This window comes from Catenuloplanes indicus (assembly GCF_030813715.1).
GTDB classification, from domain to species: Bacteria; Actinomycetota; Actinomycetes; order Mycobacteriales; family Micromonosporaceae; genus Catenuloplanes; species Catenuloplanes indicus.
Genome location: NZ_JAUSUZ010000001.1, coordinates 8,069,712 through 8,124,647 on the forward strand (window position 1 = coordinate 8,069,712; position 54,936 = coordinate 8,124,647).

58 protein-coding genes (2 of these 58 running past the window's edge) are annotated in these 54,936 nt (G+C 72.4%); 33 read left to right on the plus strand and 25 right to left on the minus strand.

The genetic code is table 11. The features are described 5' to 3' along the window. The 6 genes from gnd to J2S42_RS36135 all read right to left on the minus strand — a co-directional run. On the minus strand, nucleotides 1-1,261 hold the 5' portion of the coding sequence (gnd, locus tag J2S42_RS36110; RefSeq protein ID WP_307246613.1) for an NADP-dependent phosphogluconate dehydrogenase. 170 nt of this gene lie to the left of the window's left edge; 1,261 of the gene's 1,431 nt are visible here — the first part of the coding sequence; it begins with the start codon at nucleotides 1,259-1,261; its stop codon lies off the left edge, out of view. Nucleotides 1,262-1,371: 110 nt separating this feature from the next. Further along, nucleotides 1,372-1,743, minus strand: a complete 372-nt coding sequence (locus J2S42_RS36115; protein ID WP_307246615.1) for a MerR family transcriptional regulator — start codon at nucleotides 1,741-1,743, stop codon at nucleotides 1,372-1,374. Between the two features lie 1,566 nt (nucleotides 1,744-3,309). Then, nucleotides 3,310-4,260 carry an aldo/keto reductase gene (locus J2S42_RS36120; protein ID WP_307246617.1) on the minus strand — a complete coding sequence of 317 codons (951 nt, stop codon included), beginning with the start codon at nucleotides 4,258-4,260 and terminating at the stop codon, nucleotides 3,310-3,312. 63 nt (nucleotides 4,261-4,323) lie between these two features. Then, the gene (locus J2S42_RS36125) at nucleotides 4,324-4,950 is read right to left on the minus strand and encodes an alpha-ketoglutarate-dependent dioxygenase AlkB (RefSeq protein ID WP_307246619.1); all 627 of its coding nucleotides are present in this window, start codon (nucleotides 4,948-4,950) and stop codon (nucleotides 4,324-4,326) included. Between the two features lie 37 nt (nucleotides 4,951-4,987). Beyond that, on the minus strand, nucleotides 4,988-5,632 hold the full coding sequence (lipB, locus tag J2S42_RS36130; RefSeq protein ID WP_307246621.1) for a lipoyl(octanoyl) transferase LipB: 645 nt from the start codon (nucleotides 5,630-5,632) through the stop codon (nucleotides 4,988-4,990). Next, nucleotides 5,632-6,015 (minus strand): nuclear transport factor 2 family protein, encoded by a 384-nt coding sequence (locus J2S42_RS36135; RefSeq protein ID WP_307246622.1) that lies wholly within the window; start codon nucleotides 6,013-6,015, stop codon nucleotides 5,632-5,634. Before J2S42_RS36135 ends, lipB begins: the two co-directional genes overlap by 1 nt. Nucleotides 6,016-6,088: 73 nt before the next feature. Here J2S42_RS36135 and J2S42_RS36140 point away from each other — a divergent pair, with 73 nt between their 5' ends. Together J2S42_RS36140 and J2S42_RS36145 are read left to right on the plus strand one after the other, a co-directional pair. Then, nucleotides 6,089-6,634 carry a hypothetical protein gene (locus J2S42_RS36140; RefSeq protein ID WP_307246625.1) on the plus strand — a complete coding sequence of 182 codons (546 nt, stop codon included), beginning with the start codon at nucleotides 6,089-6,091 and terminating at the stop codon, nucleotides 6,632-6,634. Between the two features lie 32 nt (nucleotides 6,635-6,666). Then, nucleotides 6,667-8,094, plus strand: a complete 1,428-nt coding sequence (locus J2S42_RS36145) for an MFS transporter (RefSeq protein ID WP_307246627.1) — start codon at nucleotides 6,667-6,669, stop codon at nucleotides 8,092-8,094. Nucleotides 8,095-8,113: 19 nt separating this feature from the next. Here J2S42_RS36145 and J2S42_RS36150 read toward each other — a convergent pair whose 3' ends face one another. After that, nucleotides 8,114-8,452: an ArsR/SmtB family transcription factor gene (locus J2S42_RS36150; protein WP_307246628.1), complete on the minus strand. Its 339-nt coding sequence runs from the start codon at nucleotides 8,450-8,452 to the stop codon at nucleotides 8,114-8,116. A gap of 399 nt (nucleotides 8,453-8,851) precedes the next feature. Between J2S42_RS36150 and J2S42_RS36155 the strand changes: the two genes are divergently transcribed. From J2S42_RS36155 to J2S42_RS36180, 6 genes are all read left to right on the plus strand, one after another. Further along, complete coding sequence (locus tag J2S42_RS36155; protein WP_307249231.1) at nucleotides 8,852-11,383, plus strand: ATP-dependent Clp protease ATP-binding subunit; 2,532 nt, start codon at nucleotides 8,852-8,854, stop codon at nucleotides 11,381-11,383. A 439-nt stretch (nucleotides 11,384-11,822) separates the two neighbouring features. Next, entirely contained in the window at nucleotides 11,823-12,320 is a 498-nt protein-coding gene (locus J2S42_RS36160) for a hypothetical protein (RefSeq protein ID WP_307246630.1), read from the plus strand. 43 nt (nucleotides 12,321-12,363) lie between these two features. Continuing rightward, nucleotides 12,364-14,328 carry an ATP-binding protein gene (locus J2S42_RS36165; RefSeq protein ID WP_307246632.1) on the plus strand — a complete coding sequence of 655 codons (1,965 nt, stop codon included), beginning with the start codon at nucleotides 12,364-12,366 and terminating at the stop codon, nucleotides 14,326-14,328. A gap of 257 nt (nucleotides 14,329-14,585) precedes the next feature. Then, entirely contained in the window at nucleotides 14,586-15,242 is a 657-nt protein-coding gene (locus J2S42_RS36170) for a response regulator transcription factor (RefSeq protein ID WP_307246634.1), read from the plus strand. A gap of 22 nt (nucleotides 15,243-15,264) precedes the next feature. Next, nucleotides 15,265-15,450 (plus strand): hypothetical protein, encoded by a 186-nt coding sequence (locus tag J2S42_RS36175; RefSeq protein ID WP_307246636.1) that lies wholly within the window; start codon nucleotides 15,265-15,267, stop codon nucleotides 15,448-15,450. Nucleotides 15,451-15,547: 97 nt separating this feature from the next. Then, nucleotides 15,548-15,970: a cation:proton antiporter gene (locus J2S42_RS36180; RefSeq protein ID WP_307246638.1), complete on the plus strand. Its 423-nt coding sequence runs from the start codon at nucleotides 15,548-15,550 to the stop codon at nucleotides 15,968-15,970. 3 nt (nucleotides 15,971-15,973) lie between these two features. Here the strand turns inward: J2S42_RS36180 and J2S42_RS36185 are convergent, their stop codons facing one another. The 4 genes from J2S42_RS36185 to J2S42_RS36200 all read right to left on the minus strand — a co-directional run bounded on the left by J2S42_RS36185 (nucleotide 15,974) and on the right by J2S42_RS36200 (nucleotide 20,374). Further along, a complete protein-coding gene (locus J2S42_RS36185; RefSeq protein WP_307246641.1) occupies nucleotides 15,974-16,159 on the minus strand; it encodes a hypothetical protein in 186 nt (61 codons plus the stop codon). Between the two features lie 94 nt (nucleotides 16,160-16,253). Continuing rightward, nucleotides 16,254-17,360: a hypothetical protein gene (locus J2S42_RS36190; protein WP_307246643.1), complete on the minus strand. Its 1,107-nt coding sequence runs from the start codon at nucleotides 17,358-17,360 to the stop codon at nucleotides 16,254-16,256. 158 nt (nucleotides 17,361-17,518) lie between these two features. Further along, a complete protein-coding gene (locus J2S42_RS36195; protein ID WP_307246645.1) occupies nucleotides 17,519-18,442 on the minus strand; it encodes a hypothetical protein in 924 nt (307 codons plus the stop codon). Between the two features lie 201 nt (nucleotides 18,443-18,643). Continuing rightward, nucleotides 18,644-20,374: a DUF6311 domain-containing protein gene (locus J2S42_RS36200; RefSeq protein ID WP_307246646.1), complete on the minus strand. Its 1,731-nt coding sequence runs from the start codon at nucleotides 20,372-20,374 to the stop codon at nucleotides 18,644-18,646. Between the two features lie 105 nt (nucleotides 20,375-20,479). On the opposite strand from J2S42_RS36200, the gene J2S42_RS36205 reads away from it, so the two are divergent. Beyond that, nucleotides 20,480-21,259 carry a hypothetical protein gene (locus J2S42_RS36205; protein WP_307246649.1) on the plus strand — a complete coding sequence of 260 codons (780 nt, stop codon included), beginning with the start codon at nucleotides 20,480-20,482 and terminating at the stop codon, nucleotides 21,257-21,259. Between the two features lie 81 nt (nucleotides 21,260-21,340). Here the strand turns inward: J2S42_RS36205 and J2S42_RS36210 are convergent, their stop codons facing one another. Beyond that, entirely contained in the window at nucleotides 21,341-22,387 is a 1,047-nt protein-coding gene (locus tag J2S42_RS36210; protein ID WP_307246651.1) for a sensor histidine kinase, read from the minus strand. Beyond that, entirely contained in the window at nucleotides 22,384-23,043 is a 660-nt protein-coding gene (locus J2S42_RS36215; RefSeq protein ID WP_307246653.1) for a response regulator transcription factor, read from the minus strand. The genes J2S42_RS36210 and J2S42_RS36215 overlap by 4 nt, the downstream gene beginning before the upstream one ends. A gap of 313 nt (nucleotides 23,044-23,356) precedes the next feature. Here J2S42_RS36215 and J2S42_RS36220 point away from each other — a divergent pair, with 313 nt between their 5' ends. Further along, the gene (locus J2S42_RS36220) at nucleotides 23,357-25,768 is read left to right on the plus strand and encodes a terpene synthase family protein (protein ID WP_307246655.1); all 2,412 of its coding nucleotides are present in this window, start codon (nucleotides 23,357-23,359) and stop codon (nucleotides 25,766-25,768) included. A gap of 43 nt (nucleotides 25,769-25,811) precedes the next feature. Here the strand turns inward: J2S42_RS36220 and J2S42_RS36225 are convergent, their stop codons facing one another. Both J2S42_RS36225 and J2S42_RS36230 read right to left on the minus strand, forming a co-directional pair. Further along, a complete protein-coding gene (locus tag J2S42_RS36225; RefSeq protein WP_307246657.1) occupies nucleotides 25,812-26,465 on the minus strand; it encodes a hypothetical protein in 654 nt (217 codons plus the stop codon). Between the two features lie 117 nt (nucleotides 26,466-26,582). Then, entirely contained in the window at nucleotides 26,583-27,803 is a 1,221-nt protein-coding gene (locus J2S42_RS36230) for a pectate lyase (protein ID WP_307246659.1), read from the minus strand. A 212-nt stretch (nucleotides 27,804-28,015) separates the two neighbouring features. Between J2S42_RS36230 and J2S42_RS36235 the strand changes: the two genes are divergently transcribed. The 3 genes from J2S42_RS36235 to J2S42_RS36245 all read left to right on the plus strand — a co-directional run bounded on the left by J2S42_RS36235 (nucleotide 28,016) and on the right by J2S42_RS36245 (nucleotide 29,502). After that, nucleotides 28,016-28,462: a hypothetical protein gene (locus J2S42_RS36235; protein WP_307246661.1), complete on the plus strand. Its 447-nt coding sequence runs from the start codon at nucleotides 28,016-28,018 to the stop codon at nucleotides 28,460-28,462. Next, a complete protein-coding gene (locus J2S42_RS36240; protein ID WP_307246662.1) occupies nucleotides 28,455-28,913 on the plus strand; it encodes a hypothetical protein in 459 nt (152 codons plus the stop codon). Before J2S42_RS36235 ends, J2S42_RS36240 begins: the two co-directional genes overlap by 8 nt. Before the next feature lie 127 nt (nucleotides 28,914-29,040). Beyond that, the gene (locus tag J2S42_RS36245; RefSeq protein WP_307246664.1) at nucleotides 29,041-29,502 is read left to right on the plus strand and encodes a hypothetical protein; all 462 of its coding nucleotides are present in this window, start codon (nucleotides 29,041-29,043) and stop codon (nucleotides 29,500-29,502) included. A 28-nt stretch (nucleotides 29,503-29,530) separates the two neighbouring features. Here J2S42_RS36245 and J2S42_RS36250 read toward each other — a convergent pair whose 3' ends face one another. Together J2S42_RS36250 and J2S42_RS36255 are read right to left on the minus strand one after the other, a co-directional pair. Continuing rightward, complete coding sequence (locus J2S42_RS36250) at nucleotides 29,531-30,109, minus strand: GIY-YIG nuclease family protein (protein ID WP_307246665.1); 579 nt, start codon at nucleotides 30,107-30,109, stop codon at nucleotides 29,531-29,533. Between the two features lie 96 nt (nucleotides 30,110-30,205). After that, on the minus strand, nucleotides 30,206-31,105 hold the full coding sequence (locus J2S42_RS36255; protein WP_307246667.1) for a class I SAM-dependent methyltransferase: 900 nt from the start codon (nucleotides 31,103-31,105) through the stop codon (nucleotides 30,206-30,208). 283 nt (nucleotides 31,106-31,388) lie between these two features. Between J2S42_RS36255 and J2S42_RS36260 the strand changes: the two genes are divergently transcribed. From J2S42_RS36260 to J2S42_RS36280, 5 genes are all read left to right on the plus strand, one after another. Continuing rightward, nucleotides 31,389-32,804 carry a family 2B encapsulin nanocompartment shell protein gene (locus tag J2S42_RS36260; RefSeq protein WP_370879463.1) on the plus strand — a complete coding sequence of 472 codons (1,416 nt, stop codon included), beginning with the start codon at nucleotides 31,389-31,391 and terminating at the stop codon, nucleotides 32,802-32,804. Next, complete coding sequence (locus J2S42_RS36265; RefSeq protein ID WP_307246672.1) at nucleotides 32,804-34,234, plus strand: family 2B encapsulin nanocompartment shell protein; 1,431 nt, start codon at nucleotides 32,804-32,806, stop codon at nucleotides 34,232-34,234. The genes J2S42_RS36260 and J2S42_RS36265 overlap by 1 nt, the downstream gene beginning before the upstream one ends. After that, nucleotides 34,231-35,292, plus strand: a complete 1,062-nt coding sequence (locus J2S42_RS36270; RefSeq protein ID WP_307246673.1) for a family 2 encapsulin nanocompartment cargo protein polyprenyl transferase — start codon at nucleotides 34,231-34,233, stop codon at nucleotides 35,290-35,292. Before J2S42_RS36265 ends, J2S42_RS36270 begins: the two co-directional genes overlap by 4 nt. A gap of 21 nt (nucleotides 35,293-35,313) precedes the next feature. Then, nucleotides 35,314-35,952 carry a maleylpyruvate isomerase family mycothiol-dependent enzyme gene (locus tag J2S42_RS36275; protein WP_307246675.1) on the plus strand — a complete coding sequence of 213 codons (639 nt, stop codon included), beginning with the start codon at nucleotides 35,314-35,316 and terminating at the stop codon, nucleotides 35,950-35,952. Between the two features lie 77 nt (nucleotides 35,953-36,029). Beyond that, nucleotides 36,030-36,323, plus strand: coding sequence for a hypothetical protein (locus tag J2S42_RS36280; RefSeq protein ID WP_307246677.1), 294 nt, complete (start codon nucleotides 36,030-36,032; stop codon nucleotides 36,321-36,323). 17 nt (nucleotides 36,324-36,340) lie between these two features. On the opposite strand, the gene J2S42_RS36285 is transcribed toward J2S42_RS36280, so the two are convergent. From J2S42_RS36285 to J2S42_RS36300, 4 genes are read right to left on the minus strand one after another with little or no spacing between them, the layout of a single operon-like run. After that, on the minus strand, nucleotides 36,341-37,804 hold the full coding sequence (locus tag J2S42_RS36285) for a glycosyltransferase family 39 protein (protein ID WP_307249232.1): 1,464 nt from the start codon (nucleotides 37,802-37,804) through the stop codon (nucleotides 36,341-36,343). Nucleotides 37,805-37,855: 51 nt separating this feature from the next. Then, nucleotides 37,856-38,794: a GNAT family N-acetyltransferase gene (locus J2S42_RS36290; RefSeq protein WP_307246679.1), complete on the minus strand. Its 939-nt coding sequence runs from the start codon at nucleotides 38,792-38,794 to the stop codon at nucleotides 37,856-37,858. Between the two features lie 15 nt (nucleotides 38,795-38,809). Then, a complete protein-coding gene (locus J2S42_RS36295; RefSeq protein ID WP_307246681.1) occupies nucleotides 38,810-39,022 on the minus strand; it encodes a hypothetical protein in 213 nt (70 codons plus the stop codon). A gap of 1 nt (nucleotide 39,023) precedes the next feature. After that, nucleotides 39,024-40,070: a LacI family DNA-binding transcriptional regulator gene (locus tag J2S42_RS36300; RefSeq protein WP_307246683.1), complete on the minus strand. Its 1,047-nt coding sequence runs from the start codon at nucleotides 40,068-40,070 to the stop codon at nucleotides 39,024-39,026. Between the two features lie 169 nt (nucleotides 40,071-40,239). Here J2S42_RS36300 and J2S42_RS36305 point away from each other — a divergent pair, with 169 nt between their 5' ends. Beyond that, nucleotides 40,240-40,842, plus strand: coding sequence for a hypothetical protein (locus tag J2S42_RS36305; RefSeq protein ID WP_307246684.1), 603 nt, complete (start codon nucleotides 40,240-40,242; stop codon nucleotides 40,840-40,842). Nucleotides 40,843-40,960: 118 nt separating this feature from the next. Then, entirely contained in the window at nucleotides 40,961-42,157 is a 1,197-nt protein-coding gene (locus tag J2S42_RS36310) for a cellulose binding domain-containing protein (protein ID WP_307246686.1), read from the plus strand. 47 nt (nucleotides 42,158-42,204) lie between these two features. Here the strand turns inward: J2S42_RS36310 and J2S42_RS36315 are convergent, their stop codons facing one another. Beyond that, a complete protein-coding gene (locus J2S42_RS36315; protein ID WP_307246688.1) occupies nucleotides 42,205-43,059 on the minus strand; it encodes an SDR family oxidoreductase in 855 nt (284 codons plus the stop codon). Between the two features lie 118 nt (nucleotides 43,060-43,177). Between J2S42_RS36315 and J2S42_RS36320 the strand changes: the two genes are divergently transcribed. Continuing rightward, nucleotides 43,178-43,585 (plus strand): winged helix-turn-helix transcriptional regulator, encoded by a 408-nt coding sequence (locus J2S42_RS36320; protein WP_307246690.1) that lies wholly within the window; start codon nucleotides 43,178-43,180, stop codon nucleotides 43,583-43,585. A 94-nt stretch (nucleotides 43,586-43,679) separates the two neighbouring features. Then, nucleotides 43,680-44,405, plus strand: coding sequence for an alpha/beta hydrolase (locus J2S42_RS36325; protein WP_307246692.1), 726 nt, complete (start codon nucleotides 43,680-43,682; stop codon nucleotides 44,403-44,405). Nucleotides 44,406-44,450: 45 nt separating this feature from the next. Here J2S42_RS36325 and J2S42_RS36330 read toward each other — a convergent pair whose 3' ends face one another. After that, nucleotides 44,451-45,413: a phosphotransferase gene (locus J2S42_RS36330; RefSeq protein ID WP_307246694.1), complete on the minus strand. Its 963-nt coding sequence runs from the start codon at nucleotides 45,411-45,413 to the stop codon at nucleotides 44,451-44,453. Between the two features lie 317 nt (nucleotides 45,414-45,730). Between J2S42_RS36330 and J2S42_RS36335 the strand changes: the two genes are divergently transcribed. Further along, a complete protein-coding gene (locus J2S42_RS36335) occupies nucleotides 45,731-45,877 on the plus strand; it encodes a hypothetical protein (protein WP_307246696.1) in 147 nt (48 codons plus the stop codon). A 25-nt stretch (nucleotides 45,878-45,902) separates the two neighbouring features. Next, nucleotides 45,903-46,655 (plus strand): SGNH/GDSL hydrolase family protein, encoded by a 753-nt coding sequence (locus J2S42_RS36340; protein WP_307246698.1) that lies wholly within the window; start codon nucleotides 45,903-45,905, stop codon nucleotides 46,653-46,655. Nucleotides 46,656-46,697: 42 nt separating this feature from the next. On the opposite strand, the gene J2S42_RS36345 is transcribed toward J2S42_RS36340, so the two are convergent. Beyond that, entirely contained in the window at nucleotides 46,698-47,360 is a 663-nt protein-coding gene (locus J2S42_RS36345) for an FMN-dependent NADH-azoreductase (protein ID WP_307246700.1), read from the minus strand. A 145-nt stretch (nucleotides 47,361-47,505) separates the two neighbouring features. Between J2S42_RS36345 and J2S42_RS36350 the strand changes: the two genes are divergently transcribed. Beyond that, nucleotides 47,506-48,087, plus strand: coding sequence for a MarR family winged helix-turn-helix transcriptional regulator (locus J2S42_RS36350; RefSeq protein ID WP_307249234.1), 582 nt, complete (start codon nucleotides 47,506-47,508; stop codon nucleotides 48,085-48,087). Between the two features lie 18 nt (nucleotides 48,088-48,105). On the opposite strand, the gene J2S42_RS36355 is transcribed toward J2S42_RS36350, so the two are convergent. Further along, on the minus strand, nucleotides 48,106-49,179 hold the full coding sequence (locus tag J2S42_RS36355; protein WP_307246702.1) for a CapA family protein: 1,074 nt from the start codon (nucleotides 49,177-49,179) through the stop codon (nucleotides 48,106-48,108). Nucleotides 49,180-49,477: 298 nt separating this feature from the next. On the opposite strand from J2S42_RS36355, the gene clsA reads away from it, so the two are divergent. The 8 genes from clsA to J2S42_RS36395 all read left to right on the plus strand — a co-directional run. Beyond that, complete coding sequence (gene clsA / locus J2S42_RS36360; protein WP_370879330.1) at nucleotides 49,478-50,110, plus strand: cardiolipin synthase ClsA; 633 nt, start codon at nucleotides 49,478-49,480, stop codon at nucleotides 50,108-50,110. Continuing rightward, on the plus strand, nucleotides 50,107-51,039 hold the full coding sequence (locus J2S42_RS36365; protein WP_307246705.1) for a DUF881 domain-containing protein: 933 nt from the start codon (nucleotides 50,107-50,109) through the stop codon (nucleotides 51,037-51,039). The genes clsA and J2S42_RS36365 overlap by 4 nt, the downstream gene beginning before the upstream one ends. Then, nucleotides 51,039-51,371, plus strand: coding sequence for a small basic family protein (locus tag J2S42_RS36370; RefSeq protein ID WP_307246706.1), 333 nt, complete (start codon nucleotides 51,039-51,041; stop codon nucleotides 51,369-51,371). The genes J2S42_RS36365 and J2S42_RS36370 overlap by 1 nt, the downstream gene beginning before the upstream one ends. A gap of 16 nt (nucleotides 51,372-51,387) precedes the next feature. Next, nucleotides 51,388-52,611, plus strand: a complete 1,224-nt coding sequence (locus tag J2S42_RS36375) for a DUF881 domain-containing protein (protein ID WP_307246709.1) — start codon at nucleotides 51,388-51,390, stop codon at nucleotides 52,609-52,611. A 29-nt stretch (nucleotides 52,612-52,640) separates the two neighbouring features. Beyond that, nucleotides 52,641-53,021, plus strand: coding sequence for a glycine cleavage system protein GcvH (gcvH, locus tag J2S42_RS36380; RefSeq protein WP_307246711.1), 381 nt, complete (start codon nucleotides 52,641-52,643; stop codon nucleotides 53,019-53,021). Nucleotides 53,022-53,259: 238 nt separating this feature from the next. Next, on the plus strand, nucleotides 53,260-53,706 hold the full coding sequence (gene odhI / locus J2S42_RS36385; protein ID WP_307246713.1) for an oxoglutarate dehydrogenase inhibitor Odhl: 447 nt from the start codon (nucleotides 53,260-53,262) through the stop codon (nucleotides 53,704-53,706). Between the two features lie 118 nt (nucleotides 53,707-53,824). Further along, nucleotides 53,825-54,499 (plus strand): transcriptional regulator FtsR, encoded by a 675-nt coding sequence (gene ftsR / locus J2S42_RS36390; RefSeq protein WP_307249238.1) that lies wholly within the window; start codon nucleotides 53,825-53,827, stop codon nucleotides 54,497-54,499. Nucleotides 54,500-54,687: 188 nt separating this feature from the next. Next, nucleotides 54,688-54,936 carry the 5' portion of a bifunctional nuclease family protein gene (locus tag J2S42_RS36395; RefSeq protein WP_307246715.1) on the plus strand. Its footprint extends 216 nt past the window's final position, so only the first 249 of its 465 coding nucleotides appear in the window; it begins with the start codon at nucleotides 54,688-54,690; the stop codon falls past the right edge of the window.

Genomic DNA, 54,936 nt, shown 5'->3' on the forward strand with positions numbered 1-54,936 from the left:
CGGGCACCGGGATGCCCAGCCAGGTCGCGGTGGACACCACGCGCCGCCACGCCTTCTGCGCGTCGGTCAGGGCCTCCCGGAAATACTCGTCGGTCAGCAGCGTGGGCAGGTCCGGGTCGGCGTTGTAGGCGGACCAGATCCGGTCCAGGAACCGCGCCCGGATGATGCAGCCGCCACGCCAGATCCGGGCCATCGCGCCCAGATCGACCTTCCAGCCGAACTCGGCGGACGCCGTCGCGATCTGGTGGAAGCCCTGCGCGTAGACGACGATCTTGGAGGCGTAGAGCGCCTTCTCGATGTCCTCGACCAGCGCGCGGGACGCCTCCCGGGCACCGGGCGGCGGGCCGGGCAGCTCCCGGGCGGCGGCCCGCAGCTCGGTCTGGCCGGACAGCGTGCGGGCGAAGACCGCCTCCGCGATGCCCGGGACCGGCGTGCCCAGGTCCAGCGCGGCCTGCACGGTCCAGCGGCCGGTGCCCTTCTGCTCCGCGCGGTCCATGACCACGTCCACGAACGGGCGGCCGGTCTCCGCGTCGACCTGGCCCAGCACCTCGGCGGTGATCTCGACCAGGTAGGAGGCGAGCCGGCCCTCGTTCCAGCCGGCGAAGACCTCGGCGATGTCGTCCGGCACCAGGTTCGTCGCCTTCCGCAGCAGGTCGTACGCCTCCGCGATCAGCTGCATGTCCGCGTACTCGATGCCGTTGTGCACCGTCTTGACGAAGTGACCGGCGCCGTCCGGGCCGACGTGCGTGCAGCACGGCCGGCCGTCGACCCGGGCCGCGATGCCCTCCAGGATCGGGCCGATCTCCGCGTACGCCTCGGCGGAGCCGCCCGGCATGATGCTCGGCCCGTGCAGCGCGCCCTCCTCACCGCCGGAGATGCCCGCGCCCACGAAGTGCAGGCCCTTCTCGCGCAGCGCCTCCTCGCGGCGGATCGTCTCGGCGACGTTCGCGTTGCCGCCGTCGATGATCATGTCGCCCGGGTCGAGCAGCGGCGTGAGCTCGTCGATCACCCGGTCCGTCGGATCACCGGCCGTCACCATCACGATGATCTTCCGGGGACGCGCGATCGCGGCGACGAACTCGGCGGCGGTCTGCGCGGGCACGAACGCGCCCTCGTGCCCGAACTCCTCGATCAGCTCCTTGGTGCGGTTCTCCGTCCGGTTGTGCACCGCGACCACGTGGCCGTGCCGGGCGAGGTTACGGGCGAGGTTGCGGCCCATGACCGACAGACCGGTGACACCGATCCGTGCCAGCTCCGTCATGCTCTTGTCCTCCGGGTCCTGGTGAATCTGCAGCGGCTGACCTGGTTGCCGACACATACGGGAACGCGTCGCCGGAGAGTTCAACTTCGCCCGGAATATTCCTCGCTGGGTTACTCGTTCGGGTGCTCCTCCTTCTCCAGCCGCCGATACGCGTCTATCTTGCCGTCGATCACGCCCAGCGCCCGCCGTTGCTCCTCCATCTCGCGCAGCACGTTCCGCCGGTGCTCCTCCAGGATCCGCAGCCGGACTCCCGGCCTGGTGGAGTCCACGAACCGCTGCACCTGCCGGATCGGCATCCCACCGCGCCGCAGGCAGACCAGCACGTCCAGCCAGCCGAGGTGCGCGTCGGTGTAGACCCGCCGCCCGCCGGAGGTCCGCTCCACGTCGTTGAGCAGCCCGGACCGCTCGTAGTAGCGCAGCGTGTCCAGCGTCAGCCCGGTCTTCTCGGCCGCCTCGGCCGGCGTGTAGGTGACAAGATCCATGACCGACATTCTCCCGCTTCGCGGCACATTCATGATTTTCCCGCTCCCGGCGTGGCCGATTCCCGGTGCTCCCGCGGGCACCGGTCGTCGCCGGCGCTCCTCCCTGCCGGTCTGTGGGCGCGGGCCCTCCACCGTCATCGCTTTGCTCTGCTTACCTGACCACCTGCCTACCCAAGCACCGGCATTTCCCTGGCACCCCGCACCCCCCGGGCAGGCAGCCGAAATGCCCCGTAATCGGCGCAAGGCCCCACCCCCGAAGGCGCACGGCACGCCCCGCCCCGGATACCTGGCCCGGCGCGGATCCTCTGCCCAGCGCGGAGGCCCGATCCGCCCCGGAGGCCCGATCTGCCCCGGAGGGCCGATCTGCCCCGGAGGGCCGATCTGCCCCGGAGGGCCGATCTGCCCCGGAGGGCCGATCTGCCCCGGAGGGCCGATCTGCCCCGGAGGGCCGATCTGCCCCGGAGGGCCGATCTGCCCCGGAGGGCCGATCTGCCCCGGAGGGCCGATCTGCCCCGGAGGCCCGATCCGCCCCGGAGGCCCGATCCGCCCCGGAGGGCCGATCCGGCGCGAAGGTGCGACCCGGCCCGGAGGTGCGGCCCGGCTCGGCACGGGCCCGCCGGGCACCACACGAACGCGCGAAGCGCGGCGCAGTACGAACGCGCGAACCGCAGCGTCGGGCCGCGCGGCGCGACGCGGCGCGGCTGCGCAGTGGCGATGCGCAGTGGCTGCCTCGGAGCGCGTGCGAAGCCCGCGTCCGAAATATCGCCATATCTCGCGCCGCCGCCGAGCGTCCGTGTCCGCGGGAATCCCACCTGCCCGGCTGAGTGATCAATCAGTGGTACAAAATGGCGATCAACTTCGATATTGGATCTCCTTTTCGCACCACTGATTGATCACTCAGCGCTGGCGGCGTCGCCTTCGCGCCGGGGCGGCGGAGAACCGCCGGACGCCTCACCCCCCGATATCGCGATATTTCGGGCATGGGGTGCGGCGGCCACCGGCTCGGTGGTGCGGTGCGAGATCTGCACGCCGCTGCCGGCTGCCTCGATCCAGCGTGTGCCGGGTGAGCAGCGTCGGCACGCCGCGAAGCGGCCACCCCCACACCTCGGTCCTCGATCCACACGGATGGACGGTGATCCCGGGCATGTGACCCGCCTGCGGCGGCGAGCGAAGCGCGCGGCCTGCACCGCCGGCGTCGGCCCGGGACCGGTCGCGTGCGAAGCACGTGGATCGCGGGCGGTGCGGGTGTGCACTGCCGGTGTCGAGGCGGGACCGGCAGGCGGGAGCGCCAGCGACGACCGGTGCCCAATGCCACTCAACTCAAGTTGACCATGGATCCTGACCTGGGGTTCACAAAGCACCCCACCGCGTCTGCTCCCTGCCCGCCGAACCGCACGGGACGGCATCTGCGCCGGCCGGGGATTCACGGCCCCACCGGGCCCGCTTCAAGATCAAAATAAGCTGAGTGGCATTGGGCCGGTGCCCGCGGGAGCATGCGGACCGCACCGCGCCGGAAGCGGGAGGATCCGCTTCTGATGCTGTCACGCGCGCACCGCCGGGGTCGTTCTACGCGCGCAGCGCCGCGATCGCGGCCATCTCCGCGTCGGAGAGCGGGCCGCGGGCCTCGGCCGCGACGCACTCGGCCAGCTCGTCGCGGTTCTTCACGCCGAGCACCACGGTGGCGACGCCCGGTGCGGTCAGCGCCCAGCGGTGGGCCAGCGCGGCGGGGGACTCGCCGAGCTCGGCCGCGAGCTTGCGGAACGGCTCCGCGCGGGCGAAGTCGACCGCGGCCGGGTAGTCGGGGGCCATCGTGCGGTCCAGCGAGGACGCCAGCGAACCGGCCGCGACCGCGCGGATCGCGATCACGCCGACGCCGGCCGCGTTCGCGGCCGCGACGATCTCCACGTTGCGCGACGGCAGGTCACCGTAGATCCACATGTCGCCGTTCATGTCCAGCGCGTTCACGATGACCTGCGCGTAGTCCGGGCGGTGCGCGGTATTACCGATCGCGTCGATGATGCTCTGCGGGTGGCCGACCGCGGTCAGGCCCCACGACCGGATCTTGCCCTCGGTGCGCAGCCGGTCGAACGCGGGCGCGACCTCGGTCGCGTACCGGTCGTAGTCGAGCGTGCCCTTCGGGCCGTCGGTGCCGGCCGGGCGTAGCTGCGTGTGCAGCAGGAACATGTCGACCGACTCGCGGCCGAGCCGGCGCAGGCTGTCCTCCAGGCTCTCGACCATCCGCGCGACCGGGTCGGGGAACTCGTCGTCGTGCACCTGTGCCTTCGTCGCCAGCAGCGCCTCGCGTCCCTTCAGTGCCGCGCCGGCGACCCGCTCGGCCTCGAAGTCCGGCCCGTAGCTCGGCGCCACGTCGACCAGCGTGATCCCGGCGTCCAGCGCCGCGTGCACGGTCGCGATCGCCTCGGCCCGGCTCGTCTCGCCCCAGACCGCGCCGATACCGCCGCCGCCGAGCGTCAGCGCGCTGACCTGCCCGAGCCGTCCGAAGTCCCTGGTACGCATGGTGTTTCCTCCCGTTGATGTGCTCACCGGGGATTGACGCTATGACCTGGAGCGCGCTCCAGGTCAAGCCACGTCGTACGGACGGAACTGGACGCTGACCCGCGGGCCGACCGGGCGGGCGGTCTTCGGGATCGCGTGCTCCCAGGTGCGTTGGCAGGAGCCGCCCATCACGATCAGGTCGCCGTGGCCGAGCGGGAAGCGCAGGCTCTCGCCGCCGCCGCGCGGGCGCAGCATCAGCGTGCGCGGTGAGCCGAACGACACGATCGCGACCATGGTGTCCGACGCGGCCGACCGGCCCTTGGTGTCGCCGTGCCAGGCCACGCTGTCCCGCCCGTCGCGGTAGAGGCACATGCCGGCCGTGGTGAACGGCTCGCCCAGCTCGCGCGCGTAGTGCGCGGTCAGCCGGGTGCGGGCGTCGGTGAGCAGCGGGTGGGGGAGCGGCTCGCCCTCGCCGAACCACCGCAGCAGCCGCGGTACGTCGACCTCCCGCTCGTACATCCGCACTCGATCGGCCCGCCAGCCGATGTCGCCGAGCAGCGTGTCGAGCACCGCGTCGGACCCGGAGACCCAGCCCGGCAGGTGATCGACCCAGGCGCCGCGGGTCAGCGGGTGCCGCACCGCGTCGCGCAGGTCGCCGAGCGCCGGGCCGGACCCGGACGCCATGTCGAGCAGGGAGGGCTGGTGGCTCATGCCGCCGATCCTAGGCCGGTTAGAACACGCGTGCCAATCAGGTCGCCTGGAAGGCCTTGGCCACCGCGTCCCGTACCGTCGCCAGGTCCGGCGTCTGCATGCCCCGCTCGTCGGCGAGCTGCCGGAGCGAGGTCATCGACACGTCCGCGAGACCGCAGGCGACGAACGTGTCGAAGACGGACAGGTCCGGGTCCACGTTCAGCGCGAAACCGTGCGTGGTGATGCCGCCGCGGATCCGCATGCCGATCGACACGAGCTTGCGGCCGTCCGGCGTCCACACGCCCACCAGGCTCGGCGCGCCCTTCGGCGTGTCCCGCCGGATCGCCTCGAAGCCGAGCGAGCCGACCGCCTCGATCAACGTGTTCTCGACCAGCCGGATGATGTCCACCGGCCCACTCTGCCGCTCCCGCAGGTTCACGATCAGGTAGCCGACCAGCTGCCCCGGACCGTGGTAGGTCGCGTGCCCGCCCCGGTCCACCGGGACGGTCGGGATCCCGCCGAGCGGGCCGGGCAGCTCCTCCGGCGGCGTCAACCGCCCGTAGGTGATCACCGGCGGGTGCGTGAGCAGGAACAACCGGTCCGGGGCGTGCCCGTCCCGGCACTCGTCCGCCCAGCCGGTCATGGTGGCGCCCGACTCGTCGTACGGCACCTCGCCGAGATCGACCCGTAGCAGCTCGCTCATCACGCCTCCCCGGCGAAGTAGTCCCGCAGTCGCACGATCTGCTCGTCGCCGTCGATCCGGAAGATCCACACCAGTGCCGTGGCGTCGTCCGATCCCGCGAAAACGGTGTCGATCTCCACGAGGAACGTGTCCCGCTCCGTCGTCCGGTGCAGTACACAGCCCGACCGGTCCGGATCGACCGACGCCGTCGGCGCGGTATGGCGCGCATAGTAGCCGCGCAGCCCGTGGCGGATCTCGTCCCGCCCCGCGAACCGCGTGCGGTGCAGCGGCCACTCCAGCACGCCGTCCTCGGCGAAGAGCGCCGCCACCGCGTCCGGGTCGCGGGACATCGCCCCGGCGACCAGATATCGCTCGAACACCCGATGTGCGTCCGCACTGCTCACGACGCGACGCTACCAGCGCGGCCCGTCAACAGAACATTGACAAGCCCGGCGGTACGTGGAGAGCATCGTCACCATGCGTCCCTACGACGAGGTGCACGCGGTGCTGGCCGCGCCCGCACCCGGGCTGGCCGAGGCGATGGCCGCGCTCGGCCGGGTGGCCCAGCTCCGCACGGAGCTGGACGCGGCCGAGGCCGCACTGATCGAGGCCGCCCGGGACGGCGGCGCCGGGTGGTCGGCGATCGCGTCCGCGCTCGGCCTCGCCTCCCGCCAGGCCGGTGAGCAGCGCCTGGCCCGCCTCCGCCGCCGGATCACGGTTCGTCAGCAATCTGTTGACGACCCGGTGCGGAACCTCATCTCGGCCGTGTCCGCGGCCGCCGGGGCGATCGCCGCCGACCCCGGGTGGGACGACCGGCATCCCGCGGCCGCGCTCGTCCGGCAGTGCCTCGCCCTCGCGGCGGCGCAGCGGCCCGACGATCCGCCCGGCGGCCGGTACAGCCTGGTCGACGATGTGCTGAACGACCTGCGCGAGTGGGACGCGGCCGCGCTGCCGGACGCGCCGCGGGCCGCGCTCGACCGGCTGCGATCCGCCGCGCGCGAGGCCCGGGCCCGGCGCGGTTGACGCCGGCCTGCTCCACTGCCAGAGTTGAGTCAGTGGAGCTCAAGGCGGACGGGCGTCGCAACGCCGTGCTGTTCGTGACCGTCTCGCTGGCCGCCGGCTTCGGCGGCAACGCGATGATCCTGACCGCCGGCATCTGGGTGATGAGCCTGACCGGCGACGCCCGCCTGGCCGCGCTGGCCACCGCGTGCGTCTACGTCCCGTCACTGGCCGGTCCGATGATCGGCGCGCTCGCGGACCGGCTGCCACGGCAGGCGCTCCTGGTCCGTACCGCCGTGATCGTGGCCGGTGGGCTCCTAACCCTGCTCGCGGTGCGCGGCCCGGACCGGGCCGGGCCGATCTTCGCGGTGATGCTCGGTTACGGCGCCGCGCTGGTGCTGATGGACGCGGCCGAGGCCGGACTGCTGCCCGCCGCGCTCCCCGGGGACGCGCTCGGCGCGGTCAACGGCCTGCGGATGAGCGCGCAGGAGGGGGTCAAGCTGGTGGCCCCACTGGCCGGCGCCGCCCTCTTCACCCTGTCCGGCGCCGCGCCGGTGATTCTGCTGTGTGCGGCTCTGCTGGGCGTCTCGGCCGCGCTGTACGGCGCCCTGCGCCTTCCACGGCCCGGCGCGCATTCCGCGACTCTCCGCACCCGGCTTCCGCGGTACGGCGCGTTCGCACGGGGCGGCGGGAGTGCCGGTGCGGGGCGGGGCGAGCCCGGGGCCGGCGTGGCTGCCGTGACTCGGCCGACGCGGTTCTCGCGGTTCCGTGCGTTCACGCGGGGTGGCGAGAGTGCCGGTGCCGGGCCGGGCGAGACCCCGTCCGGTGCTACCGGGCCGGACGCGGTCGGGGCCGGCGGCGGGTGGACGGCCTGGGTGGTCGGGGTAGGGCATCTGCGGCGGGAGGCGGGCCTCGGCGCGATCGTGCTGGTCGCGACTGCGGCGATGGCGGCAGCCGCGCTCGGTTCCGGCGTGCTCTACGCGATGATCGACGAAGGGCTCGGCCGCGATCCGGCGTTCGCCGGTGTGCTCAGTTCCGTCCAGGGAGGCGGCGCGATCCTCGGCGGTCTGCTGTCCGCGCGCCTGCTTTCCGGCGGCCGGCTTTCCGGCCGGGCCGCACCGGCCGTGGAGACGGCGCTGGTGGCGTGTGGCGCGGTGCTGGTGGCGGTGGCACTGGTGCTGAGGACCGTGCCCTGGTCGCCGGTCGTGATCGCGGGCAGCCTGATCCTCGGTCTCGGGCTCCCGTGGACGGTGGTGGCCGCGGTGACCGCCGTACAGCGCGGCACGCCCGAGGCTCGCCTCGGCCGCGTCTCCGCCACCGCGACGTCCCTGATCTTCGCCACGCCCGCGATCGCCACCCCGGCCGCCACCGTCGTGCTGCCGATTGCCGGCTACCGCCCGGTTCTCCTCTTCGCCGCGTCTCTAGCGCTCGGCGCCGGTGTCCTCGCGCTCATTCGCGGCACCCCGTACCGCCCGAACGGGTGATGGCGGGCGCGAAGCGCGGTCAGTGGCCGGGGTGGGCCGCGGTGAGTAGGTGTTCGGCCTGGGCGAGAGACTCCACGACCAGGTGGCGGACGTGGGTTCCGTTGAGGCGGTAGAGGACGCGACGGCCGTCGCGGCGGGTGGTGACCAGGCCGGCGAGGCGCAGCTTGGCCAGGTGCTGGGAGACGGCGGGGCGAGCGGCGGTGCCGAGCGCGGCGGTCAGTGCGGTCACGTCGCGCTCGTCGTCGCGCAGGTGCCAGAGCAGGCGCAGCCGGGTTTCGTCGCCGAGCAGGCGGAGTGCGGCGACGGCGGCGCCGAAGGCGGCCTCGGGGGCGATGTCGTCCTGGTCGCGTGCGTACATGAGCACATAGGATGCCAGTCCGGAGCGGTTTCCGGCGACCCCGCGGCCGGGTGATTCCGCTCAGGGCGGAAGGTATTCACCTGTCAGCGGAAGTGGTCCGTTTTGAGCCGTTCCCGCACTGTGAAAGATCTTCACTGCGGTAGGGTGAGTCATGCGGCAGAGCGCCTGCCCGAGCCACTGCATGGCAGTCACCGAAGAGTCGGGTGACACAGCGAGAGCCCATGCGATCGCGGCCAAGAGGCTTACCTCAGCGCAACCCTGGGGACAAAACGGGCGCACCTGCCGCTGTGGTGCTGGTGTTTCAACAGTGCTGCACTGGTGGCGCTGTGGTTGAAGTGCTGCTTGTGCCGTACGTTTCAGCGGGAGTGCATGGGAGCCCGCAGTGAGGACGTGATGGGCATGTTTGAGCGGTTCACCGACCGAGCGCGTCGGGTTGTCGTCCTGGCTCAGGAAGAAGCCCGGATGCTCAACCACAACTACATCGGCACCGAGCACATCCTGCTCGGTCTCATCCACGAGGGTGAGGGCGTCGCCGCCAAGGCCCTGGAGAGCCTCGGGGTCTCACTGGAAGGCGTCCGCCAGCAGGTTGAGGAGATCATCGGTCAGGGGCAGCAGGCCCCGAGCGGGCACATCCCGTTCACGCCCCGGGCGAAGAAGGTCCTGGAGCTGTCGCTCCGCGAGGCCCTTCAGCTGGGGCACAACTACATCGGTACGGAGCACATCCTGCTCGGCCTGATCCGTGAGGGTGAGGGCGTGGCCGCGCAGGTGCTGGTCAAGCTGGGCGCCGACCTCAACCGGGTCCGCCAGCAGGTCATCCAGCTCCTCTCCGGTTACTCCGAGGGCAAGGGCGGGGCGGCCACGGCCGGCACCGCGCCGGGCGAGTCCGCGCCGTCGACCAGCCTGGTGCTGGACCAGTTCGGCCGGAACCTCACCCAGGCCGCCCAGGAGGGCAAGCTCGACCCGGTCATCGGGCGCGAGAAGGAGATCGAGCGGGTCATGCAGGTGCTGTCCCGCCGCACCAAGAACAACCCGGTGCTCATCGGCGAGCCCGGCGTCGGCAAGACCGCCGTGGTCGAGGGCCTGTCCCAGAAGATCGTCAAGGGCGAGGTCCCGGAGACGCTGAAGGACAAGCAGCTCTACACGCTGGACCTCGGCGCGCTGGTGGCGGGTTCGCGGTACCGCGGTGACTTCGAGGAGCGCCTGAAGAAGGTGCTCAAGGAGATCCGCACCCGCGGCGACATCATTCTGTTCATCGACGAGATCCACACGCTGGTCGGTGCCGGTGCGGCCGAGGGTGCGATCGACGCGGCGAACATCCTGAAGCCGATGCTGGCCCGGGGTGAGCTGCAGACGATCGGCGCGACCACCAACGACGAGTACCGGAAGTACATCGAGAAGGACGCCGCGCTCGAGCGCCGTTTCCAGCCGGTGCAGGTCGGCGAGCCGTCGCTGGCGCACACCATCGAGATCCTCAAGGGTCTCCGCGACCGGTACGAGGCGCACCACCGGGTGAGCTTCACCGACGCGGCGCTGGTGGCCGCGGCCACGCTGGCCGACCGGTACATCTCCGACCGCTACCTGCCGGACAAGGCGATCGACCTGATCGACGAGGCCGGCGCGCGGATGCGCATCCGCCGGATGACCGCGCCGCCGGACCTGCGCGACTTCGACGAGAAGACCGCGGAGGTGCGCCGCGCCAAGGAGTCCGCGATCGACGCGCAGGACTTCGAGCGGGCGGCCCAGCTGCGCGATCAGGAGAAGCAGCTGCTCTCCCAGAAGGCGCAGCGGGAGAAGGAGTGGAAGGCCGGCGACCTGGACGTCGTGTCCGAGGTCGACGACGAGCAGATCGCCGAGGTGCTGGGCAACTGGACCGGCATCCCGGTCTACAAGCTCACCGAGGAGGAGACCTCCCGGCTGCTGCGCATGGAGGACGAGCTGCACAAGCGCGTCGTCGGCCAGCTGGACGCGGTCAAGGCCGTGTCGAAGGCGATCCGGCGTACCCGTGCGGGCCTGAAGGACCCGAAGCGCCCGTCCGGCTCGTTCATCTTCGCCGGCCCGTCCGGCGTGGGTAAGACCGAGCTGACGAAGGCGCTGGCGGAGTTCCTGTTCGGTTCCGAGGACGCGCTGATCCAGCTGGACATGTCGGAGTTCCACGACCGGTACACGGTGTCCCGCCTGGTGGGTGCGCCTCCCGGTTACGTGGGCTACGACGAGGGTGGCCAGCTCACGGAGAAGGTGCGGCGCAAGCCGTTCAGTGTGGTTCTTTTCGACGAGATCGAGAAGGCGCACCCGGATGTGTTCAACACGCTGCTGCAGATCCTGGAGGACGGCCGCCTGACCGATGGTCAGGGCCGGATCGTGGACTTCAAGAACACGGTCATCATCCTGACGACGAACCTGGGTACGCGTGACGTGGCGAAGGCCGTGTCGCTGGGCTTCCAGGCGTCGGAGGACCAGGAGTCGAACTACGAGCGGATGAAGCAGAAGGTCAACGACGAGCTGAAGCAGCACTTCCGCCCGGAGTTCCTGAACCGCATCGACGACACCATCGTCTTCCACCAGCTCCAGCAGACCGAGATCCTGTCCATCGTGGACATCTTCGTGTCGCGGATCGAGGGCCAGCTGAAGAACAAGGACATGGCGCTGGAGCTGACCGACAACGCGAAGAAGTACCTGGCGAAGAAGGGCTTCGACCCGGTGCTGGGTGCCCGGCCGCTGCGCCGGACGATCCAGCGTGACGTCGAGGACAACCTGTCCGAGCGCATCCTCTTCAACGAGCTGCGCCCCGGCCACATCGTGGTCGTCGACTGCGAGGGCGACCCGGAGAAGATCGACGAGTCCAAGCTCGTCTTCCGGGCCTCCGAGCGCCCGGCCGAGGTGCCGGACGCGATCCCGGCGGATCTCGGCACCGCGCCGTCCGCCGAGGAGTGAAGTCAGTAAGACCCCGACGAAGGCCCCCATCCTCCCCCCGAGGATGGGGGCCTTCGCGCACCCCCCAGGAAACAGGTCAGCCAGGCCCGAGATAGTGGCAGGATGTCGCATATCCGCCGCTGTGGGTGTACGAGAGCGTCGCGTGGTGCAGGCTCGTCGCGTACATCGTCGGCATCCGATCTGTCGTACCGGCCGGCGCGCCTCCCGCGCCGCTGTCCTGAAGAAGACATTGGCCGCTGAGATGTCCCGCCCGATGCGGGCTGGTGTCCCGGCGCCCAGGAGTTTTCGGCACTTCCGCCCGGCCGAGCGGCGCCCGCGGATGCCGGAACCTCCTGCCGTCTCGGGACATCCGTCCCATGGATCCGGGTCGCCGGCGGCGTGCAGGATGAGCCGAAGCCCCGCGACTGATCCGCAATCCCTTCAGATACAGGAGATCCCGATGTCCACTGAGGCCACGCACGCGATTTTCGCGGTCGCCGCGACCAACGCCTGGGTGCACGTCTACCGCGACGTCAAGACGCTGCTCGCGGAGACGGACATGGGCGCCGGCCACGAGCCGACCGTCACGAACACGATCGAGTTCTTCAACGCGTCCGGCAAGCGCCTGCTGCCCGCGTTCGGCCGGGACTGGACGCTGGTCGACCTGACCGAGAGCGGCGACCCGGCCGACCCGGAGGCGGTGCACGCCCGGATCACCACGGTGATCGAGCGGACCAAGACGATGATCCGCGAGCACGCGGACGACTTCCGCCAGGCCGGGTTCGACCCGGAGCAGACCATCGCGCAGCTGCCCGCGACCGCCGGCCGCTCGCTCGCCGAGATCGCCGACGACCTCGAGCCGAACTTCGGCGCGCTGACCGACCCGCCCGCGGTCCGGTCGCTGGTCATGATGACCCAGGGCAGCGCGCTGCACATGCTGCTCTGCCACAGCTGGTAAGACCGCACCGACTCACCCCCACACCATCTGCATAGGAGTCACGTTGCCCAGGACCCGTGGTTGGCTCGGGACTCCGAGCGGCGCCATAGCCGCGGCGACCTTCGTCATCGCGGTGTTGTCCGTCATCGGCCAGATCACCAGCGACAACCCGTACGCGCTGGACTTCATCGGGCTGAACGCGGCCATCGCGGTCGCGTTCACCGCGGCCGGCATGCTGGTGCTCACCGGTGCACCCCGGCACCCGGTGGGCCTGCTGATGACGGCCGGCGGGCTCAGCGCCGCGATCTCGGTGCTGGCCGGTTCCTGGACCGGCAGTGTGATTCTGGTGTGGCTCAGCAAGTGGCTGTGGTGGCCGCCGTTCGGCCTGGTGCTGTTCGCGCTGCTGTACTTCCCGGACGGACGGCTGCCGTCCCGCCGGTGGCGGCCGGTCGCCTGGGCGCTCGGCGCCGCGGTGCTGATCTCCACGGTGGGCCTGGCCGGTGTCGCCGCGGACCGGCCGTACGCGTTCCTGATCGAGTTCAACCCGGAGTACACACCGCTCGGCCGGGCGTCCCTGCTGGTGGCGCTGATCGGCGTGGCCGTCACGCTGACGCTCGGACTGGCGATCGTGGGCTCGCTCTGGGCGCGGTGGCGCGTGGCCGAGGGGGACACGCGCCGCCAGCTCGCCTGCCTGATCCCGGCCGCGATCCTGATGGTCATCGGCATCGGGCTCGACTCCGGCTTCGGCTTCCCGCTCGGGTTCCCGCTGATCGCGGTCGCGGTGCCGATCGCGATGGCGGTGGCGATCCTGCGCTACCGGCTCTACGGGCTCGACCGCGCGGTCAACCGCACCACGGTGTGGCTGGTGATGACGCTGCTGGTCGTGGTCACCTTCGTGGCCCTGGTGACCGCGCTGCGCACGGTGCTGGTCGGCGACGCCGGCAACACGAACGCGTCGCTGGTCGCCACCGGGTTGATCGCGGTCGGGTTCGAACCGGTCCGCCGCCGCGTGCAGCAGAGCGTCGACCAGCTGCTCTACGGCGACCGGGCGAATCCGTACAAGGTGATCGCGGCGCTGCTCGACCTGCTCCGGCACACCGCCGAGTACGGCGACGTCCTGCCCCGGCTGACCAGCGCGGTCGCGGAGTCGCTGCGGCTGCCCTACGTGGCGGTCGCGCTCAGCGACGCCGACGGCACCCGGATCGTCGCGGAGCACGGCGAGCGCAGCGACCACCTGGAGACGTTCGCGATGCAGACGCACGGCACCGAGGTCGGCCGGCTGCTCGTCGGGCGCCGCAGCCCCGGCGCCCGGTTCACCGCCCGGGAACGCCGTCTGCTCGCCGACGTCGCGCTCAACGCCGCGATGGCGGCCGAGGCCACCCGGCTCATCCAGGATCTCCGCCAGTCCCGGGAACGCCTGGTCATGGCGCGCGAGGAGGAACGCCGCCGGCTGCGCCGCGACCTGCACGACGGCGTCGGGCCCGCGCTGACCGGCATAGCCATGCAGATCCGGGCCGCGCGGAAGATGTCCGGGCCGTCCAAGGTGGGCCAGTTGCTCGACGGGCTCACCGGCGACCTGCAGATCTGCACCGCGGAGGTGCGCGCGCTGGTCACCGCGCTGCGGCCGCCGTCGCTGGACCGCGGGCTGGGTGAGGCGCTGCGGGCCGAGTGCCAGCGGTTCGACACCGACGGACTGGCGGTCACGTTCGAGTCGGACGGAGACCTGACCGGGCTGCCGGCCGCGGTGGAGGTCGCGGCGTACCGGATCGTCTCGGAATCGCTCAACAACGTGGCCCGGCACGCGCGCGCGTCGCACTGCCGGGTGTCGATCACCCGTACCCGTACGCTGGATCTTGAAGTCATCGACGACGGCATCGGGCTGGCCTCGTCCGACAACGGGCGGGCCGGCGTCGGCCTGCAGTCCATGCGGGAACGCGCGGAGGAGCTCGGCGGCGAGTGCGTGATCGCCTCGACCGTCCCGCACGGTGCCGCGGTCCGCGTCCACCTGCCGATCGCGGCGTCGGTCTGAGAGCCGGTGCTGTAACCAAGACGACAATGAGCGGGGAAGCGGCTGGTGGGGGTGCCGGCCGCTTCCCCGGTGTCGTCACCTGGCGATCCGCCGGGCCGCGGAACGTACCTGAAAACGATCTTTTTGTGGTTGCCGGGCGCCGGATCGACGGGGGCGGTTCCGATGTTGGCCACGCGCGCACTATCGTCTTCTGCTTGGCGGAGGCGGAGACTTGGGGTAACCGCCGGAGGAGGCCGGGAAACCGAAGGCGGCGTGGCATGGCCCAGACAAAACGGGTGCTCGTGGTGGACGACCACCCGGTGGTGCGGCGCGGGCTGCGCGCGATGCTGGAGGGTGAGAGCTGGGTCTCCGAGGTGCTCGAGGCCGCGAGCGTCGCCGACGCGGTGCGCGAGGCGGTGGCCGGTCAGGCCGACGTGGTGGCGATGGACTTCGCACTGCCGGACGGCGACGGCATCGAGGCCACCCGCCGGATCCTCGCGGCCCGGCCCGCCGCCCGCATCGTGATGCTGACCATGACCGACGACCACGACGTCGTGATCAAGGCGCTGAACGCCGGCGCGGCCGGTTTCGTGGTCAAGGACGACGACCCGGACGTGGTGATCGACGCGCTGCGCACCGCGGGCAACGGCGGCGTGGTGCTCGGGCCGTCGATCACCGCGACCGTGCTCGGCGGCATGAACCGCGGCGCCGCGCGCGAGCTGCCGGCCCCGTTCGACAAGCTCACGCCGCGCGAACGGGAGATCGTGGCGCATCTGCTCACCGGCGAGGCGAACGTGGAGATCGCCAGGCATCTGACCGTCAGTGAGAAGACCATTCGCAACCAGCTCACCGCGGTCTTCGCGAAGATCGGCGTCACGGATCGGACTCAGGCCGTGCTGCGCGCCCGCGACGTGGGTATGCCCGCGGCACACTGAACGTCCTGCTACAGGGGGCCGCGTGTTCGCGCTCGAAATCGTCGTGGTGCTCGGTGCCGCGGTGTTGTGCTGCAACGCTCTCGCCACCCGGCTGCGGGTGGCGCCGCCGGTGCTGCTGCTCGGCCTGATCCCGGCGTTGCACGAGGTGCACCTGCCGCCGGAGGTCATGCTGCTGTCCTGCCGGCCCTGCTCTACGTGGAGAGCCTGACCACGTCGCTGCGCGAGATCCGCAACAACCTGCGCTCGGCACCCCGGTCGCGCTCGGCTCCGGCGAGCCGTTCCCGGACCGCGAGCTGGTCGTCTTCGTGACGTCCGGCGTCATCGCGGTCACCATCGTGGCCGGCGGCCTGCTGCTGCCCGCGCTGGTGCGCTGGGCCCGGCTGCCCGAGGACACCGAGGTCGACGAGGAGACACACCTCGCCGAGCTGGCCGCCACCCGGGCCGCGGTCGAGGCGCTGCCCGTGATCGCCGAGCGCCTCGGCGTGCCCGCGCTGGTCGCCGAACGTCTGCGCCTCGAGTACGACCAGCACCTGCGCCACCTCGAGGCGCGCGACGACGGCGAGTCCGAGGCGCTGGACGCGCTGCGCCTGGAAATGATCCAGTACAAGCGCGCGGTCGTGGTGCGGCTGCGCGACGAGCGGCGGATCGACGACATCGTGCTCCGCCGCCTTCAGCTCCGCCTCCACATCGAGGAGCTCCGCTTCGACAACCGCGGCTCCAACGACTGAGCCTCAGAGCGCGGGTGGCGTGCCGGTGGGCGTGGTGCTGAGGGCCTCGCGCAGGCTGCGGATCTCGTCGGCGATGGAGAGCAGGGCGCGGACCTGAGCCTCGGCGATCAGGCGATCGCCGGCCGGGTTCGCGGACGCCTCCTCCAGGATGCGCAGCGCCTCTTCACGGTTGTTCCGGTGGTCGACCATCGAAGCTCCTCAGGGGCCGGGGGCGGGTCTGTCTCCATCCAAGCCGGATCCGCGCCGGTACGCAGCCGGAGAACCGATCATTTTTTCCCGGCGTTCATCCCGGCAGGCCCGGCCGGCGCAGATAGAGCCACGCGTGCCCGCCGCCGTCCGCGGTGATCCGCCGGAACGCGGCCGGGTCGGGCGGGCCGTCGCCGCCGGCGATCGCGTCCCGGAACAGCGCGTCCGGCACCACGAGCGCGAACGTGGCGTCCCGGTGCTCGGCCAGCGCGGACCGTACCGCGGCCGCCTCCAGCAGCGTGGTGAGCGCGTCCCCGGCCGGTGCGGTGCCGGCCGCCAGCGTGCGGTGCAGCGCGAACCGGATCCGCTCGTCCGGAGCGTGCGGGACGGCCGTGGTCAGCGCGGCGGCCAGCCCGGCCACGTCGGTGTCCACCGGCAGCGCGGCGAACCGGGCGCCGTCCGGCGCGGGCAGCACCCGCCGCGCGCCCAGACCGCAGCCCCGTGCGATCCGGGCCAGCACCTCGGCCACCGCGACCCCGTACCGGCCGGTGCCGGTCCCGGTGGCGTGCGGGCCAGGCGCCGCGGCCAGCCACAGCAGCGTCGCGGGCGCGGGCGCGGGGGAGACCGGCACCGGTACCGAGAAGCGCCGCGGCCGCAGCGGCCCGGGCCGGGGCCCGCCGGTCAGGCTCACCTCCACGGACAGGAAGCCGAGCAGCGTCGACACGCTCTCCGGGATCTCCAGCAGCGCGTGACCGGCCAGTTCCCGCGGCAGGTCCGGCGCGGCCCGGTGATCGGTGAACCGCCAGCCGAACCGGGACGTGCCGGCGCCGTCCGCGATCGCGGCCCGGTGGACGGGCCGGAGCCGCCCGGCGAGCGCGCACCGCGCCCGCCAGCCGATCGGCGTGGTCGGATCGCCGTCCGGCGGCAGGCCGAACTCGCCGGCGTCCGCGTGCACGGCCAGCGCCCGCACCGGGTCCGGGTGCCGCAGGTCGACGGTGAGCCGGGCACCCGCGAAGCGTTCGCCGCGCCGGACCGGCGGCAGCGTGAGCGGGAAGACCGCACCGGCGAACCGGGCGCCGGGCGTGGCGCGGGCGCGCAGCGGCGCGGGCAGATCCGCGGCCGGCACCGGATAGAGCAGTGGCCGTCCGCCACCGAGCCGGGCCGGGCCGGGCGGTGCCGGTCGTTCGGGGGATCTCGCCACCATCGGGTGCCTCCGCGTCAGCGTTCCGGCACCCGAGTCTGGCACCGCGGCCGACGGCGGGACAACGACCTGCGCGAATGACGGCCGAACGTCGTACCCATTCCGGCTGGCCGGTGAAGCTTCCACGGCCGCGGGCGCATCCCGCGGCCGTGCAGCGCGGGTCAGCGGCGCAGCGTCGGCGACAGCACGCCGCGCCGGCGGACCGGCGGACCGAAACCGTCGTCCTCGTCCGGCAGCGCGTCCGTGCGGGATCGGCGCATCACGGTCACCAGCAGCGCGCCGCCGACGCCGGTCATGCCGACGCCGACCACGATGATCAGCGGGCCGAGTCCGTTGAAGAACGTGGTCTGCCCCTCCGCGGTGGTGAGGTCGACCCCGGCCGCTTGGTCTCCCGGCCCGGTGGCCGGTGCGTCGGTGTCGTCCTCCTGCGCGGCGCCGGCTTCGGCGGTCTCCTCATCATCGGGGCTCGGCTCAACGGTCTCTTCCTCGTCTACGGTGCTGTCGTCGTCCTGCGCGGCGTTCTCGTCTTCGTCTTCGTCTTCGTCGTCGGAGCGGGCGTTGCCGGTGCCCTGCAGCACCTGCCGGTTCGCGGACGCGCGGTCGAGCCGGTCCCCGGCCGCGTCGAACGCCTCGCCGATGAAGTCGACCCGCCCGTCCGGCGCGGTCCGGAAGAACGTCACCCGGTAGCGCACCTGGATCCGCTGGTTCTCACAGAGCTGCGAGTTCACCGGTACGACCGGCACGCTGGACACCGCGTCGTCGGTGAGCTGCACCGTGTTCAGCGGGATCCACACGCCGTCCTCGTTGACCGCGATCTCGATCTCGTCGCGTTCGAGACCGCTCATCTGTACGGTCATCAGCGTCTGGACCCGCACACACCCCTCGTCGGTACGGGTCACCCGCAGCGTCGCCTCGCGCGGCACGTCGTCGGTCGCCAGGTCGTCGGAGATGCGCAGATCGACCTGGCCGGGTTCGGCGTGGGCGGGCGCGGCCGCCAGAACGACGCCCCCCGCCAGGCCGGCGAGCGCGGCGCCGACCCGCAGCGACCAGCTCGGCCCGCCGGCCGCGCGTGCTCTGCTCCTCACGCGAAACGCCTCCTCTGTCGTCTCCGGGCAGGCAGACCGCACCGGTCCACCCGAAGCGAGATACGGAGTCGCCGCACGGAAGGTTCAAGCCGTCACCGGTCAGACGCGAGGAAACATGACGGTAATACGCAGACCGCCTTCCGCCGTGATCGTGCCGTGGTGCGCGCGGACGGGCACCCAAGGCCGGGACGAGGAACCGGATCAGCGCAGGTCCCAGAGCCACACGTCGTCCACCCGGGTGGCCGGCCCGAACAACTGCTCGGCCAGGTCCAGGAACAACTCGTCGCGGACCACCACGACCGCGCCGTTCCAGCGCGTCACCTCGGCCCGTACCGTGGCCCGGTCCTCCGCACTCACCGCCGGTGCCGCGCCCGCCTCGATCGTCAGGTGCACCAGCGCGGTGGCCCGGCTCCGCCGCGCCGGTCCCACGTGGCCCGCGCCGTCGACGTCCGGGCCGAGGAAGTAGCCCTCCGGCACGGCGTACTCGTGCCCGGCCCACGCGCTCCAGCTCAGCTGCTCACGGCCGGCCCAGTTGTCCGGCGGCGGCAGCGTGACCATCGTGGTGCCGTCCGGTACGTACGACCGCCAGGTCCCGGCCGTGATGAAGTGCGGCGGCAGCCGGTCCGGCATCGCGGGCAGCGGCTGCGGGATCAGCGGCACCAGCGCCAGCACGATCGCGGTCCGCACCACGCGGCCCGGCACCCGGTCCCAGGCCAGTGCCAGCAGCACTGCGAAGGCGCCGATCACCGCGTACGTCATCCGGCTCGGCATCGCCAGGTTCAGCACCGGGACCCCGTCGCCGAGCAGCGCCTGCGGGCCCGGGACGCCGGTCAGCGTGCCGCCGAGGCGCACCCGCGGGCCGAGCGACAGCAGCGCGGTCACGCCGATCACCGCGAGCGAGGTCCGGGCGATCGCGGTACGCCGCCACAGCATGACCAGGGCCACGGCCACGACCAGCACCAGCGGCCAGCCGAACCAGCTGTTCTGCTCGATCCGGCCCTGGGTCAGCTCCGCCGCGGGCGTTCCGGCGATCGTGTCCCGGGCGAACGTCACCCAGGTCACCGGGTCCTCGCCCCAGGTGTTGAACGCGGGCATGCCGTCGAACGCGCCCGGCCCGTGGAACTGGAACCAGATCGGGTACGCGCAGAGCAGCCCCGCGGTCAGCGCGGTCACGCCGAGCGCCGCGCCGAACGACCGCCACCGCCGCCGCGCCTCGTCCGGCCGGGACGCGGCCCAGGCGACCGTCATCACCGCGCACGCGATCGCGGTGACCAGCAGCACCTCCTCGTTGACGAACAGCTGCCAGGTGACCAGCGCGCCGAGCACCAGCCCGTCGCGCCGCCACCGGCCGCCGGCGCCGAGCCGGGCCACGGCCACCAGGATCAGCGGGATCAGCGCGCTGGACACGAAGTTCGGCTGGCCGTTCGCGTGGTGCACGACGCCGGGCGCGAATCCGGCGAACGCGCCACCGGCGAACGCGGCCGCGCCGCCGCGCACCAGATACCGCCGCAGCGCCCAGTACGCGGCCGTCGCGGTGCCCGCGCACGCGCCGACCATCCAGACCACGTACGCCACCCGCGGCCCGAACAGCATCGTGACCGGCGTCATCGGGATCGTCACGCCGAGCACCGACGTGTTCGCCATCATGTTCACGCCGTCCGGCGCGTTCTGGGCGGTCGAGAACAGCGGGTTCTCCAGGTGCCGCACCGCGTGCGCGCCGTGGCTGAGCAGCCACTGGAACCAGGTGTGATCCGCCGGAACGTGCGACGTCAGCGTCCCGTTCGGATCCGCCAGGTACCGCCCCATCACCACCAGGCCGAGCGCCAGGTAGACACCAACCGCGACCAGGTGCGGCCACCACGCGCCCGCGCACCGCACCCCCGCCGCCGGCTCCACCCGCCGCGCCGGCGCCGCTATCACTGCTGTACTCATGGCGGCCGAACGTACGGACGCACGGATAAGCGGCGGATAAGCAACCGCGCTACCCATTTGTCGCGCGGGGCGACGCCCCGCCGGCCGCACCCCTACGCTCGGCCGGTGTGGTGGCGAGCGCTGGCGGTCGTGACCGGTGCGGGGCTGTACGCGTGGGCGGTGATCGAGGGCCGCGCCTGGGAGTCCGCGGCCGGTCTGCTGCTGGCCTGCGGCGCGCTCGCCGCGCACGCGCTGCTCGGCGCCTCCGACCTCGAGCTCTACAGCCGCTTGCTGCTGGCCGCCGGACCGGCCTGCGCCGCGGTGGACCGGGTGGCCGCGTCCGTGGTGCGGCGGCACGACTACTCGTCGGGTAGCGGAATCGTGCACTCCGTTGACGAACAGGTGCTGTCCGTCGGCCTGCTGACCGTTCTCGCGGCCGTCGGGATCGTCGGTGCGGTGGCGACCATGCCGGGCGTCCGGCGCCGCCGGGTGTGGGTGCCGCTTGCCGCCGCCGGTGCCGGGGCCGTGGCCGCGGCGTGGACGGTACGCGTGGTTCCCGGTGTGTTCGGGCTCGACGCGGTGCCGGGTCCCGTTCCGCTACTGGTGGCCGTCGTGGGTGCGGCCGGCGTGCTGACCGTGGCCGGCCGCCGTGGACTGCGGCCCGCGCGGGACGCGGTGGTCCTGGCCGCGGGCGCGGTGCTGCTGGCCGGGCCGGACGTGGCGCACGCGGTAGTCCTGCACCGCGGGGAGGGCTACGGCGTCTTCTACAACGCACTGCCGGAACCCGGGCCGCTGCGGCTGGTGCCGGCCGGCGACGCGCCGGACTCGCTGCTGCATCTCGCCGGGCTGGTGCTGATCGTCGTGGCCGTGCTCGGTGTGCGCGGGCGGCGCACGCCGTACCCCTGATGGAGGCACGCCGGCGGATCTCCGCGGTTGACCCGATGCGAGATACGGGGACGCCCTGCGGAAGGATCGAGCCGGAACCCGTCAGCGGCGGGGAAACCTGACCGTGATACGCAGTCCGCCGGCCGGTCCGGGCTCCGCCGTGATCGTGCCGCCGTGTGCGGTCACCACCGCGCGCGCGATGGCCAGGCCGAGCCCGCTGCCGCCACTGTGGTCGATCCGGTCGGTGGCCAGCCGGGTGAACGGCTCGAACAGCCGGGTCACCTCCGCGGCCGGGATCGGCGGGCCGGTGTTCACCACGGTCAGCGCGGGCTCGTCACCGGTCGTCACGTGCACGGTGCCGCCCGGCATGTTGTAGGTGATCGCGTTGTGCACCAGGTTGCGGACCAGACGTTCCAGCAGCACCGCGTCGCCGTGGACGGTCCGCGGCCGGACGGACGGCACCAGCGTGACCTCGCGCTCCGCGGCCGGTCCCGCGTGCGCCGCGAGCACCGCCTTGATGATCGCGTCCAGCCGCTCCGGGTTCTGCCCGGCCAGGCCCTGGTCGGCCTGGCTGAGCACCAGCAGACCCTCGATCAGCCGCTCGTTGCGCGCGTTCGCGGCCAGCAGCTGGCTGGCCAGCAGCGCGGACTGCTCCGGCGTGAGCGCCGCGGCCATGCCCACCTCGACCAGCGTGCGCTGCAGGGCCAGCGGCGTGCGCAGCTCGTGCGACGCGTTCGCGGCGAACCGGCGCTGTCCCTCGTAGCCGGCCGCGATCCGGTCCATCATCGCGTCCAGCTCGCGGCCGAGCCGGGACAGCTCGTCCCAGCGGCGGCGCGGTGCGCGGATCCGGTGGCCGAGGTTCTGCGGGCCGATCTGCGCGATCGCCGGGATGACCGTGCGCAGCGGCAGCAGCACCCAGTACGCCAGCAGCGGATAGCACAGCGCGAAGATCACCAGCGTGCCGAGCAGCGGGCCGAGCGCGCGGAGCGGCGTGAACCGCTGAAGCTGGGCGCAGACGTTCGAGACGTCCTGGTACTCAAGGCTGTCGTGCCAGGTGTTGAGGCAGGTGTTCCACGAGTTGCCGTGCATGATCGCGGTCAGCAGAATCAGCCCGGCGCAGACCAGCACCAGCCGCCACCGGACGCTCACCGGCCGATCCGGTATCCGGCGCGCGGCACCGTGTGCAGGATCGCCGGCTCGCCCAGCTTGCGGCGCAGCGTCATCACCGCCACCCGGATCACGTTCGTGAACGGGTCGGTGTGCTCGTCCCACACCTGTTCCAGCAGGTCCTCCGTGGTGACGGTCTGGCCGCGGGCCCGCATCAGCGCGTGCAGCAGCCCGAACTCCTTCGTGGTCAGCCCCAGCGGCCGGCCGTCTCGGGTCGCGGTCCGGGACGCCACGTCGACCACGATCCCGTCCTGCTCCAGCACCGGAGGCAGCGCGGGTGCGGTACGTCTCGCCAGGGCCCGCACCCGCGCTACCAGCTCGGCGAACGCGAACGGCTTCGTCAGATAGTCGTCCGCGCCGAGTCCCAGCCCTTCCACCCGGTCGTAGACGCCGGCGGCCGCGGTGAGCAGCAGCAGCCGCGTCTCCGGCCGTTCCCGCGCGGCCCACCGGCAGAGATCGTCACCGGACCGTCCCGGCATGTCCCGGTCCAGCACGGCCACGTCGTAGCGGTGCACGGAGAGGCGCTCGTGCGCGCCGTCGCCGTCGTAGCAGACGTCCACCGCCATCGCCTCCCGCCGCAGCCCGAGCGCGATCGTGTCGGCGAGCAGGCGCTCGTCGTCGGCCACCAGAACCCGCACGTCGTCACTCCCGGTCACGTAGCACATCGATGATCAGAATGTCAGAGATCCAGTTGCCAGATCCACACGTCGTCGACGCGGCCCGGCCAGCATCATGACCGGCGCCAGCGGGATGGGCACACCGGGCGGCCCGCGCCGGCGCCTCGATCAGTGCGGTGGTCATGGCCGTCGAACCTACGGGCGCGCACATAAGCGGCGGATAAGCAAAATCCCATACCCCGGAAGAGGGAAGGCAAGCCCTTTCGGGACAAAAATCGGGACGAAACGGTGAGATGGGGGACGTCGTTCTGGAAGAAGGAAAGGCCGAAGCAGCGTGAGGCAGCCGTTCACCCTCCCCGAGTTCTACGTGCCGCATCCGGCGCGGCTCAATCCGCATCTGGAGGGCGCCCGCAGGCACTCCAAGGCATGGGCGCGTGAGATGGAGATGATCGAGGGCTCCGGCATCTGGGACGAGGCCGACTTCGACAACCATGACTACGCGCTGCTGTGCGCCTACACCCATCCGGACGCGGACGGGCCGGAGCTGGACCTGATCACCGACTGGTACGTCTGGGTGTTCTTCTTCGACGACCACTTCCTGGAGCTGTACAAGAAGACCCGGGACCAGGCCGGGGCGAAGGCCTATCTGGACCGGCTGCCCGCGTTCATGCCGATCGGCGATCCGTCCGCGATGCCGGAGCCGACGAACGCGATCGAGGCCGGCCTTGCGGACCTGTGGCGGCGCACGGTGCCGGCGATGTCCACCGACTGGCAGCGGCGGTTCCGGCAGAGCACCGAGCACCTGCTGGTCGAGTGCGTGTGGGAGCTGTCCAACATCTCCGACGGCCGGATCGCGAACCCGATCGAGTACGTCGAGATGCGCCGTAAGGTCGGCGGTGCACCCTGGTCCGCGGACCTGGTCGAGCACGCGGTGAACGCGGAGATCCCGGCGCGCGTGGCCGGCAGCCGGCCTCTGCGCGTCCTGAAGGACACGTTCTCCGACGCGGTGCACCTGCGCAACGACATCTTCTCGTACCAGCGCGAGACCGAGTCCGAGGGCGAGGTCAACAACTGCGTGCTGGTCTTCGAGCGGTTCTTCGGGACCACGCCGCAGGCCGCGGCGGACGCGGTGAACGACCTGCTCACCTCGCGTCTGCAGCAGTTCGAGAACACCGCGCTGACCGAGGTGCCGATGATCGCGGCCGAGCACGGGCTCACGCCGGCCGAGGCGCTGGCGGTCGCGCGCTACGCGAAGGGACTGCAGGACTGGCAGTCCGGCGGGCACGAGTGGCACCTGCGGTCCAGCCGCTACATGAACAAGGGGTCCCGGCCGGGGCTCGGCATGTCCGCGGCGCGGCGGTTCGGCGGTGCGGCCGGCGCCGGCCGGATCAAGCAGCACACGCACGCGCACTTCACCCCGGTCGGCGAGCTGCCGCTGCCGGACTTCGTCATGCCGTACCCGCTGCGTACCAGCCCGTACCTCGACCACTCCCGCGAGTCGACGGTGGAATGGTCGCGCGCGATGGGCTTCTTCGACCCGGTGGTGGGCGTGCCCGGCCCGCCGGTCTGGACCGAGGACCTGCTGCGCGGCTACGACTTCCCGCTCTGCGCCGCGCACATCAACTGGGACGCGTCCGCCGGGCAGCTGGACGTCTCCTCGCACTGGCTGACCTGGGGCACGTACGCCGACGACTATTTTCCGCTGGTGTTCAACCGCTCGCGGGACTACGCGGCCGCGAAGGCGCACGTGGAACGACTCAAGCAGTTCATGCCACTGCACGGGGACGCGCCCGCGCCCGCGCACCCGCTCGAGGCCGGGCTGGCCGACCTGTGGCCGCGCACGGCCGCGCCGATGAACCCGGACCAGCGCGCCCAGTTCCGGCACGCGGTCTCCGACATGCTGGACAGCTGGCTGTGGGAGCTGCAGAACCACCTCCAGCACCGGATCGCCGACCCGGTCGACTACGTGGAGATGAGGCGGCGTACGTTCGGCTCCGAACTGACCATGAGCCTGTGCCGGGTGAAGCACGGCGCGCTGCTGCCCCCGGAGATCTACCGCACCCGGACCCTGCGCGGGCTGGACAACTCCGCGGCCGACTACGCCTGCCTGGCCAACGACGTGTTCTCGTACCGCAAGGAGATCGAGTTCGAGGGCGAGCTGAACAACGGCGTCCTGGTCATCCAGCGCTTCCTGGAGATCACGCCGGCGGCGGCGATGCAGGTCGCGGCGGACCTGATGGCGGCCCGGCTCGAACAGTTCGAGCGGATCGCGCGCGACGAACTGCCGGTTCTCTACCGGGACTTCCACCTCGAACCCGACGGCATCTCCACCGTCCAACGGTACGTGCAGGAGCTGCGCGACTGGATGGCCGGCGTGCTCGGCTGGCACCGCGGCACCCACCGCTACGAGGAGGCCGACCTGCTCAAGCTGCCGCACTCGCCGCGCAACGCCGTAGGTCCCGCCGTCGTTCGGTCCGCGCCCGTCCGGTCCGCCGCGTCCCGGCTGCCGGGACCGGCCGGTGTGCCGGGCCGTGCCGCGCCCGCGCCTCGCGTTCCCGCCGCCGGAGTCTCCGGTGGCGCGGCTGCTGTCGGCGGCGGAGCCGGTGCGCCCGTGCCCGCGACCGTCCCCGCCGCGGGCGGCCTCCCCGCGCCCGCGGCGCCGGCGCTGACCATGACGCTGCCCGCTCCGTCCGGGCTCGGCACCGGGGCAGCGCGCCTGTTCGCCCGTACCCCCGCCGCGCACTGAAGCCGGTCCCCGGCCGGCGCGATCGCGCCGGCCGGGGACCCGGTCAGGCCGGTGCGCCGGTGGCCCGGCGGGTGCGCGCGTAGCGGACCGCGAGCGCGTTCAGCGCGACACCCCAGATCAGCGCGACGACCGTCCATCGTGCCCAGTCGGCCGGGCCGGCGTCGCCGGACAGCAGCGTGCCGGCGACCGGGAACGGCGTCAGCCAGTCGCCGAGCGGCGGGACGAGCAGCAGCACAGCCCACAACCCCAGCGGTACGACGACGGTGGCGGCGCAGGCCACCCAGGCCGGCCGGATCAGCACGCCCAGGCCGGTGCCGGTCAGATTCGCCACGATCTGCACCAGCACGCCGCCGGCCAGCACCGTGCCCGCGCCCGCCCAGGATCCACCCGCGGCCGCCAGCGCGCCCGCGGCCAGCAGGCCGCCGGTCAGCCCGGTCGCGGCGCCCAGCAGCACGGCGGTGCCGAGCACCGGTGCGGCCGCCCGCCCGGCCGTGGCGCGCAGGTCCCGGCCGAGCAGCACGCCGTGGAACGGCAGCACCACGGACATGAACATCTGCGTGCCGAACGCGACGAACGCGAACGTGCGCTCGTCCGGCGGCAGCGCGATCGCCATCAGCGCGGCGATCACCGCGCCGGTCAGCAGCGTTATCCCGAGCAGCCACCGTTTCGCCGCCGTGCCGTACACCCGCTCGCCCATCCCCATGGCCCCCGATCGATCTCGATGAGCCCTCATGATGGCGGACCGTCACCTGGCGGAGCCAGAGCGTTTTCCCGAGAACGGGGCGCCCACCGCGCGGTGGGCGCCCGCACCGTCCTATCTGAAGGTGACGTCGCTGCGGTTGACCTTGCAGTTGGCGTCGTTCCAGCCCTCACCGAGGTAGCTCGGCTCGCTGCCCTTCGCGACACCCTTGTACTTGCCGCACACCGTGGCCGAGCCGACGATCGTGACCCGGGTGATGGTGGCGGTGTCGTTCCAGTTGCTGTTGATGCCGGCGACCATGTCGATGTCGTCCAGCAGCACGTTGTCGATCTTCACGTGCCGCGTGTGCGAGCTGGTGCAGTTGCCGCAGGCCCGGTACAGCTTGCCGGAGCCCTTCAGGTAGAAGCCGCTGATGCTCACGGTGCCGTTGCCGTTGTGCTGGAACGTCTTGTCGCTGCCGGACCGCGCGCCGCCACCGATCACGTACGAGGTGCCGCCGCTGGTGCCCTTGAACGTGGCGGCGTCCTCACCGATGTCGTTCCACCAGACGTTGCGCAGCGTGCAGGTGCCCTCGCAGTGCACGCCGTCGCCGGCCGGCGAGCCGAGGATGACGTTCTGCAGCGTACCGCCGTTGGCGATGGTGAACATCGGGTCCTGTGACTCGCTCTGCCCACCGTCACCGATGCAGCAGTAGGTCTTCATCCCGCCGTCGAACGTGCCGGACACGTTCACCGTGCCGGAGATGCTCACGTTGCCCTGCGACGACGGCCAGGCGCCGGTCGGCGTGCCCGGGTTGCCGGAACCGCCGGTCGGAGTGGGCGTCGGGTTGCCGGTCGGGCCACCCGTGGTCGGCCCGGTCGTCGGGTTCGAGCTGCCACCGGAGTACGTCTCGAACTCCGCGATCCGCGGCACGCCGGACGCGCTCGTGATGTCCAGCGTGACCTTCTTCAGCGACGTCGCGGCGACGTTGATCGTGCTCGGGCTGCCGCTGCCGCTGGCCAGGACCGCGCCGCTGTCCGCATTGAGCAGACGCCACGCGCTGATCGACCCGCCGCCGGACGCCTGCTTGATCACCACGCTGCTCACCGTGGTGGCGCTGCTCCACTTGACCGACACGTAGCCGGTCGCGCTGCCCGGTGCCCAGTAGGTGCCGGTGTCGCCGTCCTTGACGTTGCCGTAACTGGTGCCGCTGGCCTTGCTCGACCCGTCGGCACCGCCGCTCAGGCTCAGGTTGCCGTCCGCCGCCCACGCCTGCGGCAACGACAGCATGACCGCCGCCCCCACCGCCGCGACGGCACCCCCGGTCATCCACCGGAGGGCTGCTGATCTTTTCATCCGTGTCTCACCTTCATGGTCGACAAGTGCGCCGGCGCCACACCGCTTCCATTCTGGAAAGCGCATTCCTGGAGGATAGATACGTCTCGATCCCGAAGGCAAGTGCCGGCTCGCCGCCGGTCCCGGGTCCGTGGCGCGGCCGCGTCCCGGCTCGCGCGACAGTCCCTGTACGGGGAATTGAGGCCGATGTGACCCGGTCATACAGTCGCGGAATGCGACCTCATGCGTACCGGACCGGGCTGGTGGCCGTCCTTCTCGCCGGCTGTGCCGGCACCGGGGGCACGGGTACCGGTGGCGCGGGTACCGGTGGCGCGGGTACCGGTGGGCCGGCCTCGCCGGTGCCGAGCGCGGTCGTGGTCCCGTCGTCGCCGGCCGCCGCGCACAGCCTGGTGATCACGGCCGAGGGGGACGCCGAGATCATCTCGATCGTCTACGAGCTCGACGGCGAGACGAGTACCGAGGGGCCGGCATCACTGCCGTGGCGGAAGACCGTGGAGGTCCCGGCCGACGGCCGGCCGCACCGATGGAGCCTCACCCTCACGCACGGCAGTGGCCGCGCCACCCTCGTCGCGACGTTCGACGGCGCTCCGGCCGGACGATCCCAGGGGGCCGGGACCGGTCAGGGCACGCTGCGGGTGAGCGGCTCCGTCGATGCGTGACCGCCCGCTGGCCGCCGCCGTGGCATGCTTCCTCCTGCTCACGGCCTGCGCGACGCCCGGAGAGCCGCCGCGGCCGTCCCCGGCGGCCGGCCCCGCCACGTCGCCGACCGCCCCCTTCGAGGCCTCCTTCACCGAGATCGGAGCGGCGAACATCGTGCTGATGTCCTGCATCGGCAGGTTCAACGTCGAGGAGAGCGAGTGGTGCACCGGCACCTTCATGTCCGACCTGGTCGACGACGTGACCACGACACTGCGGAAGGACATCGCCGGCCGCCCCGACCCGGCCCGGTTCGCCGGCGTCTCGGCCGCGATCCGGGACCTCGAGAAGTCCGCCGCCGCCGTCCGGCAACCCTGCGACGACCTCCCGGCCCGCAAGCTGCACTGCCTCGCCGCCTTCGACACGATGATGAACGACTGGTACACCTTCACCAGCGCCACCGGCTACGGCTAGCGACCCGCGACCACGGCGCCTGCCGACGGGCCTCTCCGGGACGGGCCCGGCGCTGTCCGATGGAGACATCGTGCAGGTCCGGTGCGGAACCGCCGCCGGCTCCCGTTGTCCCGTCATGATCCAAGCCATGCGAAGCCGGATGTTGTTCACCGTCGTTGCCTACGTCGCCGGAGCCGTGATGGCCTGGGCGGTGTACTGCATCGAGGTCACCGTCGTCTACGCCGGCCTGCTGGTCACCGCGCTGCTCGCCGGCACGGACCCCGGCGGCCCGCTGGCCGGTCCGCTCATGGTTCTCTGGGCGGCCGCCGCCGGCGCGTTCCTCACGATCATCGTGCTGTTCCCCGCCGTACTGATCAGCCGCGCGGCCCGGCCCGTCAGCTGGCCCGCCGCGCTCGCGCTCGCCGCCGCCCTGCTGGCCCTGCTCACCACCACGTCCGACCTCGCCACCGACCCGACGACGACCTGGGTGGTCCTGGCCGCCGCCAGCGCCACACCGCTGACCGTCTACTGCGCCATCGTCTCCGTCGTCACCCGCCGCCCCGCCGAGCAACCCCCGGCGGACGACTGGTTGTTCGCGTCGCAGTCCTGACCCCGAGCCGTGGCTCGCGGCGCGGCGGTCACGGCGTCGGCGCGGGCCCGGCCGAGGAGTTGTACGCGACCTTCGCAGCGAGGACGGCCGGTTGGCGACGCTCGGGACTGACGCCGTGCACGTTCAGCGGCGGGCGCAGACGCTGGACCAGATCCGCCTCGATCGTCTCCGGATCCTCGTCCTCCGCCCAGGTCAACCGCAGGTGCGCGTGCATCCACGCGGTCAGCCGCGCCTCGTCCTCCGGGATCAGGACGACCCGGTCGGTCCAGGTCGTCCGGTAGCCCTCGGACAACATGAGTCCGGCCAGCGTGCGGCGCAGGGTCGAGCTCCCGGACCGCCGCAGATGGTTGCGCAGGATCCGGCCCCGCAGGCTGGTCGCCCGGCCGAGATAGAGCAGCCGCAGCGACGGGTCGCTCGCGTTGGCAGGCCCGGGCAGATCCGGGAAGACCGAGGGCCCGGCCCACCACGCGTAGACACCGCCGCCCCGGCCGAGTCTCTTCACGGCGACGTCGAGCGCGAACGGTGTGAACGACAGCAGCCGCAGCGCCTCATCCGCCCGTTCCTGATCGGTCGGCAGGTCGTCGTCACGCACAGCGGAGAGGTTCATCGAGCCCATGCTAAGGCCCGGCGCCGCACCGGACACGCGCGCCGCGACCGGCAACCGCTGACCACGGTACGTCGGGGGCATGACCGTACCGGTCTTCTACGCGCGACCCGGGGGCGCGGGTAGCCCGTTGAGCGTTCCCCCTGCCGTGGCGAGCCGGGACAGAGCGGGGGCGCCGGGGCGGATCCGGTCTTCGGCGCCGGCGGACCGTGACGCCGGTGAAGTGCGCAGCGAGCCCGTCAGGTACGCCGGGCGAGGTGCGCGACGATGTCGGCGGCCAGGAGGACGGTGGGCGGGAGCACGGCCTGGATCGCGCGGAAGGCCTCCGCGCGGCGGTGTGCGGGGAGCTGGAGGTAGGCGGAGACCGTGGCGAGGTGGCCGACGTAGCCGGCGGCGGTGACCCGTGACGTGGCGCGCGATGGTGACCTGGCGGACGTCGGTGAACAGGCCGGACCGTTCGAGTTCGGTGCCGGGCCACTGCATCGCCGCACCGGCCGGGGTGCCGTCGGGGGACGGGAACTCGTCGGTGTCCAGGAACGGCGCCCGCGCGGCCTGGACGGCGGACTCGACGGCCGGGTCGGCGAGGCGGGCCGGGCCGCCGAAGGAGGCGAACGTGCCGCCCGGCGTGAGCATCGCGGCGATCCGGGGCCAGCGGCCGGCGGGGGACGTCCAGTGCAGCGCGGCGGCCGCGTAGACCAGGTCGTACGTACCGCCCGGTGGTAGTTCTTCGAACGAGCCCTGCACGGTCCGCACGTCCGCGGGTACGTGGCGGCGCAGTTCGGCGAGCATGGCCGGGTCGGGTTCGGTCGCGGTGACGGTGGTGCCGGGACGGGCGAACAGGCGGGTGGCCTTGCCGGTGCCGGCGCCGATCTCCAGCGCGGTGCGGATCGGGCGGCCCGCGTAGCCGGTCACCAGCTCGTGCAGCTGGGCCGGATAGCCGGGACGGTACCGCTCGTAGGCCTCCGCCACCGACCCGAAACTCAACGCGCGACCGGACATGCCGGACATGGTGGCACGCCGGACCCGACGGTGACGCCGGGGCGAGGAAGCGTAGCGGATCAGAGCGTGGTCGCCGGCCGTTCCGCTGCGGCGTTTTGTCGTTTTCAGCCTGATGGGGGAGTTTGGCGATTTGTTTGTCCGATTTACACCAGTTACGCATATTTTTGTCAACGCAGGCGCCGGCCTCCATGTTTCTGCGCCGGATGATCTTGCTTCTCTCCAGGCCGCACCGCGCGAGAAGGCGTGGTGGCCCACATCGATCGGAGTTGTGCGCGTGACTCTTCTGGACACGGTCGGGACCCGGCCCGCGGAGAACGGCGACCAGCCGCAGCGGCGGTCCCTCGGGCCGGAGGCCGCACGGAACCTGGCCACGACCACCAAGACCGCGCCCCAGATGCAGGGGATCACCTCGCGGTGGCTGCTGAAGCTGCTGCCCTGGGTGCAGGTCTCCGGCGGCGTCTACCGGGTCAACCGGCGGCTCAGCGTGGCGATCGGCGACGGCCGGGTGACGTTCACGTCGACCGGCTCGCAGGTGAAGGTCGTGCCGATGGAGCTGACCGAGCTGCCGCCGTTGCGCGGGTTCTCCGACGCGAACGCGCTGGCGGCGCTGGCCGAGCGGTTCCAGCAGCGGGAGTACGGGCCGGGCGAGGTCATCGTGACCGAGGGGCAGACGCAGGACCGTGTCTACCTGATCGCGCACGGCAAGGTGAACAAGATCGGGGCCGGGGAGTACGGCGACCAGACCGTGCTCGGCCTGCTCGCGGACGGCGACTACTTCGGTGAGCAGGTGCTGACCGGCACGCCGGGCCGCTGGCAGTACTCGGTCAAGACGATCACCTCGTGCACCGTGCTGGAGCTGCCAGCGCAGGCGATGCAGCAGCTCAACGGCCAGGCGGAGCCGCTGCGCGCGCACATGCAGCGGATGGCGGAGCGGCCCGGCCGCAAGCAGAACAAGCACGGCGAGGCCGCGATCGAGCTGGCGTCCGGGCACGACGGCGAGCCGGACCTGCCGGCCACCTACGTGGACTACGAGACCTCGCCGCGCGAGTACGAGCTGAGCGTGGCGCAGACCGTGCTGCGCGTGCACAGCCGGGTCGCGGACCTCTACAACGAGCCGATGGACCAGATCGAGCAGCAGCTGCGGCTGACCGTGGAGGCGCTGCGCGAGCGCCAGGAGCACGAGATGGTCAACAACCGTGACTTCGGTCTGCTGCACAACGCGGACCTGAAGCAGCGCATCTACACCCGGTCCGGCCCACCGACACCGGACGACATGGACGAGCTGCTGGCGCTGGTCTGGAAGGACCCGACGTTCTTCCTCGCGCACCCGCGCACGATCGCGGCGTTCGGCCGGGAGTGCAGTAAGCGCGGCGTCTACCCGAGCGCGATCGACGTGGCCGGGCACCAGGTTCCGGCCTGGCGCGGAATCCCGATCTTCCCGTGCAACAAGATCGGCGTGTCCGGCCGGCGGACCAGCTCGATCATGCTGATGCGCGCGGGCGAGGACAAGCAGGGCGTGGTCGGCCTGCACCAGACCGGCATCCCGGACGAGTACCAGCCGGGCCTGAACGTGCGCTTCATGGGCATCACCGAGCAGGCCATCATCCAGTATCTGGTCAGCGCGTACTACTCGACGGCCGTGCTGGTGCCGGACGCGCTGGGCATCCTGGAGAACGTCGAGCTCGGACGCGAGGACTGATGACCGACCTCCTCGAGCGGCAGGCCGGCGAACCGCGGCGGTCCCTCGGGCCCGCCGCGGCGCGGAACCTCGCCACCACCACGAAGACACGGCCGCAGAACGCGGCGGACTCACCGCGGTGGCTGCTGCGCATGCTGCCGTGGATGCCGGTCAAGGGCGGCGCGTACCGGGTCAACCGGCGGGCGCGGTACCAGACCGGCGACGGCCGGGTCCGGTTCGTCAACGACGGTGCGGCGGTGCGGGTGATCCCGGGCTCGCTGCGCGAGGTCCCGGCCCTGTCCTCGTTCACCGACATGTCCGGGCTCGCGCGGCTGGCGGACCGGTTCGTGCAGCAGGAGTACGTGCCCGGGGCGGTCATCGCGGAAGCCGGTGCGCGGGTCGACCGGCTCGTCCTGATCGCGCACGGCAAGGCGTCGCTCCACCAGACCGGCGAGTACGGCGACCGGATCCGGCTGGGCATGATCGCGGACGGCGACCACGTCGGCGGCGAGGCGCTGACCTCGACGCTGCTCGGGTCGCAGCTCGGCACGCCGGTGACGTTCCCGCACACGGTCCGCGCGGAGACCGCCTGCACCGTGCTGACGCTTCCCGCGGACACGCTGCTCGCGCTCGACGGCCCGCTGCGTAGCGATCTGATCGGATGTCTGCGGTCCTGGGTCGGGGGCATGTCCGCGGTCCCGCGCAACAGGTTCGGCGAGACCGACATCGCGCTGGCCAGCGGCCACGACGGCGAACCGGACCTGCCCGGCACGTACGTCGACTACGAGCTGAAGCCGCGCGAGTACGAGCTGAGCCTCGCCCAGACCGTGCTGCGCGTCCACACCCGCGTCGCGGACCTCTACAACGACCCGATGAACCAGGCCGAGGAGCAGCTGCGGATCACCATCACCGCGCTGCGCGAACGGCAGGAGGACGAGCTGGTCAACAACCATGACTTCGGCCTGCTGCACAACGCGGACCTGACCCAGCGCGTCGCCACCCGCACCGGCCCGCCCACGCCGGACGACCTGGACGACCTGATCTCCCGCCGCCGCAAGACCAAGGTGATCCTGGCGCATCCGCGCGCGATCGCCGCGATCGGCCGGGAGGTCACCGCGCGCGGCCTGACCGTGCCGCCGGTCGAGGTGCAGGGCCGGCTCGTACCGTCCTGGCGAGGCGTGCCGATCCTGCCCTGTGACAAGATCCCGGTGACCGGCGCGGGCACCACGTCGGTCATCGCGATGCGGCTCGGCGCGGAGGACCAGGGCGTGGTCGGCCTGATCCCGAAGGACCTGCCGCACGAGACCGCACCCGGCCTCAACGTCCGGTACATGGGCGTCGGCGCGAACGCGATCACGTCGTACCTGGTCAGCAACTACTTCTCGGCCGCGGTGCTGACCCCGGACGCGCTCGGCGTCCTGGAACACGTCGAGATCGGCACCACCTCATGACGACCCTCTCCACGGTACGGGGCTCCGCCGGGTCATCCGGCGCGGCGGAGCCCGCCGCCGCGGTGCTGGCCGGCGCGCGCACGCTGGTCGCACCGGCGCTGCGGGCCGCGATCGAGGCGCTGCCGCAGTCCACCGCCCGGCCGAGCGGATACCACTTCGGCTGGTGGGACCCGGCCGGGAAACCGGCCGCGGAATCCGGCGGCAAGGCGCTGCGCCCCGCGCTCGCGCTCACCGCCGCCGCGGCCGTCGGCGGCGACCGGGCCGCGGCCGTGCCCGCCGCGGTCGCGGTCGAGCTGGTGCACAACTTCTCGCTGCTGCACGACGACGTGATGGACGGTGACGCCACCCGGCGGCATCGGCCCACGGTCTGGGCGGTGTTCGGCATCGACACCGCGATCCTCGCCGGGGACGCGCTGCTGGCCACCGCGATCGACGTGCTGGCCGCGTCCGGCGCACCGGCGACCGTACCGGCGATCAGGGGTCTGTGCGCCGCGGTGCAGGCGCTGGTCGACGGGCAGGCCGCCGACCTGAGATTCGAGCAGACCACGACGGTACGGTTGGAGGACGTCCTCGAGATGGCCGCCAACAAGACCGGCGCGCTGCTCGCGGCGTCCTGCTCGCTGGGCGCGCTGTTCGGCGGCGGGTCCGCCACCCAGGCGGGCCTCCTCGGCCGGTTCGGCTCCGATGTCGGGCTGGCGTTCCAGATCGTCGACGACCTGCTCGGCATCTGGGGCGACCCGGCCGCGACCGGCAAGCCGGTCTTCTCCGACCTGCGCAACCGGAAGAAGTCGCTGCCGGTGCTGGCCGCGCTCACCTCCGGCACCCCGGCCGGCCGGGAACTGATCCGCTACTACGAGCGGGAGACCGCGTTCACCGACGCCGAACTGCCCCGGATCGCCGCGCTGATCGACGACGCCGGTGGACGCGCCTGGTGCCACGCCCACCGGGACGCGCTGCTGCATCAGGCATCCGCGTCGCTGGCGGCCGCCGGCCCGCTCCCCGCCGCGGCCACGGAACTGACCGCCCTGGCCCGGCTGGCGACCCACCGTACGTACTGATCTACCACTATCCTGCTTGGCATGTCCTCCGCGGAGCAGTTGCTCGAGGCACGTCTGACCGCGCTCGGCGAGCTGTGGGCGGTGTGGGCGGCGCACGGACACGATCTGGACGCCGCCCGCTGGACCCGCCCGACCCGGCTCCAGGGCTGGGACGTCAAGGCCCTCTTCGCCCACCTCGCCGCGTGGCCGCACGGCTTCGCGCAGATGCTCGGCCTGGTCCGCGCCGACGAGCCCACCCACCCGTCCGCAACCGCGCTGCTGCGCGACCTGAACCGCCCCGGCGGTCTCGCCGCCCTTCAGGCCCCACGCGTCGCCAGGGGCGCCCGCGACGCCGCCCAGCAGTACACACCGGCCCAGCTGACCGAGGCGTTCGCCGAGGTCGGGCCGCGTGCGCTGACCGCCGCCCGCGCGCTCGGCCCGGTCGTCGTCGACTACTTCGGCATAGCCCGCCTCACGCTGACCGAGGCCGCCGGCATCGGCATCGTCGAGTCCACGGTCCACCTGCTCGACCTGCAGCGCGCTCTCGGCCGGGAGCCGGCCGTGCCGCCGTCCGGCCTGGCCCAGACCGCGGAGATCCTGGCCGCGATCCCGTCCCCGATCGCCTTCATCGAGGCCGCCACCGGCCGCGCCACCGGCCCCCTCTTCCCTCTCGTCTCCTGACCGCCCGGCCGTCCCTCGTCGATCCCTCCTATCGGGGATGGCCGGCCGCGGCCAGCGCGGCCGGTATCGCCGCCTCGATGGCCCGGATGCCGGGCGCGGACGATATTCCGCTCGTGGTCGTCGAGGTCGGAATGATTCTCTCGCTGAGCCGGGTCTTCCGGATAACGCTTACCGAAGCCGGCGCTAAATCGATTCTCGGCGGATTCGTCGGGACCGACGTCGGGCGCGGCGTCTTCCAGTTCCTCGGCGGCTGGATACCCGGCGCGGGGAACGCGTTGAATGCGTTCACCGCCGCCGGAGTGGTGGAGGCCATCGGCTGCGCGGTCGCTGCGGACTTCAGCCACCGCCCCGAGCCGCCCTCCCTGGGGTGATCCCGGGTCCGTGACGGCTAGCGGACGCGGCGGTAGAAGGCGATCGTGGCGCCGTGGACGGTGAGGAGGGTCTCGCGACGGAAGTGGGTGCGCAGGACCGGGGCGGCGCGCGGCTTGTGGATCAGGGGGTCCTCGGGGCCGGTGGAGGCGACCACGAACCAGACCCGGGTGAAGCCGCGCAGGTGGGTGGCGACGTCCGTGTGCTCGACCGCGGTCAGCCGGCCAGCCTGGCCGGCGGTGCGGGCGAGCAGCACGTCGGCCGGGCGGGCCGGGTCGCCGAGGTAGTAGTAGTCGACGCCGGCCCGCAGCGCGCGGTTGTTGTCCTGGTAGAGGATGGCGTCGCCGGGGCGGTCGTGGGCGGCGATCATGCGGGTGAGCGCGCGGTAGTCGGCGCCGTTCTTGGCAAGGTCGCCGCGCTGCTGCCGGTGCTCCGGCCAGGCGGCGGCGAACAGCACCGCGAGCGTCACCGCGACCGGCAGCCACGTGCGCACACGCGGCCGGATGCGCCCGGGACGCCATCGGGGAAGCCGTGACCGTTCAGTCGCGCGGGTGTTCGCGCTCACGTGATCCGGCCGGTCCGGCGACGGCCGGGACGTGCACACGATCGCGGCCGCCAGCAGAGCCAGCGGAGGCAGCACGACCAGCAGGTAGCGGGGGACCCAGAGCGGCCCCACGACCAGCGAGTACGCGGCCAGTGCCACCATCGGTGCGGCGCACAGCGCGACCGGCTCGATGAACCGGGACCGCCAGGTGAACGCGAGCACCAGGCCGATCAGCAGCCACGCGGCCGCGGCGGAGCCGACGATCTCGGCGGGGGAGCGGCGCAGCGTCGCCGTCGAGAGCGGCTTGATCCAGGCGACCTGGCCGCTCTGCTGGTCGGCGCCGAGCAGCACCAGCGGCGCCAGCAGCACCAGCACCACGGCCGCCGTGACCGCCCACGCCCGGAGCAGGCGGCGGTCGCGGCGCAGCACGATGACCGCGTGCGCGGCCAGCACGGACACGCCGACGATGTGGCTGAGGCCCAGGCACAGGACCGAGACGGCGTACCCGGTCCACCGCCGGCGTGCCGGGCGGCGCAGCGCCAGATGCAGCAGCAGCAGGGACAGGACCGAGAAGAGCACACTGAACGCGTACGGGCGGGCCTCCGCCGCGTACCGGTAGGAATTGGGCATGATGACCAGCAGCAGACCGGCGGTCAGGCCGGTGAGCGGCGTGAACAGGCGGCGGCCGAGTTCGCCGGTGAGGCCGGCGGCCAGTGCCATCGCGATCACCTGCGGCAGGCGCAGGACGGCCTCGGACGTGCCGGCCAGCCCGGTCCACACGTGCATGAGCAGGTAGTACGGCCCGAGCACACCGTCGACGTGCCGCATCAGCGCCCAGATCTCGGCCGGGGTGCGCCGCGCGATGTCCGCGGTGGCGACCTCGTCCCAGCTGAAGCCGGGACCGGTGATGCTGATCAGCGCGGTGACCAGCAGTAGCATCGCAGGCACGGCGGCCGGTGCGATAACTCGGGCGTGACGCATCGGGAACCCTTACATGGGACGCCGCCAGGCGTCGATGATCTGGACGACGCGCATGCCCTCGGACAGGTACAGTCCGAGCGCCGGGCGCCGCGGATCCGTGTCCACGTGCAGGATCGTGCCGGCCCAGCCGTCCCGGGCGTCCTCCGCGAACGCGTGCCGCAACAGCCATCGTCCCAGTCCGTGCCCCTGGAACGTGGGATGCACACCGAGCAGCCGCAGGTAACCGCACTTCTCGTCCGGCGCGAACATGGTGGAGCGCAGCGTCAGCCCGGCCGGCTCGCCCGCGTCGGTGTAGAGCACGGTCAGGAACGACCAGTCGTGCACGCTGCCGGACTCCAGTTGCGCCACCCACTCGTCGTAGGTCTTGCGCACGTGCCCGTAGTGATCGTGGAACGCGGCCTCGCGCGTGGCGTGCGCGTCGCGCCGCACCTGCTCCGCGTCATGACCGTTCCGGACCACGAATCCCGCGGGTACGTCCGGGATCGGGCGGTCTCCGGTGTGGTCGATGCGCAGCCGGTGGTAGACCGTGCCGACCTCGAAGCCGTACCCGGTGAGCCGCCGTGCGGCCGGCGTGTCCTCCCGGTGCACACCGACGTCGCCGGTCACGGACGGCCAGCCGCGCTCGCGCCCCAGCTCGGCGGCACGCTGCTGCGCGGTGGCCCAGAGCCATTCCGCGACCGCGTCGTCCAGCGTGAACACGTCCATGTCGACGATGCCGTCCCCGCTCGGCCACGCCCAGCCCCACCCGACCGCGGTGCCGTGCTCGTCGAGGACCAGCCACGCGTCCGTGCCGAGGTCGCCCTCGGGTGAGCGCAGCTCGTCCCGGACGTCGGTGAGCGTGTAGTCGACCCGGCCGATCCGGGCCGTCTGGTGGGCCCGGATCACCGCGAAGATCGTCTCGGCGTCCGCCGGGGTGGGGTGGCGCACCTCGTACCGTGGGGGCAGCATGCGGGCACCCTAACCTCAGGCGGTGGCGCACGTCCCGGAATTTGCCCGGGGCTCGACCCGGTCGGCCACCGTGTGCAGCGCCCGGGCGAGGGCCCGGCGGGCACCGGCCGCGCGTACGGTGCGCGCGGGCCGGTCCGGGCGGACCGGGGCGCCCGGCTGGGCCGAGGTCACCTCGCGCATCATCGCCTTCATCGCCATGCTCATGCCGAGTCCGTCGGTGGTGTCCATGTCAGATCCTCCCGTTGGTGGCCGGGCCGGTGCTGGCCCGGACGATGAGCTCGGTGGGGAGCGCCACGCGGCGCCCTTCGGCGGACGCCGGCGGGTCGAGCAGCAGCTCACCCGCGATGCGGCCCTTCTCCTTGGCGGGCTGGCGGACCGTGGTCAGGCCCGCCTCGGCCGCCTGCGGGATGTCGTCGAAGCCGATCACCGACACGTCCCGGCCCGCGCGCAGGCCCCTGGCCTCCAGCGCGTCCAGCGCGCCGAGCGCGAGCACGTCGCTGAACGCGATGACCGCGGTCGGCCGGTCGCGCCGGTCCAGCGCGGCGGCCGCGCCCTCCAGGCCGGCCTCGCGGCTGTTGCCGGGCACGTTGATGATCGTCACGTCGTCCCAGTCCAGGCCGGCCTTCGCCCAGGCCTCCTGGTAGCCGCGCAGCCGTTCACGTTCGCCCTGGTAGGAGATGTCCTCCGGCTGGCGGATCGGCGCGGTCCGGGGGCCCAGCGCCGGGTGCAGCATGTCCGCGATGATGGCCACCCGGCGGTGGCCGAGCGCGGTGAGGTGCGCGCCGGCCGCGCGGGTCGCCGCCGCCTCGTCGATGCCGGCCGCGAACATCGCCGCGTCCGGCGCCAGCAGCTCGGTGCCGACCACCGGCAGCCCGCGTTCGAAGATCGCCTGCCGGGCCGGGTGGCCCTCGGCCACGCAGAACACGCAGAAGCCGTCGACCGCGGCGTTGCGCACGGCGGCCCGGGCCGCCTCCGGGTCGTCCGGGACCGGGATGAGCAGCAGCCCGGTCGAGTGGCGCTCCGCGGCCTGCGACAGCCCCTGCAGGAAACGGACCGCGAACGGGTCCTTGAACGCGTAGGAGAGCACGTCCGTGAAGAGCACGCCGATCGCACCGGCCCGGCCGCGGCGCAGCGAGCGCGCGGTCGGGTTCGGGCCGGCGTAGCCGAGCCGGCGTGCCGCGGAGAGGATGCGTTCGCGCAGCTCGGGAGAGAGCTGATCGGGGCGCCCGTACGCGTTCGAGACGGTGCTGCGGGACACACCCACCTCGTCGGCCACGGTTTGTAGCGTCGGCTTCACGCCGCCCCTCCTCTGCATCGATCCAGTGCCCTTCTAAATCGATACAGTACGCGGCGTCCGCCGTACCCTCAAGGGTTTTTCTGGATCGATCCAGCCGGTCGTCGCACCTGCCGCGTGAAGTGGCTCCCGCGCCTGACATGATCTGGCGATGAGCGTGACCGCCCCGGAGAAGACCACTGTGGACCGGCTTGCACGAGTGATCACCGAGGCGTTCGCACCGACGATCTGGGCCGTGACCATGCCGTTCGTCTTCGCGATCGAGCAGACCCGGTCGCCCGCCGGCTTCTGGTGGGCACTGCTGGCCGCCATACCCTGCGCGCTGATCCCGTACGGCATCGTCCGGTACGGCGTGATGCGCGGGACGCTCACCGACCACCACATCGGACGCCGGGAGCAGCGCCGCACCCCGCTGCTGCTCGCCATCGCGTCCGTCCTCGCCGGCCTGCTGCTGATCTGGCTGCTCGAGGCGCCGAGCCACCTGATCGGCATCATCGTGGTCATGCTCGGCGTGCTCACCCTGGTGATGCTCAGCAACCTGGTCTGGAAGCTGAGCGTGCACGCGGCCGTCGCCGCCGCCTCCACCATCGGCCTGATCTGGCTCTTCGGCCCGCCGCTGCTGATCCTGGTGCCGGTCGTCGCGGCCGTCGCCTGGTCCCGCGTGCGGCTGGCCGACCACACCTGGCTGCAGGTCGCGGCCGGTACCGCGGGCGGCGCCGCGGTCGCCATGCTGCTCGGCCCGCTGTTCTTCTGACCCGGACCTGCTGGGCGACGTCCGAGCCGCTGGTCACGGTCTATGATTACGGATCGTGACGATATGACAGCGCGTGCCCGGTGCGCGTGGATATGAACAAGCTTCTACAGTGCATGTCGTGACGACGGAGAGCGCCGCGAGCGTCGAGATCGAGATCGAGGTGGAGGTCGAGCACCCCACCGAGCGGGTCTGGCGTGCACTCACCGAGCCGCGTCTGCTCCGCCAGTGGTTCGCCGAGACCGACCTGAAGCCGCGCGTCGGCGCGTTCTTCCAGCTCTCCGGCACCGACCTGCCGGGCCTGCAGCCCGATCCGGAGGCCGAGCAGCCCGAGCAGGGCTCCACGGTCGAGGGCGAGGTGGTCGGCGTCGAGACCGGCGAGCGGCTGGTGCTGTTCCTGCACGGGCCCGGCCTGGTGTCCCGGCTGCGCTGGGAGCTGGCCGCGGTCGACGAGCAGCGCACCCGGATCATGCTGCACCAGTCCTGGCGCGAAGGCGCCGGGTCCGAGGCCGAGCTGGCCGACAAGCGCATCGCGTACGAGACCGCACTCGGTCAGCCGCTCGCGGCCGTGCTCGACTGGCTCGCGTTCGGCGAGGTCGACCTGGAGGGCATGCGCGGCCGCCGCGGGCCGGAGACCGTGATCCTGCCCCGGCTCAGCGTCGCGCGGCTGCGCAGCGCCCGGGTGCCGCTGACGATCGCGGGCGTGGCCGTGGTGGTCGGTCTGGCCGCGGTCACCGCCGGGATCATCTGGGGCCGCAGCGGTGGGAGCGGCGACGTGGCGGCGGAGGGCGGCGTCACGGCCATCACCTCCTCGCCGACGCCGCCGGAGGCCGGCGGCGACACCCCGATCACGTCCTCGACCAGCACCGCGCTGCCGTCACCGGGCGCGACCCCGACGCAGTCGCCGGCGCCGGACCCGGCCTCGCTGCTGCCGAGCTTCCGGCCGCCGGCCAGCCCGACCGGTGCCGCGCCGACCCCGGCGGAGGACGTGCTGACGGCCGCGTACGCGACGGACGGGGACTGGGCGTTCGGCTACCGCGGCAAGATCTCGCTGACGAACCCGGGCCTGTTCCAGAACGGCACCTGGACCGTCGTGCTCACGCTGAAGAGCCCGATCACGGTGACGAAGGCGGACGGTGCGACCTTCACCCAGTCGGGTGAAACGGTGACGTTCACACCGGCGGCCGGCGCGATCCCGGTCGGCGCGTCCGGCGGCACCGCGTCGTTCACGTTCGAGGCCGACCTGAAGGGGTCGCTCTTCGCCGACCGCGAGCCCACCGCCTGCACCGTCAACGGCCGCGCCTGCGCCGGCGTCTGATCGGTTCACGCCGTCGTCGTCAGGCGGGACGGCGCAGCGCCGCCCGGTCAGCGTAGGGCGGCGGCGATCGCGTCCACCGGAGTCGTCGTCGGCCGCCCGATCAGGCGCCGCAAGTCGCCGGAGTCGGTGAACATTTCGTCGTGGCTCATCGCGCGGTCCGCGTCCGTAAGGACCTGCGCCAGTTCGGCGGGCACGCCCGCGTCGCGCAGCACCTGGGCGAACTCGTCGACCGGCAGATCGGTGTAGCCGATCCGCTCGCCCGTCGCGGCCGAGATCGCGGCGGCCAGCCGCGTCAGGGTGAAGGCCTCATCGCCGCCCAGCTCGTACGCCTTGCCGTCGTGGCCTTCGGTGGTCAGCACGACCGCGGCGGCGTCGGCGTAGTCAGCTCGGGTCGCAGCGCTGATCCTGCCCTGGCCGGCGGCCCCGACGAGCGCTCCACCCTGCAGCACCTGAGGGAGCTGGCCGGTGTAGTTCTCCAGGTACCAGCCGTTGCGCAGCATCACGCTGGGGAGGCGCTCGCGCAGGTACTCCTCCGTGGCCCGGTGGGTGGGAGAAAGAATCGTGCTGGACGTGTCCGCGTGCAGCATGCTCGTGAACGCAACCAGCGACGCGCCCGCCACCACCGCGGCGTCGATGGCGCGGCGGTGGTTGGCGACGCGCTCGCCCGGTGTCGTGGTGGAGATCAGCAGGAGCTTGTCCACGCCCTCGAAGGCCGCGGGGAGGCTGCCCGACTCCGCGAAGTCGGCCCGGCGAACCTCGACACCGCGGTCGGCGAAGTCCTTGATCCTGCTTATGTCACGGCTGGTCGCGACGATCTCGGACGCCGGTACCCCACGGGTCAGCAGCGCCTCGACGGTGAGCCGGCCCAGATTCCCGGAGGCCGCGGTGACAACGATCGACATGGCGGTTACGCCCTTCCGCCGCGGGCCCTCCGCGGCACGAACCCACGATGAACTGGTCGCTCTCCTTTGGTAAGGACGAACTTTCGGGTAAGGTGCCCACCCGGACGAAAGGATCCAGGTGAGATTCGTGGCGACGGTCCGGGAAGTGAGCGAGTCCACACCATCGTGGGACCCGTATGCCCGGGGCTGCCCGTCGCGTGACGTGCTCGACCAGATCGGCAGCAAATGGGCTGTCCTGGTGATGGGCGAGCTCGGCAGGCGCGGGGCACGCCGGTTCACGCAGCTGCGGCAGGAGCTCGGGGGGATCAGCGAGAAGATGCTCACCCAGACGCTGCGCACGCTCGAACGCGACGGGCTGATCCTGCGGACGGTGTATCCGGAGGCGCCGATCCGTGTGGAGTACGAGCTGACGCCGCTCGGCCAGACCCTGCGCGGTCCCCTGAAGGCGCTCACGGAGTGGTCGACGCAGCACATCGAGGACGTTGTCGAGGCCCGCAAGAAGTACGACGAACGCACCAGAGAATAGCGGGCGCCTCCGGACAAGCGGGGTGATCCCGCCGGGACCCGGAACCCTGATCGGCCGGGGAACGTGCTTGCGTCGTCCACATAGAGTGATCAACATGGCGGAACCGACGTACATGAGTCCCTTCGTGCTACCGGTCGCACCGATCGCGCCGGAGTCGCACGACCCGATCGACCTCTACCTGCCGGACGGGGACGGCCCGCACCCGGCGATCCTGTTCGTCCACGGCGGGCCGATCCCGCCGGAGATGCAACCGTCGCCGCGGCACTGGCCGGTGTTCCGCGGCTACGGCGCGCTGGCGGTGTCCCGGGGGGTGGCCGGTGCGGTGGTCGACCACCCGCTGCGGACACCGGCCGACTACCCGGCCGCGGCCGAGGCGATCGCCGCCGCGATCGAGACGGTCCGCGCCGACCCGCGCGTCGACGGCGAGCGGGTCGCGGTGTGGTATTTCTCCGGCGGCGGCATGCTCAGCTCCGCGCTGCTCCGGCAGCCGCCGGCCTGGCTGCGGTGCGTGGCGATGAACTACCCGCTGCTGGAACCGTTCCCGGGCATGGACGTGGACCCGGCGTTCCGGCCGGCGGAGACGGTCGCGTCCGCGGGTGACCTGCCGATCGTGCTGGTCCGGGCCGGGCGGGAGCACCCGTTCATCGCCGGCACGGTGGCCACGTTCGTCGCGGCGGCCGAGCGCGCGGGCGCGGACCTGCACATCGTCGACACGCCGAACGGGCAGCACAGCTTCGACATGATCGACGACACCGACGAGTCCCGCACCGCGATCGACGCCGCGACCACCGCGGTCGTCGCCCGCCTCACCGCGTCCTGAGCCCCGCCGGCCCCGGGGTACGCACGCTTCGGGGCCGGCGGACGGTCACACCACGTCCGGCTCGGTCAGCTCGGCCAGCCAGTCCGTCACCGCGGTGGCGACGCCGCCGGACACCGGCCGGGCGGCGCCGCGCAGAGCCCGCCGCCAGGACATCGCCCGGGACACCCGGCTCACCCGGCCGGCCAGCGTGGCCGCCCGGCGCAGCGCGGCCGGGTCGCCGGGCCACGCGGACAGGTAGGCGTCGCGCAGCCGGATCAGCTCCGGCGCGCCCGGGGCGGCGCCCAGCGTGTGACCGGCGAACGACAGCGCCACCAGCAGCGACCCGAACGGGTGCGCCACGCCGGCGTCGCCCCAGTCGAAGAACCGGTACGGCGGGCCGGCGAACACGTTCGCGTCCGTCAGGTCGTCGTGCTGCACGGTCGCCGGGACGCCGGACGCGGCCAGCTCCGCGCACCACTCCGCGAACGCGGGTGCGACCGCGGAGACCGCGGCGTGCCGCGCCGGGCCGAGACCCGCCCGTACGTCCGGATCGGCCAGCAGCGTGGCCAGCTGCTCGGGCAGCACGTCCGGACGGTGGTCCGGCACGCCGAGCGACAGCAGGTCGTCCGCGAGCGGCGTGGCGTCCCGCTGCAGTGCCGCGTACGCGCGCAGCATCTCCGCCCACCGGGCCGTCCGCGCCTCGCCGCCGCCGTGGGAGAGCGCGTCGCGCAGCGTCGGGCCGGCGTCCGGGGTGAGCAGCCAGCCGCGCGCGACGTCCACGGCCAGTGGGACCAGCACCCGGTCCGGCATCCGGCGGGCCAGCGCGCCGGCGAGCGCGGCCTCGTAGCGGCAGTCCGTGGTGTTGGCCTTGAACCAGCGTGGCCCGGCCACGGTCGGCACCCGGTGGGTCACCGACCAGGGACGCGACCGGACCTCCTCGACCGGGCCGGTGGCGGGCGCGTCGAGGTGCTCCCGCACCCAGCTGTGAGCAGCGGAGATCCAATCGGGATCGTGCCAGTCGTGGTCCACAGCGCGCCACGATAACGGCGGCCCGGGCGGCGCCGCACCGCATTTCACCCGCGCTCGACCCTCGACCCGCTTCCCCCCGCACCGTCGGGCTGCTCACGTCACCGACCCGGGTGGAGACACCGTGCCCCTTCGTACCCCCGCTGCCGTCTGGCTCACCGGCACCGCGGTGAGCCTGCTCGGCACCCAGGCCATGGCGTTCGCGCTGCTCTGGGCCGCGTCCGCGGGCGGTGCGCCGCTCGCCGCGATCACGCTGACCGCGGTCACGCTGCCCCGTGCACCGCTGCTCCCGGCGGCACGCTCGCCGACCCCGCCGGGCCGTGGTGGTGCCGGCGCGGACGCTGCCGCTGCCGGCCACGAACAGTGCGTTCGGCGTTCTGGCCGGGCCGCACGGCGTACCGGCGCTGCTCCTGGATCGTGCGGTGGTGCCGGCGGGTGCCGGTGCGCGGGCACTGCGCGCGATGTGATCGGAAGTGGATTATCGTCTGGCGGGTGCGTTTCCTGGCGATCGGCGACAGCTTCACCGAGGGCGTGGGCGACGAGCTGCCCGACGGGACCGTGCGGGGGTGGGCGGATCTGGTCGCGGCCGGGCTCGCGGCGGCCTCCGGCGAGACCGTGCACTACGCGAACCTGGCCGTCCGCGGGCGGCTGCTGGCCCCGATCATCGAGGACCAGCTGGAGGCGGCGCTGTCCATGTCGCCGCCGCCCACGCTGATCTCGCTGAACGGCGGCGGCAACGACATGCTGCGCCGTGGCATGGAGGTCGGCCACCTGATGCGGCTGACCGAGCGCGCGGTCGAGCGGTGCGCGGCGGCCGGTGTGCGGCTGCTGCTGATCAGCGGGCCGGACCCGTCGGGCCGGCTGCCGTTCGGCCGGCGGATCCATCGGCGCGGCGCGGCCCTGACCGTCGCGGTCGGGGAGCTGGCGGCCCGGCACGGCCTGCCGTTCGCGAACTCGTTCGACGACGTGGAGATCCGGCGCCCGGAGTACTGGTCGGCGGACCGGCTGCACCTGAACGGCGCGGGGCACCGCCGGGTCGCGGGCATCGTGCTGACCGCGCTCGGGCACGCGGCCGAGGACCACCGGCTGGATCCGGCGCCCGCTCCGGCACGCCGGCTCTTCGCGGAGGCCCGGTACTACCGTGAGCACGTGCTGCCGTTCGTGCAGCGCCGGCTGCGCGGGCGGTCGTCCGGCGACGGGCGCTCCGCGAAGTACCCGTCCTGGACGCCGGTCACGGCCGCCTGAGGCCCGCCCGGCGATGGTCGCGGGCGGGCCGTCGCGTGACGGTCAGGCCGTGGTGAGCGCGGCGACGCGGGCCGCGATGGTGCGGCCGTGCGCCTCCGCGGCGGTGTGCGCGTCCGCCAGCGACTGGGCGGCCAGGCCGCGCAGCGCCTCCATCGCCGGGTTCACACCGGCCAGCGTCAGTTCCGCCTCCGCGATGTGCACGTCCAGGCCGAGAATGTCGGCGAACATCCGGCGCAGGTACGGCGTGCTGTGGTCCCAGCCCTCGCGCGGCGTGCCCGGGCCGTAGGCGCCACCACGTGCGGTGACCACCACGGCCGGCCGGCCCTGGAGAATCCGGTCGCCGCTGGGCGCGAAGCGCGGCTCGGTGAGCAGCAGGTCGAACCACGCCTTCACGTGGTGCGGGATGTTCCAGTTGTACAGCGGGATCGCCAGCAGGTACGCGTCCGCGGCGAGCAGCTCGTCCGCGATGACGGTGGCCAGCGCCGCGGCGTCGCGCTGCGCGGCCGTGCGGTCCTCGACCGGGGTGAAGCCGACGCCGACGGCGTTGCGCCAGGAGTCCGCGGGCAGCGGGTGCGCGCCCAGGTCGCGGCGCAGCACCGGCACGCCGGGGTGCGTTTCTGACCAGGCCTTCTGCACGGTGTCGGCGACCGCGCGGGTCACCGAGCCCTCGGTGCGGATGCTGGCGTCGAGGCGGTAGAGGGTCATCGTCGCTCCAGGAGAGTTGCCGTTCTGTCTCACAGATCGTCTGTCTGAAATACTATCTCGTCAACGGTCGTATAAATCACAGATCATCGGAAGCCCTTGGCGAATCGGGGGGTATGGCGGACGTCCGTACTATGGGTGCGTGACCATGACCGCAGCCGAAGCGCTGACCGAGATCGCCGAGCGCGCGCGGGCCTGCGCGGAGCAGGGCCACAAGCCGATCGACACCGATCTCGGCTGGGGTCTCGGCGTGGTCTTCCGCAGCTACGTCCGCGCGTCCGAGCACGTGGTCGCGGACCTGCCGGGCGGGCCCCGGGGCTACCAGATCCTCCGGATCGCGACCGGGGAGACGGCGTACAGCCAGGCCCAACTCGCCCAGCACCTCGGCATAGACCGCACCGTGATGACATACCTGCTGGACGATCTGGAGCAGGCCGGGCTGGTCGAGCGCCGCCCGGACCCGGCCGACCGGCGCACCCGGCGGATCGTCGCCACGCCGCACGGGCACGAGCGCCTGGAGGTGCTCACCCAGGGCTTCGAGGCGGCCGAGGAGCACGTGCTGGCCACGCTCCCGGTGGGCGACCGCGCGGTGTTCCGGGTGCTGCTGCAACGACTCGCGACCACGGTCGAGGCCGAGTCCGCGGAGAACCCGTGTCAGGCGGTGGATGACAGCGCGGCACCGGCCGCCCAGGCGGTCGCTACCGGCCCGCGGCGGTCCCGCCGACGCTGACCGGTCACCGCGGCCGGATCAGGACTTCGGGCTCGGCGACGGCGACGCGCCCGGCGGCTCGGCGGACAGGCCCGCGCACTCGCGCAGCGCGGCGAACCGGGCGAGCGCGGTCTCCGCGGCCTTGCCGGCCAGCGGCTCCGCCTGACCGGTCGCGGCGGACACCCGGGCCGGGGTGAACGACGCGTCCGTCACCGCGCCGCCGTTCACGGTCACCCGCAGCACGCCGGTGTCCGGCGAGACCGGCGAGTTCTTGAACCAGACCAGATCACCCAGGCTGTACGCGACGTACGCCGAACCGAGCCAGCCGGCACCCTGCAGCGTGTGCGGCGCGCCGGTGCCGACGATCACGTCTGCGCCGGCCTCGGCCAGCGCGGACGCCAGCTGCTGCTGCTTCGGCGACGGGCACTGCGCGTCGGTCTCGCCCCACTGGTTGTAGACCACGACCACGTCCGCGGAGCGCTTGGCGTCGATCACCGCCGCGATCGCCCGCTTGGTGTCCACCGGCGCGGCCACGCCGGGCCGGCCGCCGGCGGCCGCGAAGCTCTCCGCGAACAGCGGCGTGGTGTTCAGCGCGATCACCGCGACCTTCGCACCCTGCGTCTCGGTCACCCAGGGCCGGAACGCGGCGCTCTCGTCCTGGCCGGCGCCGAACACCGGAAAACCGGCCTTGGTGGCGGCCGCGACCGTGTCGGTGAGCCCTTGCGGGCCGAAGTCGAGCACGTGGTCGCTGGCGATCGAGACCGCGTCCACGCCGGCCTCCTCCAGCGCCGCGAACGCGGTGGCGGGCGCACGGAAGTTGCCCTCGGTGCGGACCGGTGTGCCGCCCTTGGTGATCGCGGACTTGAGGTTGACCACGGTCACGTCCGGGTCGGAGAGCGCGTCCTGGAGGTCGCCGAACGCGGTGGACGGGTCGTCGAGCAGCGTGGCGGTGCGGCCGGCGAAGTGCACGTCACCGGCGAAGCCGAGCGTGATGGGCCGGGCCGGCGCGGCCGACTCGTCGACGTACACCGGCAGGAAGGGGGTGCCGGTCGCCGCCACGGTGCCCGTGCCGCCGGCGGTGCCACAGCCGGCCGTCAGGCAGAGGACCGCCACCGGGAGAACGAGCGCACGATGCCAACCCCGTATCACGGGTGCATAGCGTAGGGACAAACTCGCCCGGTGCGGGTCACAGCCGGATAACGAAGTCCTAGGACGCAGGAATCGTCACGAACGGGGTGTAATCACAAGATCAGCGTGGGGCTCATGGGAGGCCGCCCACCGGGCGTTATAGTGGCCCGGCAGTGCGACCGACCGGCCCCCGGGCCGGACGAGACCGCACCACGGACCGCCGCCTCGGCGGAGCCGGGCATCGGTGGGGCATGCCCGGCGTGCTTGCGCGGGAGGGGAAGCTGTGGCGCGTCCGCCTGCGCCTTGGGCGCCCGGACAACCGCTCGAGGGCATTTTCACCGAGCGGGTCATCACCGTGCCGAATGCGATCAGCTTCGTGCGCCTGATCGGCGTGCCGGTGTTCCTCTGGCTGCTGCTCGGCTTCGACGACCAGCAGGTGGCCGCGTTGATCGTGCTCGCGATCGGCGGCACCACCGACTGGGTGGACGGCTGGGTCGCGCGCCGGCTCGGCCAGGTGAGCCGGCTCGGTGAGCTGCTCGACCCGTTCGTGGACCGGCTCTACATCGTCGCCACACTGGTCGCGTTCACGCTGACCGCGGTGGTGCCCTGGCAGTTCACGGCCGCGCTGGTGGCCCGCGAGGCGGTGCTCGGCGTCTGCCTGCTGATCCTGCGCGCGCACGGCTACGGGCCGCCGCCGGTGCACTACGTCGGCAAGACCGCCACGTTCATGCTGCTGGCCGCGTTCCCGGTGCTGCTGCTGTCGAAGGCGTCCGAGGCGGCCGGGCCGTTCGCGCACGCGTTCGGCTGGGCCTGCGCGGTCTGGGGTCTGGTGCTCTACTGGATCGCCGCCTTCTTCTACATCTACCAGGTGTCGCTGCTGGTCCGCGCGACCCGGCCGGCGAGCGGGACGGCATGACCGATACCCCGGAGAGCCCGAAGCGGCGACAGTACGCTCCGGACTTCCTGACCGAGCTGTTCCGCAACCCGCTCGACCCCGGGTACGCGGACGCGGCGGCCCGGCGTGCCAAGGAGGGCCCGCGGACCGGGTGGCGCGGCGCCTCCGCCCGCGGGCTCGCGCTCACCACGCTGGTGCTGGTCGGTTTCCTGTTCGCGATCGCCTACCGGCAGACCATGGCCGAGGAGCCGGCCCGGGGCAAGGCGCGCGCTGCGCTGGTCGATCAGATCCGCACCCGGCAGGACGTGGCCGAGGGCCTGGAGCAGCGGGCCGCCGCGCTGCGGGCCGAGGTGAACGCGCTGCGTGAGGCGAACCTGGAGGGCGGCACCGCGGAACGGCTGCGCAACCTGGAGGCGCTGACCGGGCTCGCCGACGTCGAGGGCGACGGCGTGACGGTGACGGTCGCGGACGGGGACGCGCACGTCGACGTGGTCACCGGCGGCAGCAAGAAGGTCTCCAAGGTGCTCGACCGGGACCTGCAGGACATCGCGAACGCGCTCTGGGCGACCGGTGCGGAGGCGATCGCGATCAACGGTGAGCGGCTGACCGCCACGTCCACGATCCGGGCCGCGGGCGAGGCGATCCTGGTCGACTTCGCGCCGGTCACCAGCCCGTACGAGGTGACCGCGATCGGGCCGGACGACCTGAAGGACCGCTTCGAGGAGACCGGCACCGCGTCGCTGTTCCGCGCGCTGGTCGACAAGTACGGCATGAAGTTCCAGGTCGACGACCGTGACGACCTGAAGCTGCCGGCGGCGGCCGGTGGCGACCTGGAGCATGCCTACCGTTCGCCGGAGCCGACACCGCCCGCGACCGGCACCGGCACGCCCGCGACCAGCGGCACCGGCACACCCACCCCGACCACTCCGACCTCCCCGGAAGGCGACTGATGTACGCGGTCATCGCGTTGATAGCGGGCGTCCTGCTCGGCGTGTTCCTGGACCCGACCGTGCCACCGGCGCTCCAGCCGTACCTGCCGATCGCGGTGGTCGCGGCGCTGGACGCGGTGTTCGGCGGCGTCCGGGCGCGGCTCGACCGGAACTTCGACGACAAGCAGTTCGTGATCTCGTTCATCTCGAACGTGCTGGTCGCGGCCGTGATCGTCTACCTGGGTGACCAGCTGGGCGTGGGCGGGCAGCTGTCCACCGGCGTCGTGGTCGTGCTCGGCGTCCGGATCTTCGGCAACGTGGCCGCCATCCGCCGCCACCTGTTCAGCGCCTGACGGGTAGCGTAGGCCGATGACCAGCGACGAGCCGATGCGAGCCGACTCGCCAGCACCGAAGGATCCGCCGCGGACACCGGTCGACGACGAGATCACGGTCGATCTGACCCGGCGGGACCTGCGTCATACCGAACCGCCGGCCACGTCCGTGCCGCCGGTGGTGCTGCCGCCGGTGGCCCCGCCGTCCGAGGTCGTGCCCGCGAGAACCGGCACCGACGCGGAGCCGGCCGCGCCGCGCAAGCCGAGCCCGGCGCCGCCCGCCCCCACGCCGGTGGCGAAACCGGCTCCGGCTCCGATCGTGCCGGTGAGCCCGGGCGCACCGAAGCCCGCCCCGGCGACCCCGAAGCAGAAGGTGGCCGCGCCCGCGGAAGCGCGGAAGATCGTCGCGCCGCCCCGGGTGGAGGAAGACCGCGCAGCCCCGGTAGCGGCGAAGCCGGAGCAGGACGGCGCCGGTTCGCCGGCCGAGGCCGGTGTGCCCCCATCCGTACCCTCGGGTGATTCCGGGAATGATGCGGCGCCGGCGGCGCGGCGGTTCAACGCGACCACCGTGATGATCGCGGTGTTGCTGCTGTTGTTCGGGTTCACGCTGGTCGTGCAGCTGAAGGCGAACGACGGCGACTCGACGCTGCTGACCGCCCGCCAGGAGGACCTGGTGCGGATCCTGTCCGACCTGGAGTCGCAGGAGCAGCGGCTGCAGCAGGAGGTCACCGCGCTGGAGGACAGCAAGCAGTCGCTCAGCTCCGGCGCGGAGGGCCGCGAGGCCGCGCTGCGCGAGGCGACCGAACGCGCGGACGACCTCGGCGTGCTCGCCGGTGAGCTGCCCGCGCGCGGCACCGGGCTGGTCATCCGGATCAACGGGGGAGAGGACCAGGTCGAGTCGGACGCGCTGCTCAACGCGGTGCAGGAGCTGCGCGGCGCGGGCGCGGAGGCGATGCAGATCGAGGGCGGCGACGGCACCGCGGTGCGGGTCGTGGCGTCCACGTCGTTCCAGGACTCGCCGGCCGGGCAGGGTGGCGACCGGTTCGGCGTGGTCGTCGACGGCAAGCGGCTGACGTCGACCTACACGATCACCGTGATCGGCGACCCGAAGACGATGGACACCGCGTTGCGCATTCCCGGCGGGGTGATCGAATCGATCACCGATGACGGCGGTAACGTGACCGTGCAAGAACAAGGTGTGGTGGACGTGTCTGCGATCCATGACGTCACCACGCTGCGGTACGCCCGGCCGGTCTCCTGACCCGGCTCTCACCGAAGGACGAACGACCCGTGATTCCTGAGCACCTGCGATACACCGCCGAACACGAGTGGGTGTCCGGTGACGGCTCCGCTGCCGTGCGTGTCGGCATCACCGACTTCGCGCAGCAGGCGCTGGGCGACATCGTCTACGTGCAGCTGCCCGACGTGGGCACGACCGTCCAGGCCGGCGAGTCGCTGGGCGAGGTCGAGTCGACGAAGAGCGTCTCCGAGATCTACGCGCCGATCTCCGGCACCGTGGCCGCGAAGAACACCGCGCTGGACGACCAGGCCGAGCTGATCAACACCGATCCGTACGGCGAGGGCTGGCTGATCGAGATCACCCCGGCGGACCCGGCGGCGGTCGCGGGCCTGCTCGACGGCGCGGCCTACGGTGAACTGATCAACAAGTAGTTTCGTCGCACCGACAGAGTGTGATATCTGACAACCTGACGCGTTGCGCGCGTCCGGTTGCCGCACCCTACCCCGCTGGCTACTCTGCCGTAGTCACGCGAGAACTTGATATTGAAACCGCATTGTCGAACGTCCTTCACATGCCACGGATGGCAGCCGGGGGAGGCCCCGCCGGGCGCTGACCGGCGGTTGTCCCGGTCCGGGGGACGTGCGACCGAAACAGACACGAGGTGGTCCGATGACGCGCCCAGACGACGAGTTCCCCCCACTCGACGTCACGTCGACGCTGAACCTGGGTTCGCTCGACGAGGTCCTCGAGGGTCCGGATGCCGACGTGGTACCCAGCCGGATGTCCGGTTCGCTGCCGCCCGGCATGGCTCTGCTCGTCGTCCGCCGGGGGCCGAACGCCGGCGCCCGCTTCCTGCTCGACCACGACGTGACGACCAGCGGCCGGCACCCGGACAGCGACATCTTCCTCGATGACGTCACGGTCTCCCGCCGGCACGCCGAGTTCCACCGCGACGGCGGCACCTTCACGGTCCGCGACGTGGGCAGCCTCAACGGCACCTACGTCAACCGGGAGCGGGTCGAGGCCGCGACGCTCTCCAACGGCGACGAGGTGCAGATCGGCAAGTTCCGGCTCGTCTTCATCGCCGGGCCGCGCCCGGACGAGGGTGGCCGCTGATGACCTTGATCCTCCTGTTTAGCGAGGAGATGTCATGACCGTATCCGGGGCGGCGGCCGCCTTCCCCGGTCCGCCGCCCGGTAACCACCGGGCGGCGCAGCAGGACGGGCGCCGGCTGATGAGTATCGGCGAGGTGCTGTCCGAGTTGCGCGCGGAGTTTCCCGACACCACGATCTCCAAGCTGCGCTTCCTCGAGGCCGAGGGGCTGGTGGAGCCGGAGCGCACCGCATCCGGCTACCGCAAGTACAGCTGGGACGATGTCGCGCGCCTGCGGTTCGTGCTGACCGCGCAGCGGGACCAGTACCTCCCGCTGCGGGTCATCCGCGCGCAGCTGGCCGAGATGGAGGCCGCCGGTTCCGCGCCGGTGGCCCTCCGGCTGGTGGGCGCTCCGTCGGAGGACGAGCCGGCCGCGGAGCCGGTCGACACCCGGTGCAGCCGGACCGAGCTGCTGGAGCGTACCGGGCTGTCGGACACCGGGCTCAGCGAGATCGAGCGGCTCGGGCTGATCACCTGTCGCTCGCCCGGGTGGTACGACGAGGACGCGCTCACGGTCGCGCACGCGGTCGCCGGTCTCGCCCGGCACGGCATCGAGGCGCGGCACCTGCGCGCGTTCCGGGCCGCCGCGGACCGTGAGGTGGGTCTCTACGCCCAGCTGATCGCGCCGCTCGCCCGGCAGCGTGACCCGGCCGCCCGGGCCCGCGCCGCCGAGACCGCGCTTGAGCTGGCCGGACTTTCACAGATGCTGCACGCGGCCCTGCTCCGGGCCGGTCTGCGGGACATCCTCGAGCGCTGAGTTGGGGATTTGTCCGTAACACGCGTGCCGTAGGCTCGCTTGGGTACGGTGCCCGGCATCGCACGGCGCGGGTGGCACTTACGCATGGTGATCCGTGTACCGTGCAGGTGAGGGGCAGAACGCGCCTCGACGCCGCCGCTGGGGCGGTGGCATCGGGGCGTTCACACATAAGCGACACGGAGGCAGCGGTGCGCGAGCTGAGCGTGGTCGGGGTGCGGGTGGAACTGCCCAACAACCAGCCGATCGTCCTGCTCCGCGAGGTCGAGGGCGACCGGTACCTGCCGATCTGGATCGGCGCGGTCGAGGCCACGGCCATCGCCTACGAGCAGCAGGGGGTCAAGCCGGCCCGGCCGCTGACCCACGACCTGCTGCGGGACATCCTGGCGGCGCTCAAGGCGCCGCTCCAGGCCGTCGAGATCACCGAACTGAAGGAGAAC

What these genes read in the sequence shown, in the direction of transcription:
- J2S42_RS36115 (WP_307246615.1), bottom strand. Translation starts at nt 1,743, where the DNA reads ATGGATCTTGTCACCTACACGCCGGCCGAGGCGGCCGAGAAGACCGGG.
- J2S42_RS36120 (WP_307246617.1), bottom strand. Translation starts at nt 4,260, where the DNA reads ATGCGTACCAGGGACTTCGGACGGCTCGGGCAGGTCAGCGCGCTGACG.
- J2S42_RS36125 (WP_307246619.1), bottom strand. Translation starts at nt 4,950, where the DNA reads ATGAGCCACCAGCCCTCCCTGCTCGACATGGCGTCCGGGTCCGGCCCG.
- lipB (WP_307246621.1), bottom strand. Translation starts at nt 5,632, where the DNA reads ATGAGCGAGCTGCTACGGGTCGATCTCGGCGAGGTGCCGTACGACGAG.
- J2S42_RS36140 (WP_307246625.1), top strand. Translation starts at nt 6,089, where the DNA reads ATGCGTCCCTACGACGAGGTGCACGCGGTGCTGGCCGCGCCCGCACCC.
- J2S42_RS36150 (WP_307246628.1), bottom strand. Translation starts at nt 8,452, where the DNA reads ATGTACGCACGCGACCAGGACGACATCGCCCCCGAGGCCGCCTTCGGC.
- J2S42_RS36155 (WP_307249231.1), top strand. Translation starts at nt 8,852, where the DNA reads ATGTTTGAGCGGTTCACCGACCGAGCGCGTCGGGTTGTCGTCCTGGCT.
- J2S42_RS36160 (WP_307246630.1), top strand. Translation starts at nt 11,823, where the DNA reads ATGTCCACTGAGGCCACGCACGCGATTTTCGCGGTCGCCGCGACCAAC.
- J2S42_RS36170 (WP_307246634.1), top strand. Translation starts at nt 14,586, where the DNA reads ATGGCCCAGACAAAACGGGTGCTCGTGGTGGACGACCACCCGGTGGTG.
- J2S42_RS36185 (WP_307246641.1), bottom strand. Translation starts at nt 16,159, where the DNA reads ATGGTCGACCACCGGAACAACCGTGAAGAGGCGCTGCGCATCCTGGAG.
- J2S42_RS36190 (WP_307246643.1), bottom strand. Translation starts at nt 17,360, where the DNA reads ATGGTGGCGAGATCCCCCGAACGACCGGCACCGCCCGGCCCGGCCCGG.
- J2S42_RS36200 (WP_307246646.1), bottom strand. Translation starts at nt 20,374, where the DNA reads ATGAGTACAGCAGTGATAGCGGCGCCGGCGCGGCGGGTGGAGCCGGCG.
- J2S42_RS36225 (WP_307246657.1), bottom strand. Translation starts at nt 26,465, where the DNA reads ATGGGCGAGCGGGTGTACGGCACGGCGGCGAAACGGTGGCTGCTCGGG.
- J2S42_RS36230 (WP_307246659.1), bottom strand. Translation starts at nt 27,803, where the DNA reads ATGAAAAGATCAGCAGCCCTCCGGTGGATGACCGGGGGTGCCGTCGCG.
- J2S42_RS36235 (WP_307246661.1), top strand. Translation starts at nt 28,016, where the DNA reads ATGCGACCTCATGCGTACCGGACCGGGCTGGTGGCCGTCCTTCTCGCC.
- J2S42_RS36240 (WP_307246662.1), top strand. Translation starts at nt 28,455, where the DNA reads ATGCGTGACCGCCCGCTGGCCGCCGCCGTGGCATGCTTCCTCCTGCTC.
- J2S42_RS36245 (WP_307246664.1), top strand. Translation starts at nt 29,041, where the DNA reads ATGCGAAGCCGGATGTTGTTCACCGTCGTTGCCTACGTCGCCGGAGCC.
- J2S42_RS36250 (WP_307246665.1), bottom strand. Translation starts at nt 30,109, where the DNA reads ATGAACCTCTCCGCTGTGCGTGACGACGACCTGCCGACCGATCAGGAA.
- J2S42_RS36255 (WP_307246667.1), bottom strand. Translation starts at nt 31,105, where the DNA reads ATGTCCGGTCGCGCGTTGAGTTTCGGGTCGGTGGCGGAGGCCTACGAG.
- J2S42_RS36265 (WP_307246672.1), top strand. Translation starts at nt 32,804, where the DNA reads ATGACCGACCTCCTCGAGCGGCAGGCCGGCGAACCGCGGCGGTCCCTC.
- J2S42_RS36270 (WP_307246673.1), top strand. Translation starts at nt 34,231, where the DNA reads ATGACGACCCTCTCCACGGTACGGGGCTCCGCCGGGTCATCCGGCGCG.
- J2S42_RS36275 (WP_307246675.1), top strand. Translation starts at nt 35,314, where the DNA reads ATGTCCTCCGCGGAGCAGTTGCTCGAGGCACGTCTGACCGCGCTCGGC.
- J2S42_RS36280 (WP_307246677.1), top strand. Translation starts at nt 36,030, where the DNA reads ATGGCCCGGATGCCGGGCGCGGACGATATTCCGCTCGTGGTCGTCGAG.
- J2S42_RS36285 (WP_307249232.1), bottom strand. Translation starts at nt 37,804, where the DNA reads ATGCTACTGCTGGTCACCGCGCTGATCAGCATCACCGGTCCCGGCTTC.
- J2S42_RS36290 (WP_307246679.1), bottom strand. Translation starts at nt 38,794, where the DNA reads ATGCTGCCCCCACGGTACGAGGTGCGCCACCCCACCCCGGCGGACGCC.
- J2S42_RS36295 (WP_307246681.1), bottom strand. Translation starts at nt 39,022, where the DNA reads ATGGACACCACCGACGGACTCGGCATGAGCATGGCGATGAAGGCGATG.
- J2S42_RS36305 (WP_307246684.1), top strand. Translation starts at nt 40,240, where the DNA reads ATGAGCGTGACCGCCCCGGAGAAGACCACTGTGGACCGGCTTGCACGA.
- J2S42_RS36315 (WP_307246688.1), bottom strand. Translation starts at nt 43,059, where the DNA reads ATGTCGATCGTTGTCACCGCGGCCTCCGGGAATCTGGGCCGGCTCACC.
- J2S42_RS36325 (WP_307246692.1), top strand. Translation starts at nt 43,680, where the DNA reads ATGGCGGAACCGACGTACATGAGTCCCTTCGTGCTACCGGTCGCACCG.
- J2S42_RS36345 (WP_307246700.1), bottom strand. Translation starts at nt 47,360, where the DNA reads ATGACCCTCTACCGCCTCGACGCCAGCATCCGCACCGAGGGCTCGGTG.
- J2S42_RS36350 (WP_307249234.1), top strand. Translation starts at nt 47,506, where the DNA reads ATGACCGCAGCCGAAGCGCTGACCGAGATCGCCGAGCGCGCGCGGGCC.
- J2S42_RS36365 (WP_307246705.1), top strand. Translation starts at nt 50,107, where the DNA reads ATGACCGATACCCCGGAGAGCCCGAAGCGGCGACAGTACGCTCCGGAC.
- J2S42_RS36370 (WP_307246706.1), top strand. Translation starts at nt 51,039, where the DNA reads ATGTACGCGGTCATCGCGTTGATAGCGGGCGTCCTGCTCGGCGTGTTC.
- J2S42_RS36375 (WP_307246709.1), top strand. Translation starts at nt 51,388, where the DNA reads ATGACCAGCGACGAGCCGATGCGAGCCGACTCGCCAGCACCGAAGGAT.
- odhI (WP_307246713.1), top strand. Translation starts at nt 53,260, where the DNA reads ATGACGCGCCCAGACGACGAGTTCCCCCCACTCGACGTCACGTCGACG.
- ftsR (WP_307249238.1), top strand. Translation starts at nt 53,825, where the DNA reads ATGAGTATCGGCGAGGTGCTGTCCGAGTTGCGCGCGGAGTTTCCCGAC.